The 54,911-nt window shown below is 64.1% G+C and carries 59 protein-coding genes, 1 tRNA gene and 2 pseudogenes (2 of these 62 only partly in view); 27 read left to right on the forward strand and 35 right to left on the reverse strand.

From position 1 onward, the window contains the following. Together B9C43_RS24585 and B9C43_RS24590 are read left to right on the forward strand one after the other, a co-directional pair. Positions 1-130 carry the end of a TetR/AcrR family transcriptional regulator gene (locus B9C43_RS24585; protein WP_051895447.1) on the forward strand. Its footprint begins 488 nt before the window's first position, so 130 of the gene's 618 nt are visible here — the last part of the coding sequence; its start codon lies beyond the left edge, outside the window; the stop codon is at positions 128-130. A 53-nt stretch (positions 131-183) separates the two neighbouring features. After that, positions 184-1,104 carry a serine hydrolase gene (locus B9C43_RS24590; RefSeq protein ID WP_143446559.1) on the forward strand — a complete coding sequence of 307 codons (921 nt, stop codon included), beginning with the start codon at positions 184-186 and terminating at the stop codon, positions 1,102-1,104. Here the strand turns inward: B9C43_RS24590 and B9C43_RS24595 are convergent. Genes B9C43_RS24595 through B9C43_RS24610 form a run of 4 tightly spaced genes read right to left on the reverse strand, consistent with a single transcriptional unit; the run spans position 1,094 to position 5,590 of the window. After that, positions 1,094-2,416: a glycoside hydrolase family 36 protein gene (locus B9C43_RS24595; protein ID WP_200825680.1), complete on the reverse strand. Its 1,323-nt coding sequence runs from the start codon at positions 2,414-2,416 to the stop codon at positions 1,094-1,096. The genes B9C43_RS24590 and B9C43_RS24595 overlap by 11 nt on opposite strands. Before the next feature lie 5 nt (positions 2,417-2,421). Beyond that, the gene (locus B9C43_RS24600) at positions 2,422-3,342 is read right to left on the reverse strand and encodes a carbohydrate ABC transporter permease (RefSeq protein WP_235038817.1); all 921 of its coding nucleotides are present in this window, start codon (positions 3,340-3,342) and stop codon (positions 2,422-2,424) included. Further along, a complete protein-coding gene (locus tag B9C43_RS24605) occupies positions 3,339-4,292 on the reverse strand; it encodes a carbohydrate ABC transporter permease (protein WP_084429457.1) in 954 nt (317 codons plus the stop codon). Before B9C43_RS24605 ends, B9C43_RS24600 begins: the two co-directional genes overlap by 4 nt. Then, on the reverse strand, positions 4,292-5,590 hold the full coding sequence (locus B9C43_RS24610; protein WP_033383388.1) for an ABC transporter substrate-binding protein: 1,299 nt from the start codon (positions 5,588-5,590) through the stop codon (positions 4,292-4,294). The genes B9C43_RS24605 and B9C43_RS24610 overlap by 1 nt, the downstream gene beginning before the upstream one ends. A gap of 288 nt (positions 5,591-5,878) precedes the next feature. On the opposite strand from B9C43_RS24610, the gene B9C43_RS24615 reads away from it, so the two are divergent. The 5 genes from B9C43_RS24615 to B9C43_RS24635 all read left to right on the forward strand — a co-directional run bounded on the left by B9C43_RS24615 (position 5,879) and on the right by B9C43_RS24635 (position 11,398). Next, entirely contained in the window at positions 5,879-6,691 is an 813-nt protein-coding gene (locus B9C43_RS24615) for a DeoR/GlpR family DNA-binding transcription regulator (RefSeq protein ID WP_051895454.1), read from the forward strand. Beyond that, positions 6,688-7,779 carry a galactose-1-phosphate uridylyltransferase gene (gene galT, locus B9C43_RS24620; RefSeq protein WP_084429459.1) on the forward strand — a complete coding sequence of 364 codons (1,092 nt, stop codon included), beginning with the start codon at positions 6,688-6,690 and terminating at the stop codon, positions 7,777-7,779. Before B9C43_RS24615 ends, galT begins: the two co-directional genes overlap by 4 nt. Before the next feature lie 56 nt (positions 7,780-7,835). Beyond that, a complete protein-coding gene (locus tag B9C43_RS24625) occupies positions 7,836-9,263 on the forward strand; it encodes a S1C family serine protease (protein ID WP_051895451.1) in 1,428 nt (475 codons plus the stop codon). A 444-nt stretch (positions 9,264-9,707) separates the two neighbouring features. Continuing rightward, a complete protein-coding gene (locus B9C43_RS24630) occupies positions 9,708-10,655 on the forward strand; it encodes an ATP-binding cassette domain-containing protein (protein WP_084429461.1) in 948 nt (315 codons plus the stop codon). Then, positions 10,652-11,398, forward strand: coding sequence for an ABC transporter permease (locus tag B9C43_RS24635; protein ID WP_084429463.1), 747 nt, complete (start codon positions 10,652-10,654; stop codon positions 11,396-11,398). The genes B9C43_RS24630 and B9C43_RS24635 overlap by 4 nt, the downstream gene beginning before the upstream one ends. 8 nt (positions 11,399-11,406) lie before the next feature. Here the strand turns inward: B9C43_RS24635 and B9C43_RS24640 are convergent, their stop codons facing one another. From B9C43_RS24640 to B9C43_RS24660, 5 genes are read right to left on the reverse strand one after another with little or no spacing between them, the layout of a single operon-like run. Beyond that, entirely contained in the window at positions 11,407-11,805 is a 399-nt protein-coding gene (locus B9C43_RS24640; protein ID WP_084429465.1) for a hypothetical protein, read from the reverse strand. Then, positions 11,802-12,866, reverse strand: a complete 1,065-nt coding sequence (locus B9C43_RS24645; protein ID WP_084429467.1) for a molybdopterin-dependent oxidoreductase — start codon at positions 12,864-12,866, stop codon at positions 11,802-11,804. The genes B9C43_RS24640 and B9C43_RS24645 overlap by 4 nt, the downstream gene beginning before the upstream one ends. Then, positions 12,863-13,465, reverse strand: coding sequence for a methyltransferase domain-containing protein (locus tag B9C43_RS24650; RefSeq protein WP_084429469.1), 603 nt, complete (start codon positions 13,463-13,465; stop codon positions 12,863-12,865). Before B9C43_RS24650 ends, B9C43_RS24645 begins: the two co-directional genes overlap by 4 nt. Next, the gene (locus B9C43_RS24655) at positions 13,462-14,094 is read right to left on the reverse strand and encodes a TIGR04282 family arsenosugar biosynthesis glycosyltransferase (RefSeq protein WP_033383396.1); all 633 of its coding nucleotides are present in this window, start codon (positions 14,092-14,094) and stop codon (positions 13,462-13,464) included. The genes B9C43_RS24650 and B9C43_RS24655 overlap by 4 nt, the downstream gene beginning before the upstream one ends. Continuing rightward, positions 14,091-14,741 carry a glycosyltransferase family 2 protein gene (locus B9C43_RS24660; RefSeq protein WP_084429471.1) on the reverse strand — a complete coding sequence of 217 codons (651 nt, stop codon included), beginning with the start codon at positions 14,739-14,741 and terminating at the stop codon, positions 14,091-14,093. The genes B9C43_RS24655 and B9C43_RS24660 overlap by 4 nt, the downstream gene beginning before the upstream one ends. Before the next feature lie 143 nt (positions 14,742-14,884). Here B9C43_RS24660 and B9C43_RS24665 point away from each other — a divergent pair, with 143 nt between their 5' ends. Genes B9C43_RS24665 through B9C43_RS24675 form a run of 3 tightly spaced genes read left to right on the forward strand, consistent with a single transcriptional unit; the run spans position 14,885 to position 17,914 of the window. After that, positions 14,885-16,165 carry a hypothetical protein gene (locus tag B9C43_RS24665; protein WP_327223057.1) on the forward strand — a complete coding sequence of 427 codons (1,281 nt, stop codon included), beginning with the start codon at positions 14,885-14,887 and terminating at the stop codon, positions 16,163-16,165. Between the two features lie 5 nt (positions 16,166-16,170). Beyond that, the gene (locus B9C43_RS24670) at positions 16,171-16,863 is read left to right on the forward strand and encodes a response regulator transcription factor (protein ID WP_084429472.1); all 693 of its coding nucleotides are present in this window, start codon (positions 16,171-16,173) and stop codon (positions 16,861-16,863) included. A gap of 1 nt (position 16,864) precedes the next feature. After that, positions 16,865-17,914: a sensor histidine kinase gene (locus B9C43_RS24675; RefSeq protein ID WP_033383399.1), complete on the forward strand. Its 1,050-nt coding sequence runs from the start codon at positions 16,865-16,867 to the stop codon at positions 17,912-17,914. Here B9C43_RS24675 and B9C43_RS57620 read toward each other — a convergent pair. Both B9C43_RS57620 and B9C43_RS24680 read right to left on the reverse strand, forming a co-directional pair. Continuing rightward, the gene (locus tag B9C43_RS57620; protein ID WP_143446560.1) at positions 17,911-18,066 is read right to left on the reverse strand and encodes a fructose-1,6-bisphosphatase; all 156 of its coding nucleotides are present in this window, start codon (positions 18,064-18,066) and stop codon (positions 17,911-17,913) included. The two genes, B9C43_RS24675 and B9C43_RS57620, sit on opposite strands and share 4 nt — an antisense overlap. Further along, on the reverse strand, positions 18,051-18,551 hold the full coding sequence (locus B9C43_RS24680; RefSeq protein ID WP_033383400.1) for a MogA/MoaB family molybdenum cofactor biosynthesis protein: 501 nt from the start codon (positions 18,549-18,551) through the stop codon (positions 18,051-18,053). Before B9C43_RS24680 ends, B9C43_RS57620 begins: the two co-directional genes overlap by 16 nt. A 94-nt stretch (positions 18,552-18,645) precedes the next feature. Here B9C43_RS24680 and B9C43_RS24685 point away from each other — a divergent pair, with 94 nt between their 5' ends. Next, the gene (locus tag B9C43_RS24685) at positions 18,646-19,677 is read left to right on the forward strand and encodes an NAD-dependent epimerase/dehydratase family protein (RefSeq protein WP_084429473.1); all 1,032 of its coding nucleotides are present in this window, start codon (positions 18,646-18,648) and stop codon (positions 19,675-19,677) included. Here B9C43_RS24685 and B9C43_RS60455 read toward each other — a convergent pair. Genes B9C43_RS60455 through B9C43_RS24700 form a run of 3 tightly spaced genes read right to left on the reverse strand, consistent with a single transcriptional unit; the run spans position 19,655 to position 21,546 of the window. Continuing rightward, a complete protein-coding gene (locus B9C43_RS60455) occupies positions 19,655-20,284 on the reverse strand; it encodes a TetR/AcrR family transcriptional regulator (protein WP_084429475.1) in 630 nt (209 codons plus the stop codon). The genes B9C43_RS24685 and B9C43_RS60455 overlap by 23 nt on opposite strands. A 3-nt stretch (positions 20,285-20,287) precedes the next feature. Then, positions 20,288-20,968 carry a DUF4166 domain-containing protein gene (locus B9C43_RS24695; RefSeq protein WP_235038818.1) on the reverse strand — a complete coding sequence of 227 codons (681 nt, stop codon included), beginning with the start codon at positions 20,966-20,968 and terminating at the stop codon, positions 20,288-20,290. Further along, the gene (locus tag B9C43_RS24700; protein WP_033383414.1) at positions 20,941-21,546 is read right to left on the reverse strand and encodes a hypothetical protein; all 606 of its coding nucleotides are present in this window, start codon (positions 21,544-21,546) and stop codon (positions 20,941-20,943) included. Before B9C43_RS24700 ends, B9C43_RS24695 begins: the two co-directional genes overlap by 28 nt. Before the next feature lie 520 nt (positions 21,547-22,066). Between B9C43_RS24700 and B9C43_RS24705 the strand changes: the two genes are divergently transcribed. Next, positions 22,067-22,669 (forward strand): SAF domain-containing protein, encoded by a 603-nt coding sequence (locus B9C43_RS24705; RefSeq protein ID WP_084429477.1) that lies wholly within the window; start codon positions 22,067-22,069, stop codon positions 22,667-22,669. A 32-nt stretch (positions 22,670-22,701) separates the two neighbouring features. Then, positions 22,702-23,190, forward strand: coding sequence for a large conductance mechanosensitive channel protein MscL (mscL, locus tag B9C43_RS24710; RefSeq protein WP_084429479.1), 489 nt, complete (start codon positions 22,702-22,704; stop codon positions 23,188-23,190). Positions 23,191-23,239: 49 nt separating this feature from the next. On the opposite strand, the pseudogene B9C43_RS58630 reads toward mscL, so the two are convergent. The 4 genes and pseudogenes from B9C43_RS58630 to B9C43_RS24730 form a co-directional block, all read right to left on the reverse strand. Continuing rightward, a pseudogene (locus B9C43_RS58630) lies at positions 23,240-24,358 on the reverse strand (MFS transporter); the annotation flags it as partial. Positions 24,359-24,405: 47 nt separating this feature from the next. Next, positions 24,406-25,788: a DNA-3-methyladenine glycosylase 2 family protein gene (locus tag B9C43_RS24720; RefSeq protein WP_327223064.1), complete on the reverse strand. Its 1,383-nt coding sequence runs from the start codon at positions 25,786-25,788 to the stop codon at positions 24,406-24,408. A 432-nt stretch (positions 25,789-26,220) separates the two neighbouring features. Further along, positions 26,221-26,538, reverse strand: a complete 318-nt coding sequence (locus tag B9C43_RS24725) for an FmdB family zinc ribbon protein (protein ID WP_084429483.1) — start codon at positions 26,536-26,538, stop codon at positions 26,221-26,223. A gap of 58 nt (positions 26,539-26,596) precedes the next feature. Then, complete coding sequence (locus tag B9C43_RS24730) at positions 26,597-27,175, reverse strand: 5-formyltetrahydrofolate cyclo-ligase (RefSeq protein WP_033383422.1); 579 nt, start codon at positions 27,173-27,175, stop codon at positions 26,597-26,599. Between the two features lie 24 nt (positions 27,176-27,199). Here B9C43_RS24730 and B9C43_RS24735 point away from each other — a divergent pair, with 24 nt between their 5' ends. The 6 genes from B9C43_RS24735 to B9C43_RS58635 all read left to right on the forward strand — a co-directional run bounded on the left by B9C43_RS24735 (position 27,200) and on the right by B9C43_RS58635 (position 31,873). Continuing rightward, positions 27,200-28,087 (forward strand): UTP--glucose-1-phosphate uridylyltransferase, encoded by an 888-nt coding sequence (locus B9C43_RS24735; protein ID WP_084429485.1) that lies wholly within the window; start codon positions 27,200-27,202, stop codon positions 28,085-28,087. 17 nt (positions 28,088-28,104) lie between these two features. After that, positions 28,105-29,328, forward strand: a complete 1,224-nt coding sequence (glp, locus tag B9C43_RS24740) for a molybdotransferase-like divisome protein Glp (protein ID WP_084429487.1) — start codon at positions 28,105-28,107, stop codon at positions 29,326-29,328. Between the two features lie 4 nt (positions 29,329-29,332). Continuing rightward, the gene (locus B9C43_RS24745) at positions 29,333-29,989 is read left to right on the forward strand and encodes a GNAT family N-acetyltransferase (protein ID WP_033383426.1); all 657 of its coding nucleotides are present in this window, start codon (positions 29,333-29,335) and stop codon (positions 29,987-29,989) included. Between the two features lie 153 nt (positions 29,990-30,142). Continuing rightward, positions 30,143-30,988: a divisome protein SepX/GlpR gene (gene sepX, locus B9C43_RS24750; protein WP_084429489.1), complete on the forward strand. Its 846-nt coding sequence runs from the start codon at positions 30,143-30,145 to the stop codon at positions 30,986-30,988. 40 nt (positions 30,989-31,028) lie between these two features. Beyond that, positions 31,029-31,101, forward strand: a tRNA-Ala gene (locus B9C43_RS24755). 109 nt (positions 31,102-31,210) lie between these two features. After that, the gene (locus B9C43_RS58635; protein WP_235038819.1) at positions 31,211-31,873 is read left to right on the forward strand and encodes a hypothetical protein; all 663 of its coding nucleotides are present in this window, start codon (positions 31,211-31,213) and stop codon (positions 31,871-31,873) included. Here the strand turns inward: B9C43_RS58635 and B9C43_RS60155 are convergent. From B9C43_RS60155 to B9C43_RS24820, 12 genes and pseudogenes are all read right to left on the reverse strand, one after another. Further along, positions 31,793-32,854: pseudogene (locus B9C43_RS60155) on the reverse strand (recombinase family protein); the annotation flags it as partial. The gene B9C43_RS58635 and the pseudogene B9C43_RS60155 sit on opposite strands and share 81 nt — an antisense overlap. Then, entirely contained in the window at positions 32,851-34,974 is a 2,124-nt protein-coding gene (locus tag B9C43_RS24770; protein WP_084429491.1) for a recombinase family protein, read from the reverse strand. The gene B9C43_RS24770 and the pseudogene B9C43_RS60155, both read right to left, overlap by 4 nt. Before the next feature lie 53 nt (positions 34,975-35,027). Continuing rightward, positions 35,028-35,438: a helix-turn-helix domain-containing protein gene (locus tag B9C43_RS24775; protein WP_084429493.1), complete on the reverse strand. Its 411-nt coding sequence runs from the start codon at positions 35,436-35,438 to the stop codon at positions 35,028-35,030. Between the two features lie 141 nt (positions 35,439-35,579). Further along, on the reverse strand, positions 35,580-36,659 hold the full coding sequence (locus tag B9C43_RS24780; protein ID WP_143446561.1) for a hypothetical protein: 1,080 nt from the start codon (positions 36,657-36,659) through the stop codon (positions 35,580-35,582). A 19-nt stretch (positions 36,660-36,678) separates the two neighbouring features. After that, entirely contained in the window at positions 36,679-37,521 is an 843-nt protein-coding gene (locus B9C43_RS24790) for a replication-relaxation family protein (RefSeq protein WP_084429499.1), read from the reverse strand. A 226-nt stretch (positions 37,522-37,747) separates the two neighbouring features. Next, positions 37,748-39,946 carry a type IV secretory system conjugative DNA transfer family protein gene (locus tag B9C43_RS24795; protein ID WP_084429500.1) on the reverse strand — a complete coding sequence of 733 codons (2,199 nt, stop codon included), beginning with the start codon at positions 39,944-39,946 and terminating at the stop codon, positions 37,748-37,750. After that, a complete protein-coding gene (locus tag B9C43_RS55745) occupies positions 39,939-40,175 on the reverse strand; it encodes a hypothetical protein (RefSeq protein WP_143446562.1) in 237 nt (78 codons plus the stop codon). Before B9C43_RS55745 ends, B9C43_RS24795 begins: the two co-directional genes overlap by 8 nt. A 153-nt stretch (positions 40,176-40,328) precedes the next feature. Beyond that, positions 40,329-40,541 carry a hypothetical protein gene (locus B9C43_RS24800; protein ID WP_084429501.1) on the reverse strand — a complete coding sequence of 71 codons (213 nt, stop codon included), beginning with the start codon at positions 40,539-40,541 and terminating at the stop codon, positions 40,329-40,331. After that, the gene (locus tag B9C43_RS24805) at positions 40,538-41,146 is read right to left on the reverse strand and encodes an MT-A70 family methyltransferase (protein ID WP_084429502.1); all 609 of its coding nucleotides are present in this window, start codon (positions 41,144-41,146) and stop codon (positions 40,538-40,540) included. The genes B9C43_RS24800 and B9C43_RS24805 overlap by 4 nt, the downstream gene beginning before the upstream one ends. Positions 41,147-41,353: 207 nt before the next feature. Further along, complete coding sequence (locus B9C43_RS24810) at positions 41,354-41,920, reverse strand: hypothetical protein (RefSeq protein WP_143446563.1); 567 nt, start codon at positions 41,918-41,920, stop codon at positions 41,354-41,356. A gap of 134 nt (positions 41,921-42,054) precedes the next feature. Further along, positions 42,055-43,155 carry a hypothetical protein gene (locus B9C43_RS24815; RefSeq protein WP_084429504.1) on the reverse strand — a complete coding sequence of 367 codons (1,101 nt, stop codon included), beginning with the start codon at positions 43,153-43,155 and terminating at the stop codon, positions 42,055-42,057. After that, positions 43,152-43,991, reverse strand: coding sequence for a hypothetical protein (locus B9C43_RS24820; RefSeq protein ID WP_084429505.1), 840 nt, complete (start codon positions 43,989-43,991; stop codon positions 43,152-43,154). Before B9C43_RS24820 ends, B9C43_RS24815 begins: the two co-directional genes overlap by 4 nt. A gap of 455 nt (positions 43,992-44,446) precedes the next feature. Between B9C43_RS24820 and B9C43_RS24825 the strand changes: the two genes are divergently transcribed. Next, positions 44,447-46,306, forward strand: coding sequence for an ATP-binding protein (locus B9C43_RS24825; RefSeq protein ID WP_084429506.1), 1,860 nt, complete (start codon positions 44,447-44,449; stop codon positions 46,304-46,306). Positions 46,307-46,488: 182 nt separating this feature from the next. On the opposite strand, the gene B9C43_RS57625 is transcribed toward B9C43_RS24825, so the two are convergent. Further along, the gene (locus B9C43_RS57625; protein ID WP_200825681.1) at positions 46,489-47,718 is read right to left on the reverse strand and encodes a hypothetical protein; all 1,230 of its coding nucleotides are present in this window, start codon (positions 47,716-47,718) and stop codon (positions 46,489-46,491) included. A 141-nt stretch (positions 47,719-47,859) separates the two neighbouring features. Between B9C43_RS57625 and B9C43_RS24835 the strand changes: the two genes are divergently transcribed. Together B9C43_RS24835 and B9C43_RS56830 are read left to right on the forward strand one after the other, a co-directional pair. Then, positions 47,860-48,201, forward strand: a complete 342-nt coding sequence (locus B9C43_RS24835) for a hypothetical protein (protein ID WP_084429507.1) — start codon at positions 47,860-47,862, stop codon at positions 48,199-48,201. Between the two features lie 283 nt (positions 48,202-48,484). Continuing rightward, a complete protein-coding gene (locus B9C43_RS56830) occupies positions 48,485-48,625 on the forward strand; it encodes a hypothetical protein (protein WP_160096672.1) in 141 nt (46 codons plus the stop codon). Between the two features lie 124 nt (positions 48,626-48,749). Here B9C43_RS56830 and B9C43_RS24840 read toward each other — a convergent pair whose 3' ends face one another. Further along, a complete protein-coding gene (locus B9C43_RS24840; RefSeq protein WP_084429508.1) occupies positions 48,750-49,100 on the reverse strand; it encodes a ribbon-helix-helix domain-containing protein in 351 nt (116 codons plus the stop codon). A 442-nt stretch (positions 49,101-49,542) separates the two neighbouring features. Here B9C43_RS24840 and B9C43_RS24845 point away from each other — a divergent pair, with 442 nt between their 5' ends. After that, positions 49,543-49,953, forward strand: coding sequence for a hypothetical protein (locus B9C43_RS24845; protein ID WP_084429509.1), 411 nt, complete (start codon positions 49,543-49,545; stop codon positions 49,951-49,953). 190 nt (positions 49,954-50,143) lie between these two features. Next, entirely contained in the window at positions 50,144-50,398 is a 255-nt protein-coding gene (locus tag B9C43_RS24850; RefSeq protein ID WP_143446564.1) for a hypothetical protein, read from the forward strand. A 603-nt stretch (positions 50,399-51,001) separates the two neighbouring features. Here B9C43_RS24850 and B9C43_RS24855 read toward each other — a convergent pair. Beyond that, complete coding sequence (locus B9C43_RS24855) at positions 51,002-51,832, reverse strand: helix-turn-helix domain-containing protein (RefSeq protein ID WP_084429511.1); 831 nt, start codon at positions 51,830-51,832, stop codon at positions 51,002-51,004. Between the two features lie 40 nt (positions 51,833-51,872). Beyond that, entirely contained in the window at positions 51,873-52,256 is a 384-nt protein-coding gene (locus B9C43_RS24860) for a hypothetical protein (protein ID WP_084429512.1), read from the reverse strand. A gap of 439 nt (positions 52,257-52,695) precedes the next feature. Here B9C43_RS24860 and B9C43_RS56835 point away from each other — a divergent pair, with 439 nt between their 5' ends. From B9C43_RS56835 to B9C43_RS24870, 3 genes are all read left to right on the forward strand, one after another. After that, the gene (locus B9C43_RS56835; protein ID WP_160096674.1) at positions 52,696-52,845 is read left to right on the forward strand and encodes a hypothetical protein; all 150 of its coding nucleotides are present in this window, start codon (positions 52,696-52,698) and stop codon (positions 52,843-52,845) included. Positions 52,846-53,036: 191 nt separating this feature from the next. Then, positions 53,037-53,399, forward strand: coding sequence for a hypothetical protein (locus B9C43_RS24865; RefSeq protein ID WP_084429513.1), 363 nt, complete (start codon positions 53,037-53,039; stop codon positions 53,397-53,399). A 282-nt stretch (positions 53,400-53,681) separates the two neighbouring features. Then, positions 53,682-54,509: a hypothetical protein gene (locus B9C43_RS24870; RefSeq protein WP_200825682.1), complete on the forward strand. Its 828-nt coding sequence runs from the start codon at positions 53,682-53,684 to the stop codon at positions 54,507-54,509. Here B9C43_RS24870 and B9C43_RS24875 read toward each other — a convergent pair. Further along, positions 54,490-54,911 carry the final stretch of a JmjC domain-containing protein gene (locus B9C43_RS24875; protein ID WP_084429515.1) on the reverse strand. It continues 790 nt past the right edge of the window, so 422 of the gene's 1,212 nt are visible here — the last part of the coding sequence; its start codon lies off the right edge, out of view; the stop codon is at positions 54,490-54,492. The two genes, B9C43_RS24870 and B9C43_RS24875, sit on opposite strands and share 20 nt — an antisense overlap.

A 54,911-nucleotide genomic window follows, 5' to 3' on the forward strand; every position in this document is an offset into this window, starting at 1 on the left:
GGTCGAGTCGCAGGAAAGTGACACCGAGGACTTGTTTGTGGCGCTACGGGATCTGTTCATCGGTAGCGTGTTGGATCCGGACGAGCACACCGCGTGGACGCAGCGGCTGGGGACGGCCGGTCGAGAGTAAATCGACAGGTTGTTCTCACCCATTTCCTAGTTGGGGTTCTTAGCTTTGACTGCGTGACCCCCTCGGGTAGAAGAGCCCTCCTCAGCGGTTACCTGGTGGCCGCGATCGTGGTGGTGGCGTCAGCTCCGGCGATGTCGGTTACCCCGGCCGACCCCGCAGTCGTCGAGATGGCAGCGCCGCCGATCACGATCGAGCCGTCACCCGAGCCAGAGCCGTCGAGGGAACCGCTCGCGCAAGCACCGCAGGCGACGAACTTCGCCGCCGCGATGGTTGACGCAGCGACCGCGGCCGTACCCCAGGGGGTCACCTCAGGCATCGCTGTGATGGACGTGCGCACCGGACAACTCGCCACCTCCGGCACCGAGCAGTTCTATTCGGCATCGCTCAGCAAACTCATGCTCATCGTCGACATGCTCGACCGTGACGTCGAGGTCACCCCGCCGGTGCAGAACCTGATCACGCGTGCGCTCGGCCCGAGCGACGACAACGCGATGAACTCCTTGTGGGTCAGGTTCGACGGTCCGGACGCGATGAACCGCGTGGCCAGTTCTCTTGGCATGACCGGAACTCATGGCCCCGACGACCGCAGCCAATGGGGTGAGGCGGTGGTCTCGCCCGCCGGGTATGCCCGGCTCTACCAGCACATCATGACCGAGATGGATCCCGGCGACCGGGACACCATCCTGGCCGCGCTCAGTGCCGCCCCGGCGACCGCCGTCGACGGGTTCAACCAGGAATTCGGTCTGCTGGGCTTGCCCAAGGCGGTCACCAAGCAAGGCTGGATGTACTACGGCAACAGGCTTTACCTGCACAGCGCGGGCGTTGTCGCCAACGGCAGTGACCATTACGCCGTCGTGCTTCTGACCAGCCAGACACCGTCGGCCGGTGTGGCACGCGCCAACGTATCCGTGCTCGCCAAGGCGATCATGAGCGCGATGCCGTCACCGGAGTCCAGCGCCGAGGTCACTCGATGAAGTAGCGCGGGACGGGTTCGCTCAGCAACCGCCGGGTGGTCTCCAGGCCCCACTCGTCAAGCTGGTCAATGGCATCCGACGAGCCGCGCAGGCCGCCGAACTTCGACACGTGCTCGGCCCACTCCTCGCGCCGCTCGATTCCAGGCCTGGCAACGATGCAGTCCGGGTCGTTGACCCAGAACCGTCCGTGCTGGAACGCTCGCGACTCGCCGTTGAGCACCGCGCCCCATTGGCCTGGCATGGAAATGTCGCCGTCCACGGGCATGTACGTCGGTGCGATGTCGGGGCTGACTCGCATCGCGTCCACCAAGCCGATCGACGGAAGTTGCGGCGCGCCGCAGCCCAGCAGGTAGGCGTCCGGTCCGATCGCTTCCCTGATCAGCTGCAAAGCGTCGCGGTACGCCTGGATCGGCGAGATGTCGTTGTGCCGCTCGCCGAACAGCGCACCCGCGTAGATGAAGTCGATCTTGTGGAAGTCGATGCCCCAGCCGCGGAACGTCCGGTACACCGTCGACAGATACTCGGCCGCGTCAGGATGCGTGCTGTCCAGGGCGTACAGCACCTGGTTCCAGTTGTAACCCGCTTTAACCGGTGTGCCGTCGTAGTTGCGTACCAGCCAATCCGGGTGCTCGGCCGCGACTTGGGACTGCGCGCCGATCAGGAAGGGCGCCGTCCAGATACCCGCCCGGTGGCCCGAATCCGTGATCCGCGCGAACAACCCTGGCACATCGGTGAAATCGCGTGACGGGACCAGCCAGTCGCCGATCTCCGCCTGGTAGCCGTCGTCCACTTGCACGACGTCGACCGGCAACCGGTCCATCAGCGCAAGGTTCGAGTCCACATTGGCCTCGGTGACCTTGGTGAAGTACTGGTACCAGGAACACCAGATCGTCGGCGCGGGCCGGGGCGCCACCAGTCCCAGGGTGGACACCACCGAGTCCGCCCAGCGCGCCAGCGCTTCCTGGACTGAACCGTCATGTGTTGTCACCACAACGTCGTCAGCCGCTGTCACGACCGCCTTCGAGTCCACGATGGACACGTCGATGGCCGGGACGGAGTTCACCGGGTCCGCCGAGGCGATCACGTGCACCGGTCCGTCTCCGGGATCCACCGCGATCAGTCCCTCACCGCGGTAGACATCCGGCGGGGGAAGGGATTCGGCCCGCCATGCCCCGACCCGCCTGATCGTGTTCGGCGGTCGGTGTGGCGGCGAGCCGGGACGGTATGACGTTGACGGCGACCAGGACTGCCAGCCCTGTTCGTGGATGACGGCGCGGGTTGGGTCGATGGGGATGTCGGTCACCGGCCGCACGGGTATCAGCCTTTCGTCGATCCTAGGGTCAGACCACCGACGAACTGCCGTTGCAGTGCGAAGAACACCACCAGGCAAGGCAGTGCCACCAGTAGCGAACCCGCCGCGAGCAAGTTGTAGTCGGTGAAGAACTGGCCTCTCAGGTTCGACAGCGCCGAGGTGATCGGCATCTTGTCACCGGTCTGGATCAACACGATGGCCCAGAAGAAGTCGTTGTAGATCCAGGTGAACTCGAGGGTGGCCAGTGCGCCGAGGGCGGGTCGGCACAGTGGCAGGATGACCTGCCAGTACTGACGGAACACACCGGCTCCGTCCACCCGAGCGGCCTCGGTCAGCTCGTTCGGGATGGTCTTCATGTAGTTGCTCAGCACGAACGTGCAGAACCCGACCTGGAACGCGATGTGGATCAGCACAAGGCCCAGCTGGGTGTCCAGCAGGGTCAACCGGTAGTTGATCCACTCGGGCACCGGGATCAGCCGGAACAACCGGTACAGCGGCGTGATGATGACCTGCTGCGGCAACAGGTTGCCCGCGGTGAACAGCATCAGCAGCGCCAGGTTGAACCTGAAGCTGAACCTGGTCACGCCGAACGCCACGAACGAGCTGAACAGCAACGTGATGATCAGCGCGGGAATGGTGATGACCAGCGTGTTCCAGAAGTAGTTCGGCAGGTCCGCGGTCTCCCACGCCTTGGTGAAGTTGCTCAGCGTGAGCTCGGACGGCAGCGAGAAGTAGCCGTTGGCGGCGGTGTCCTCGTACGTCCGAAGCGACGCGAACGCCGTCCACAGCAAGGGAGCGAGCCAGATCAGGCAAACCGCGATCAGGAACGTGTGCAACGCGATGCGGCTGGCCCGCATCTTCGCGTTCTTCTCCCGCTCGCCCGCGCCTGCTTTCCGGACAGGAGGGCGGTCCAACGTCGTGGTCACGCTCGTTCCTCCCGACGGAAGACCTGGACCAGGTACGTGATGATGAAGCCGAGCGAGATCACCAGCAGGATCACCGCGAGCGCGGAGCCCCAGCCGATCCGGCTGGCCTCACCGATGATGTTGTCGGTGATCAGCACGGAGACCAGTTCGAGCCCGTTGCGGCCGCGGTTGATCGCGTAGACGATGTCGAACGCCCGCAGGCCCTCGATCACGGTGATCACCAGCACGATCACGTTGATCGGCTTGAGCACGGGGAAAGTGACCCGCCAGAACGTCTGCCAGCCGTTGGCACCGTCCAGTGCCGCGGCTTCCTTGAGTGCCGGGTCGAACGACTTCAACCCGGCCAAGTACAACAACATCACGTAACCGGTGTGTTTCCAGCCCGCGGCTATCAGCACGGCGTAGATGTTGATATCCGAGTCACCGAGCCAGTCCACGGGATTGGACTCCGCGATCCCGAGCACGTTGTTGACCAGGCCGAGGTTCGGCTCGTACATCAACTGCCAGATGAAGCCGACCATGGCAAGGGCCAAAACCACCGGCAGGTACAGGATCGACTGGTAGATCCTGGTGAACTTGAGCTTCCGGTCCAGCAGTACCGCCAGCAGCAGGCCGAAGCTGGTCGGCAGCAGGATCAGGAACGCCAGCCAGATCAGGTTGTGCTGCACCGCGGGCCAGAACCGGGGATAGGTGGTGAAGATCTCGGCGTAGTTGCGGGTCCCGACGAACTTGATCTGGTCGAGGTCGCCGATGCCGTCCCACGACGTGAACGACAACAGCACGGAGGACAACGTCGGCACCCACACCAACGCCAAGTGCAGCAGCGTGGGGATGCCGACCATCAGCAGCAACACAATCCGGTCGGTGCCGGACAGCGCCGTAGCCCGGCGCCGCCCCTTCTTGCGAGGCGGCGTCGGGTCGACGCGTGGAGTGTTCTCCAGAACTGTCATTACTTCTGGAAGTACTGCTTCGCCTGGTCTGCGATCCTGCGTACCAGACCGTCGATGTCATTGGGATTCTTGATGAAGTCGTTCACGCTGTTGATCGCGACCTCACTGGCGAAGCCGGGATCGGTGTCGCGGTCGAGGAACTGGGTGATGTGCTTGGCCTCGTTGACGAACTGCACGCACTTCTGCTGAAGCTTGTTGTAGGCGTTGGCGTCCGCCTTGTTGCTGGCCGCGATGCTCGTCGGGTCCGACTTCAGGTACGCCTGCTGGGCCTGTGCGGTGGAGAGGTAGGTCAGCAGCTTGTCCGCGTTGGCCTTGTCGCGTGGCTTGACCGCCTGGCACCAGCCGTCGATCGGGGCCTCGATGGTGTCCGTGCCGTGCGCCGGGTCGATCTGCGGGAAGGTGAAGAAGTCCAGGTCGTCGAGCAGGTTCGCGGTCTTGAACTGCTGACCGATCTGCTGCGAGCCCGCGACCATCATGCAGGCCTCGCCCTTGGCCACCGACTGCGCGGCGTCCTGCCAGTCCCGGCCGAGCGAGTTGGGCTGGTAGAACTCCAGCAGCCGCTTCCAGTTGTCGAACGTGGCGCGCACCTTCGGGCCCGCCCAGTCCTCCTTGCCGGCCATCAAGTCGACGTGGAACTGGTAGCCGTTGGTGCGGAAGTTGATCTGGTCGAACGTGCCCAGCAGTGGCCAGCCGTTCCTCTGCCCGGCCGCGATCGGCACCAGCCCGTCGGCCTTCATCTTGGTGGACAGCGTGATCAGCTCGTCGAACGTCTTCGGGACCGTGTAGCCCTTCTGCTGGAAGATGCTCGGCCGGTAGAACACGGCCCACGGGTAGGAGTAGAACGGCACGAAGTACTGCTTGCCGTCGTCGCCGGTCGACGCTTCCTTCTGGGCCTGGGTGTAGTTGCCCTCCAGCGACTTCCACAGCTCGGAGACGTCGCCGACCAGCTGCTTGGACGCGAAGAAGCGCAGCCGGAACCCGGCGAACCAGGACCACACGTCATCCGCGCCCGCCTGCAGGTACGAGTTGATCTGCTGCTGGAACGCCTCGTGGTCCTTGGTGTTGATGTTCACCTGGACGCCCTGTGCCTGGGTGAAGGCCTTGATGACCTCGTCGAGCGCACCCTTGGGCACCGCGTCGGAGTAGTTCGATCCGAGGGTGATCGGTCCGGTCCCGCCACCGCCGGAGGAGCCGGAGTCACCACAGGCGGCCAGTCCGGGAACGGCCGCGAGACCCATGGTGGCGAACAGACCCTTCATGGCTGTTCTGCGCCCGATCATCGCATCGATGCGGTTCATATGTCGCTCCAAACCCCACGGACTCCAACAAGAGTGCTCACAATCTGGTAGCGAAGGCACGTCCTGTCAAGCCTCGTTACGGAGCTGTTAACCCGGTTGGATGAACGTAGTCCAGGTAAAATGAGAGGTGGACCTGGGCTTAATCGATGCTCGGTGTCCGGTGCTTCGGGCCGAACATCGAACAACATCGGTCGAGTCGAATGTTTGAGTATGTTGCGTTGTCGCCTATGCTCGCGGCGGGTGCGTGTCGTCGCGACGGGTGACGGCATGGGCTGGAAGGGGTGTGCGGTGCTCGCGCGGCAGCGGCAGTCGATGATCCTCGAAGAGGTCAAGAAGACCGGGGCGGTCCGGGTCAGCGACCTGGTCGACCGGTTGGGCGTTTCGGACATGACCGTACGCCGCGACCTCGAGGTGCTGTCCCGCCGTGGCCTGGTCGAGAAGGTGTACGGCGGCGCGACCGCGGTCGTCGGCCGCAGCACCGACGAGCCCGGTTTCGAGGCGAAGTCCGTCCAGCAGCTGCCGCAGAAGGAAGCGATCTCCGCACTCGCGTCGACCCTGGTCAAGCCGGGCACCGCGATCGGGCTGTCGGCGGGGACGACGACCTGGACGTTCGCCCGCTACCTCGACGACGTGCCCGAACTGACCGTGGTCACGAACTCGATCCAGGTCGCCGACGTCTTACAACGCACGGGCCGTTCGGATAGGACAGTCGTACTGACCGGCGGAGTGCGTACGCCGTCGGACGCTTTAGTCGGTCCGGTTGCGGTGCACACACTGCGGTCGTTGCATTTGGACATGGTTTTCCTTGGCGTGCACGGTATGGCGGCAGGGCCGGGTCTCACGACGCCGAACCTCAACGAGAGCGAGACCAACCGCGCTCTGGTCGAGGCAGGCGGACGGCTGGTCGTGCTCGCCGATCACACGAAGTGGGGAACCGTCGGGATTTCCACCATCGCGGACCTCGAGGACGTCGATGTGCTGGTGACGGACGACGGGTTGAGTCAGGAAGGCCGGGAGTTCCTGGCCGAGCGGGTCGGCGAGTTGATGATCGCCGACGTCGATGAGGATGGGATGTCCGACACCGGAGGGGAAACCGCGTGAGGCGTACCGTGACCCGGCTGGCCGATGGCCGGGAGATCGTGTATTTCGACGACACACCGGGCGCGCCGGCACGTACCGCGAAAGACACAAGAGACCTGCCCCCGTTTCACCCCGGCTCGGAGATCCGGCGTGACCCGCTGACCGACGAGTGGGTGGCGATGGCCGCCCACCGGCAGACGCGGACGTACAAACCGCCGGTCGAGACGTGTCCACTGTGTCCAAGCCAGCCGGGCCGGCCGACCGAGATCCCGGAGTCGAGCTACGACGTGGTGGTCTTCGAGAACCGCTTCCCGTCGTTCTCGCACACCAACGGGGACGGCTTCGCTCCGACCATTGTGGACGGAATGGACATGGTGCCGCGCGCGCCGGGCAACGGCCGGTGCGAGGTGGTCTGTTTCACCTCCAACCACAACAGCTCCTTCGGCGAGCTGAGCGTGCCCCGGATCCGGACCGTGGTCGACGTGTGGGCCGACCGGACCGAGGCGATGTCCGCTCTGCCTTACGTGGCACAGGTTTTCCCGTTCGAGAACCGTGGCGAGGAGATCGGCGTGACGCTGAGCCACCCGCACGGCCAGATCTACGGGTACCCGTTCATCACGCCTCGCACCGAGCGCATGCTCGAGGTCGCGTCGGCGTACCAGGACAAACACGGTCGCCCCGTGATGGGTGACGTGCTGGCCGCCGAGCGGGCGGTAGGCACTCGGGTGATCGAGACTTCCGCGCACTGGACGGCGTTTGTTCCTGCGGCTGCGCGGTGGCCGGTCGAGGTGCACGTCGTGCCGCACCGTCAGGTACCCGACCTGCCCGCGTTGACCTCGGCTGAGCGCGACGACTTCGCCGACCTGTACTCACGTGTGCTCAAGCACCTGGACTCGCTGTACGACCGTCCGCTTCCTTATATAGCCGCGTGGCACCAGGCACCGGTGCGCGAAGGCCGTGACCTGGCCTGGCTGCACCTCGAGGTGTTCTCCGTGCTGCGGACCAAGGACAAGCTGAAGTACCTGGCCGGGTCCGAGTCCGGGATGGCGGTGTGGATCAACGACGTGACCCCGGAAGCCGTGGCCGAGCGGCTCAGGAACGCCTCGTGAGAAAGTCCTAGGTTCATCTCAGGCGAATCTCAGGAGATGACGGCAAGCTAAGTGCCATGACCGAGAACAGCCCCGGCCCGCAGGAGCCGCCGCGGCAGGACCCGCAGGACGCGTACTGGCGCCCGCAGGACCCCACTAGGCAGGAGCAGCAGCCTCAGCAGGAGCAGCCAGCCGCCCAGCCCGATGCCCAGGCGACGGAGCAGGCGCAGTGGCAGCCGACGCAGGAGTTGCAGCGGGAGACTCCCCAGGAGTCGCAAGGGACTGACACACCGGCCGATCCTTGGTCCGCCCAGCACCAGCAGGTGCTCTTCGGCACCGCGGCGCCAGGCCACCAGGGCCAAGCCGGTGTGTACGTGCCACCGAGCACGACTCACACGTACCCGACGCCACCACCTATGGGACAAGCGTCGCCGCCACGCCGCGCCAACGGCCTTGTTGCCGGAGTCGCGGTGCTCGCGCTGCTCGTTGGTGGGGGTGCGGGTGCCCTTGGCGGCTACCTCGTCTCCGAGAACAACGCGTCGTCCGCGCCATCCGCGCTTGACGTGCCCCCGCCCGCCGCGAACGTGTCCGCCAATGCCCCGGACGGCACGATCGAGGCCGTTGCGAACAAGTTGCTGCCTAGCGTGGTGCAGCTGCGTACCCGCAGCGGTGAGGGCTCCGGGTTCGTGATCAGGCAGGACGGCCTGGTGGTCACGAACAACCACGTGATCGAAGAGGCCGCGAACGGCGGCACGCTCAAGGTCGTCTTCCAGGACGGCCAGTCGGCGGACGCCACGGTCGTCGGCCGCGACCCGTCATCCGACCTCGCCGTCGTGCAGGCCAAGGGGGTCTCCGGCAAGATCCCCGTGACACTCGGCAGATCGGACGACCTGAAGGTCGGCCAGGCCGTGGTCGCGATCGGCTCGCCGTTCGAGCTGTCCGGCACGGTGACCTCAGGCATTGTCAGCTCCCTGCACCGACCGACCAGGGCAGGCGGCGACAACGGCTCCGAGGCGACCGTGATGGACGCGATCCAGACCGACGCCGCGATCAACCCGGGCAACTCGGGCGGGCCGCTGGTGAACATGGCCGGCCAGGTCGTCGGGATCAACTCGGCGATCTACAGCCCGGGCAGCTCGTCCCGCCAGCAGGGCGGTTCGGTCGGGATCGGCTTCGCGATCCCGATCGACCAGGCCAGGCGGACCGCGGACGAGATCGTGAAGACAGGCAAGGCAACCCAGACAGTGCTTGGTGTCTCGGTGCAGACCGACCCCAACGGCGGCGCCCGCGTCAGCCAGGTCGTCCCAGGCGGGGCGGCCGAGACAGCCGGAGTAGCGGTGGGTGACATCGTGACCAAGCTGAACGACCGTCGCATCGACACCTCCGACGCGCTCGTGGCCGCGGTCCGGTCCTTGGCACCAGGCGACAAGGTGACCCTGACGATCGGAAACGGCAGCAAGACAGTGACCGCGACCCTGGGCGGTCAACCGGTACCCGTCAACTAGACGCTCGGCCGCACAAGCGGCCGAGACCAGCTCTCCTCGCCGAGGCCCAGCTTGAGCAGGGCAAGCGTGGGCCTCGCGGGGAGGGGACAACTCCGGTCCAGTCGAGTGGATCGGAACCGCCGATTCTCTCGGGGAGATCGGCCCCCGGCTCAATGCCCCTGAGCCGGCACATGCCGAGCCGCACAGACGGATACCCCCTCGTCCGTCTTGTGCGGCTCCGGCGTTTGGAGGGGCGCGCGGCGGCAGCGCGGACGAATCATTTGCCGAGACGTCCCACAGGCCGCCGAGTCGGTGGCGCCGGTGGCCACGTCGTAGTTGGGATCCTTGCCGACGAAGCCGTTGACTCGCCTGGCCCAGAACCTTCTGACCAGGTGAAACGTCATGTCAGGGACCGTGTCAGGCTGAGGTCAGGCCCGTGTCAGGGCGGCCGATCACAGTACTGCCATGACCAGTTCAGCGATTACGGCTTCGGGTCTGAAGAAGGCCTACAAAGACAAAGTCGTGCTCGACGGCATCGACTTGGACGTGCAAACGGGCACGATTTTCTCCCTGCTCGGACCGAACGGTGCCGGCAAGACCACGACGGTGAACCTGCTGACCACGTTGCTCAAGATGGACGCTGGGACAGCGCGGGTCGCCGGTTACGACGTCGCGACTGAGACCAAGCAGGTCCGTTCGTCCATCGGCGTCACCGGCCAGTTCGCTTCCGTGGACGAACTGCTGTCCGGCCGCGAGAACCTGCAGCTGATGGTGGACCTGCACCACTTCAAGGGCGGCGAGGGCAAGACCGTCGTCGAGCACCTGCTGCGGCGCTTTGACCTTAAGGAAGCCGCCGACAAGCGCGCATCGACCTACTCCGGTGGTATGCGGCGCAAGCTCGACCTGGCGATGACCTTGGTCGGCAGGCCGCGGATCATCTTCCTGGACGAGCCGACCACCGGCTTGGACCCGCGCAGCCGCCGCACGATGTGGAACATCGTCCGTGAGCTCGTGGCCGATGGCATCACCATCTTTCTCACCACCCAGTACCTCGAGGAAGCCGACCAGCTCGCCGACCGGATCGCCGTGCTCGACCAGGGCAAGGTCGTCGCCGAGGGCACTCCCGAGCAGCTCAAGCGCAAGATTCCCGGTGGTCACGTGCAACTGCGGTTCGCCGACGTCGCACAGCTCCAGGCCGCTGTCCGTGTGCTGCCTGGCAGCGCCCCGGATGAGGAGAGCCTCATCCTGCGTGTGCCCAGCGACGGTGGCGTCAAGTCGATGCGCACCTTGCTGGACCGGCTCGACGAGTACGCCATCGACGTCGACGAGTTCACCGTGCGGATGCCGGACCTCGACGACGTTTTCCTTGCCCTCACCGGTCACGATGCCAAGACGGAGGTTGTCACCAAATGAGCACCGATTCAGCGATCATGCTGCGCCGCAACTTCAAGCACACCCTGCGCTACCCGTTCACCGTCTTCAACTCGATCATCATGCCGATCGTCATGATGCTGATGTTCGTGTACGTCTTCGGCGATGCGTTCAACGTCGGCAGCGGCGACTACATCAACTACGCCACACCGGGCATGCTCATGTTGGCGATCAGCTACGGCCTCAGCGCCACCGCTATTTCCGTCAACGCCGACATGACCAAGGGCATCATCAACCGGTTCAAGGTCATGGACGTCTCCCGCGGCGCCGTGCTGACCGGGCACGTCGTGTCCACTGTGGTGCGTGTCGTGCTCGCTCTCCTCGCCGTCATAGGTGTGGCCTTCCTGTTCGGCTTCAGCCCCAACGCGTCCTTCCTGCAGTGGCTCGCCGCCGTCGGCGTGCTTCTGCTTGTGATCATCGGCGTCAGCTGGATCACTGTCGCCATCGGCCTGGCCGCGAAGACCCAGGAATCCGCGGGTGGCGCCATGGTGCCGCTGATCATGCTGCCGTTCTTCAGCAGCGCGATCGTCCCCGCCGACAAAATGGGCCCTGGCATCCGGGAGTTCGCCCAGTACCAGCCGTTCACGTCGATCATCGAATCTGTCCGCGGGTTCCTCGACGGCGTGCCGAACAACGGTCAGACGCTGGCCGCGATCGCCTGGGCGCTCGGCCTCAGCGTCGTCGGTTACGCCTGGGCCCGGTCGAAGTTCAACAAGCGGGCATGACCGCGCGCTTACGTCGCCTCGGTGAACTCAGTCTCGCCGAGGCGACGTCGCACGTGTTTCCAGAAGAGCCTGACCAGCACAAGCAGCCAGACCACGGCAAGGCTGATCGCCAAGCCCAGCCAGTAGTTCCGGTCGTGCAAGCCGGGGTTGACCGGCACGTGTGGCTGCCAGATCACCGGAACCGCGATCAGGACGAGGATCCCGGAGACCACAGCTCCGGCCTTGACGGGTCCCTTCAAGGCAAGCCCGGCAAGGCCGACGACTGGAGCGAGCACGAGGTCGTGCACCAGCGGACCGGCCAGAAACCACGCGCCGAACTCCACGATCTGCGGAACCTCAAGAGCCAGCAAGGCACCCCAGGCCATCATCACGAGCCCGGCGACACCCACCAGAAGCCGCGTCTTCACAGCACCTCCAGCCGGTTGACCCACTTGGTCTGCAACACGCCAGGCCGGCTCGGTGCGATGATCCGGCACGGGTAACCGTGATCCATGTCGAGCACCTCGCCGTTGCACCGCAAAGCCAACAGTGTCAACGGATCCTTGGTGTGTTCCCCAGGCAACGTGCTTGTCCGGTACAGCCCGTTCTGCTCCATCGAATGAACCTGTACCGCCGCACCAGGCTGAACACCCGCGGCCTTGAGCACGTCGGCAACTGGAACCCCGGTCCAGCTGGCCGACTGGCTCCACCCCTCGACACACGCGATGGGCAAATCAGCCGTCGTCTGCGGCATCGCGGACAGCTGGTCCAAAGTGAATCGCTTTCCCGCGACTTCCAATGTCCACGAAGGATCCTTGGTCACACCCGCGGCCGCCGCCGTCCGGTTCACCGGCACACCTTGCGGCCCCTTGGCCGACCGCCAAGCCAGCGTGGAAACGTTCCGCAGGAAGGGAACCGTTACGCCAGCGGTCGCCACCACAGCGACACCGGAAGCCAGCCATGTCGTCCGCAAGAACGCCCGCCGAGAAAGATCCGGCGAAGTATCACGCTGCAGCGCACGCCGGACAACCGGCAGCTTGACGGCGATGTGCACCAGGATCGACCCCACCGCGACCCAGGCGACGGCGTAGTGTGCCGCCGGGAAGTAGAATGTGAATACGTAGTTCTGGGCGACGTTGAAGATCCCGGTGACCAGTTCGAAGAACGCGGCCCCGGACAGCACCAGGATCGAGCCGCGCTCCAGGGCGTGCGGCAACGACTTGACCAGTGGACGTTCGAACAGCTTCGGATAGACCGACCAGAGTTTGGCCAGCAGCAACGGAATCGCCGCGACACCGGAGATCACGTGCAGGCCCTGCGTGATCCGGTAGAAGTTCACCGGGCGTGACGGCCAGAAGAACCAGGACGGCGGGTGCTGGATCGCGTGGCTGATCAACCCGGTGACAAAGCAGACCAGGAACGCGATCCCCAGCCACAAGCCGATCCTCGCTGTGGCCTTCTCATTGTGCGCGGCGCTTCGGAACTTCATCGCGGCACCAACTCCGTGAACCACCGGTTGCCGCCCTCGGCGACCCACCTCGACCTGAACCCTGCCTGGAGTGCGATCTCGTCGACCGCGTCCGCGCCGACCCAGGCCCATGGGAACCATGTGCCCAGGCCGTTCACGCGGACCGAGTGGTTCCGCAGGCCCGTTCCTGGCGGATCGAGCTCCACAAGAACTCTGCCGTTGCGAGCGACCAGGCCGCGAACTCGGCGCAGCAGCCGGACCGGATCGCCGCCGATGCCGACATTCCCGTCCGCCAGAAGCGCGCTGTGCCAACGCCCTTCGCCGGGCAACGGATCGAAGACGTCACCCCGCAAGGCCACCGCGCCGCGGGCAAGTGTGAGCCGCACCGCGACCGCGGACACGTCGATGCCAAGAACCGGAATTCCCCGGACCGACAAAGCGCTTGTCAGGCGGCCGGGACCGCAGCCAATGTCCAAAGTCGGGCCTGAGCAGTGCGCGAGCAGCATCTCGTCGCTCGGCTCAGTGGCCCGCCACCGGTCGACCGGCAACGTGATCCGTTCACCAGTGGCCAGCTCAAGCCAGCATTCACTGCTCTTCAACGCCGCGTCGAACCCGGTCATCGGGCACCTACTGTCGAGGCGAACCGGCCACTTGTCTGGCTCGCTACGCGTTGCGCGTCCGCCATCGTGTCCACATCAGACAGCACGGGCAGATGACCCATTCGCAGGTGGCTCAATGCGAGCCAGGTCAGCGAGCCGGTATCCGGCCTGGACATCGGCACATCTCGCAGTACGGCCGCCTCAAGGGGGTCGCGCAGGCCCAGCGCCCACCACCCGCCGTCTGACGCATGACCCAGCACAGCATCCAGTTCTTCCAGACGCTCCAACGCGCTTGTCAGCAGCGCGGGGGTGACTTGAGGCGTGTCCATCCCGATTTGCAGCACCGGTCCGAACCTGGCCACGTCTCGGTGAGCATTGGCCAGGCGTGCGCCAAAACCATTGCCGCGCTGTGGAATTACGGTCACCTGTCCCAGCAGGGACGCCAGTTCGTCTCGACGCGCTGCCTGGTCCAGGTCACCGGTGAAGGCGACAACCGGTGTGACATCAGCAACCGCGAGTACGGCATCCAAGGTGTCCAGGAGCGAGGCAGCAGCGATGTCCGCAGCCTCGTGGGGAGTCGCGGGCGGGCAGAGCCTGGTCTTGGCCAAGCCTGGGACGGGCGCCTTGGCCATCACGAGCACACTTGTCATCGCAGAACCCCCACCATGTCACGGATCGCCCGTAGCGTCCCTTTGACGGAACCGGAGACCTTGGATTTGGTGCCGGCCGCACGCGCTTGGTAGTCCACGTCGTGCTCCACCACATGCCAGCCGCTCTTGCTGGCTCGAAGCAGCAGTTCCAGTGGATATCCGAAGGCGCGGTCCTCGACGCCGAGGGCCAGCAGTCTGGCGCGCGGTGCGACTCGCATCGGTGCGATGTCTTTCACGTGCAGGCCTCGGCTTCGCAACAACGCCGCGAGAACGGCATTTCCTGCTCTGGCGTGCCACGGCCACACGTCACGGCTGATCGGTTTTCGGCGGGCCACCGCCATGTCGGCGCCGTCTCGGACGCTCTGGACCAGGCGGGGCAGGTCCGCCGGGTCGAGTGACGCGTCCGCGTCCATGAACGCCACCAAGTCGGCGGTGGCGTTCTCGAGTCCTGTGTGGACGGCAGCGCCGTAGCCGCGCCGAGGTTCATGAATCACTTTGGCGCCGAGGCGCTCCGCGATCTCGGGTGAACCGTCGGACGACCCGTTGTCCACCACGATCGCCCGGTACCCAGCGGGCATCGCGCCAAGCACTGACGGCAGCGCCGCGGCCTCGTCGAGGCAAGGCAGCACCACATCGACCATGTCCATGAAAAGGGAGTTAAGTCCATCATGGAGACTTACGTACCTGTTGCAGCGCTTACCATTTTGTGACGCCGCCGAACTTCTTACGGAGTTGTGACGGCGGCCGGTTTCAGCTGGTTGTCGTGCTCGCAGGGCACTACGGTCGGCCCGTGTCCCGCGCTGTCAAAATTCGCGGCGATGTGGTCGCGCTCGCCTTGTTGGTCGCCGCCATCGCCGTTGGCTTCGGTTTCGGAATCCGGCTGTACGGCAGTAAACACTTCCCAGGTGCGCCGGACACGTTCGGCGAATGGCCCATTCTCGGCCAATGGGCGCCGCACATCGGAATCGGCACGCCGCTGTCGATCATGGTGGCGATCGCCGTCGTCGCATGGGGTCCTTCGCTGGCTTCCCGCTTGCCATGGCGGAAAGCGCTGCTGCTCGGCTACGTGGCCAGCGTCAGCTGGATTGTGTCGCTCGCGTTGATCGACGGCTGGCAGCCCGGCATCGCCGAGCAGCTCACCAGCCCGGACGAATACCTCAAAGAGGTACCGGGGATCACCGATATCGGTGTCTTCCTGCGCACGTTCTCGTCGAGAATCCTGGATTTCCAGCCGGATTCCTGGACTACGCACGTGTCCGGGCATCCGCCGGGCGCCACGCTGGTGTTCGTATGGCTGGACCACCTCGGCCTGTCCGGCGGTGGCTGGGCCGGGATGCTGTGCATTCTCGTCGGCGCCCTCACGGCCGTCGCTGTTCCTGTTGCTGTTGCGGCTCTGGGGAAACCTGAGCTTGCGAAGGCCACGCTGCCGTTCATCGTGCTCTTCCCAGGCGCGGTCTGGCTGGGAACGTCCGCCGACGCGATGTTCGCCGGTGTCACGGCCACCGGCATCGCGTTGCTTGCGATGCGGACCAAGCTGTCTGCGCTGGCAGGCGGGCTGCTGCTGGGCTTCGGCGCGTTTTTGTCGTACGGCCTTGTTTTAATCGCCGTGGTGGCGTTGGTCGTGTGTGCCGTGACCCGGAGCTGGCGGACTCTGGTGCTCGGGGTGCTGGCGGCCTGCGCTGTCGTGGCGGTGTTCGCGTGGGCGGGGTTTTGGTGGTTCGACGGCTATCACCTGGTCGTCGAGCGGTACTACCAGGGCATCGCGAACGACCGGCCGTACTGGTACTGGGTGTGGGCGAACCTGGCCTGCCTCGCGCTGGTCATCGGGCCTGCGGTGGCAGCCGGGCTGCCGCGCGCCCGGCGCTTCTCATTGGTGGTGGCCGCGATAGTGGTCATCCTGATGGCTGACATTTCCGGCCTGTCCAAGTCGGAGGTGGAGCGGATCTGGCTGCCCTTCGCCGTCTGGCTGGTGCCCGCGGCCGGATTCCTGCCCGGAACTCGGCGGTGGTGGCTGGTGGCGCAGGCGGGCACCGCGCTTATGGTGAATCACTTGCTGCTGACGAACTGGTGAGGACGATGAGCGAACAAGGCCACGTGCTGGTGGTGGACGACGACGAGACGGTCCGTGACGTCGTGCGGCGATACCTAGAGCTGGCCGGGCACAAGGTCACGCTCGCCGGCGATGGCGAGCACGCGCTCGCGCTGGTCGCCGAGTCCGAACCGGACCTGCTCGTACTCGACCTGATGCTGCCCGGGATCGACGGCCTTGAAGTGTGCCGGCGGATCCGCCAGCACAGCGCCGTACCGATCGTGATGCTCACGGCACTCGGCGAAGAGGAAAACCGGATCGCCGGACTGCAGCTCGGCGCCGACGACTACGTGACGAAACCGTTCAGTCCCAGGGAATTGGCGCTACGCGTGGGATCAGTCCTGCGTCGCGCTCGCACTGTGCCCGCCTCACCGAGCCGTCAGGTCGTCACCGATGACGACCTGACGCTGGAGGTCGGCGCGCGCAAGGCCATTCTGGGAAGCACTGAACTGTCGCTGACCACCAGGGAATTCGACCTGCTGCTGTTCCTGATGTCCAATGCGGGAACGGCGTTCTCCCGGGTCGAGCTGCTGGCCAAGGTGTGGGGATGGGACTTCGGCGATCAGTCCACTGTGACCGTCCACGTGCGACGACTGCGCGAGAAGATCGAAGCGGACCCGGCGAAACCGGCCCGGATCGCGACCGTGTGGGGAGTGGGGTATCGCTATGACCGCGCCTAGCGTGATCGATCCGTCCGAGCCGTTCAGCGCGATGGTGGAGCACGCACTGCACATCCTGCCGTTCGCGCTGGCGTTCACCGTGCCCGTGACGGTGATCGGTGTCGTTGTGCTCTACCTGCTGCGCAAAAGGCGGCTTGCGACCAACCTGACCGTGCTCGTGATCATCCCGGTCGCGGCCGTCGTCGTCGGCGTGCTCGGCGTCAGCGGGTTCATGTTCAACGCGACTCTGACCACGATGCTTTTGGTGTGCCTGCTCGTTGTGGTCGTGACGTTGCCCGCGGCCATCCTGCTTGGGCGCATGATCGCGGCTCGCAGCGTGTGGGAGCGGGAGGCGCGCGACCGCGAACGTGCCGCCGAGGCTTCGCGGCGCGAACTGGTGGCGTGGATCAGCCACGATCTGCGCACGCCGTTGGCCGGGATCCAGGCGATGGCCGAGGCCTTGGCCGACGGCGTGGTGGCCGAACCGCGTGAGGTCGCCGAGTACGCCAACCGGATCGGCGGCGAGACCCGGCGGCTGTCCGGAATGGTCGACGACCTGTTCGAGCTGTCCAGGATCACCGCGGGAGCGCTGGAGCTGACCCTGTCCGAAGTGGCCCTCCAGGACGTCGTCAGCGACGCTCTGGCTGGTCAGCAGCCTGTCGCCGAACGCAAGAAGGTCCGTCTGGTTGCCGACGCCCAAGCGTGGCCGGTCGTGCTCGGCAGTGATCCCGAGCTCGCGAGGGTCGTACGTAACCTGGTATCGAACGCGATCAGGCACACGCCACCGGACGGAACCGTGGCCGTACAGCTTGGAGTGGATGGCACGAGTGCCGTCCTGTCAGTGGACGACACGTGTGGCGGGATCCCCGAGCAAGAGCTCGATCGGGTCTTCGAGGTGGCGTTCCGGGGCAGTGCGGCCCGCACGCCCGCCCCGCGGGGAGACGAACCGATCGGTGCGGGTTTGGGCCTCGCGATCGCCAAAGGCCTGGTAGAGGCCCACCGGGGCCGGATCACCGCGCATAACCACGGCCCCGGTTGCCGCTTTGAGGTACGCCTGCCGCTCGTCGTCTAGCCGTGGTGCGGCGGCTTGTTGCGCAAGTACCAGTCGTCGTCCCGCTGCTCGGGCTCTGGCTCGCGCTCGTCCTTGGTCGTATCCGGCAGAACATCGCCGAAGACCTCGTCGATCTTGCGGCGGCGTTCCTCTGGTGTCAGTTCCCGTCCCACCCGGACAGCTCCCCGATCACATACGGGACCAGCGAGGACAGCGTGGCCATGCCGTCACGGACGGCCGCGCGCGAACCGGCCAGGTTGACCACGAGGGTGCTGCCCGACACACCGACCAGGCCACGCGAGATGCCCGCGTCCACCGCACCGGCGGCCAGACCGGACGAGCGCAGAGCCTCGGCGATCCCGGGGATCCGCTTGTCCAGCACACCCTGGGTGGCGTCCGGTGTGACGTCACGCGGGAGCAGGCCCGTGCCACCGACGGTGACCACGAGGTCCACACCGCCGATCACCGCGGTGTTCAGCGCGTTGCGGATGTCGACGACCTCGCCCGCGACCGCGACCGTTCCATCGACGATGAACCCGGCCTCCTCCAGCAGTTCGGTCACGAGCGGACCCGGTGAATCCTCGTTCTCACCGTGCGCGATCCGGTCGTCGACGACGACGATGAGAGCCCTGCCCAGCCGCTGCGCGCTGCGTTCCATGGGCTCCAAGATATCTGTATCGAGATCTGACCGTTCTATGACGTCTGGCCCGCGCGGGCTGTGCTGGGGTGATAACGGCCATAGCGTTGCTCACATGCGGGTATTGCTCACCGGCGCGGCCGGGTTCATCGGGTCCCACATCGCCGAGCAGTTGGCGACACGCGGGCACGAAGTCGTGCCGGTGGACAATTTGTTGCCGCAGGCTCATTCAGGGGTTCCAGAGTGGACATCGGACCTCGTGCGCGGCGACGTCCAGGACTACGACCTGATGACCGGTTTGTTGCGCGGCGTCGATGCCGTGTGTCATCAGGCGGCTGTGGTCGGGCACGGGCTTGATCCCTCGGACGCGCCGCTTTACGTGCGCAACAACGATCATGGGACCGCTGTGTTGCTGGCTGCCATGCATTCGGCCGGTGTCCGCAAGCTCGTCCTCGCTTCGTCGATGGTCGTGTACGGCGAGGGGCGGTACGTCTGTGAGACGCACGGTGATGTCCGGCCGGGACCGCGGGTGTCCTCGGACCTGGAAGCCGGGCGTTATGAGCCATCTTGCCCAGTTTGTGGCGATTCCGTGGCGTGGGCGCTGATCGAAGAGGACGCGCCACTGGACCCGCGGAGCACTTACGCGGCCACGAAGGTTGCCCAAGAACACCTCGCCTCGGCGTGGGCACGTCAGGCTGGCGGGAACGTATGGGCTTTGCGGTACCACAACGTGTACGGACCTCGTATGCCTCGGGACACGCCCTATGCAGGCGTGGCCTCGCTGTTCCGTTCGGCTTTGCAGCGCGGCGAAGCACCGACCGTTCTGGAGGACGGCTTGCAGTGCCGGGACTTCGTGCACGTCACGGACGTCGCGCTGGCGAACGTCCTGGCTTTGGAAAACTCAGTCTCCGGGTTCGTGCCGGTGAACGTGTGCTCCGGCTCGCCACACACCGTCGGTGAACTTGCCTACGAGCTGGCGACGGCATACGGCGGTCCTCCGCCACGGATTGTCGGCGGCGCACGGTCCGGCGACGTGCGGCATATCGTCGCGTCGCCCGCAGGCGCACGTATGTTGCTCGGCTTCGAGGCCCAAGTCGGCTTCGCCGAGGGCGTGAAGGCGTTCGCTAGCGATCCGCTACGCGCTTGACCTTCGCCCGGAACGCGCGGCGTGCGATCGGCCCAAGGTCGTCGACCACCTCGACCAGCACGGCAAGCTGGTCCAACGTGTCCAGTGCGTGCACGGCTCCGGCCGGGTCGATGCCTTCGTACAGTTCCAGACCGATGAACGCGGCCGACACCGCGCTGGCCAGTCCTTTCGTGTCGACAAGGTCCTTGGCCGGCGAGGTGGCGAGCACACGGATCAGCACCTGTTCAATGGCGTCGATCCACAGCTGCAAGGCGGCTCGGGTGGTCTCGGCGAGCCCTGCGTCGGTGCGCGACCCGGCCAGCAGCTGGGCGAGGATGGTGACGTTGAAGGTCTGGGATTGCTGGGTGTGCATGTCCCGGCCGACCGCGAGCAGCTGTTTGAGCGTGGTGACCTTGTCCAAGGCGGGCTGGAAGAGCTCGACCGAGGCCTTGGTGTGCGTCATGCAGGCCGCGCCGAGTAGCTCGTGCACGCTGCCGAAGTGGTAGAAAACAAGCGCTTGGTTGACCCCGGCGGCGGCTGCGATGGAGCGAGCGGAGACGCCGCTGATGCCCACGGTCCGGATGGCCTCGATGGCCCCGTCGATCAGCTTGCGGCGCGTGTCAGACACGCCTCATTCTCTCGCTTCCTCCCGGTAGGGCTTCACGGTGGCCGGAACCGGCGTGTCGACGTACTGGGCGGTGAAGCGGCCGTGATAGCCGAAGATCGGCCCGAACCTGGGATTGCCGACAGTGACCCGGATCCGGAAGCACTCCTCGTTGTCGTCGTACCACTCGTGCAGGTCGGCAGTGCCAGTCAGGGTTTGCGGCAGAACGAAGTCGAGCCCGCCCATCCGGAACCGTTGCTCGCCGGACCGGATGTGCAGACCACCCCGGCGGTCGACGTCGAGGTGCAGATCGACCGCGATGTGCTGGTGCGTGCCGAGGTAGTCGACGATCGCGCCCCGTGCCTCGCTGTAGATCATGGTCGCGTCGAACCGCCTGCGCAGCCCGGCCCGGACATCGAACGTGCGCACGAACGTGACCACGTCCCGCCCGAAACTGTCCTGGTAGACATGGTTCTCGATGACGAAAGGGACATCGGTTCCGGTCTCCGGGAACAGGATGTTGCGGTTCGTGCCGAGCTTGAGGAAAGGCACGGTATGCCTGCCGCCACGCCAGATCTCAGCCATGGTGCCGGTGCCGACGCAGGACTGCTGAAAGCCGAAACGCCGTTGTAGCTGAGGATGCAGGTCCTCGAAGCGCCGGCCAAGAGCTCGCTTGAAGATCATCGCGGTGGTCGCTTTCTGAGGCATCGGCGCGCAGCAGGCACCTTGTCGGACAACGGAACGAACGCGATCAACGCGAGCAGCGGCTTTCGGGTTCTGACAGCGGCGACGATCGCTGTCACCCTCGCTGCCACATCGACGATCGCTCGCAGACGGGTCGTCTCGGGCGGAATGTCGTGTTCAAGCCAGATCCGCAGCCGATCGAACGACCACGCCGTGGCCCACCCCATGAGCGGCCGGAAAACCCGATCGGCTGGTGCCCAACGTGGGACGTAGTCGTAGCCGGTGAGGAACCGGATCCCTTGGTGCGTGGGGATATAACGCCAGTACCCGCTGCCACTGACGATCATCGAGAGCGGGTGGTCGGATCGGAATCGAAGTGCGGACGTGGCTTCGCGCTTGTGTGAGGTGACGCCTTCACCATGGATCCGAACGCCGAGGACGGTGGTGGAGTAGCGGAAACGCTGTGGTGTGGTGGCACCGATGTAGTTGATCTCAGTGAACCGGGCGTCCCAGCGTTGGTGCTCGGCCGGGTCCTGGGTCCGCTGCCACAGCTTCGCCATGTCGGTCCGGATCAGAGCCTCGATGTACAGCGGTTTGGGCATGGTTTCCCCACTTCGTCTACGTCCCACTGCCTGGATCTCCGCCCCTGGCTTGATCCGCCCCGATGCGTCCCGTCGCCTGATGAATCCGCCTTCTTCTTGGTATGCCATGCGGTGTGTCTTTGTGTTTGACCCGCTCGGCTGCCTTCGCGCCATCTGAGTGATCAGCCTTCTCCTGCAGGCTGACTCGCACAGCTCGCGCGTCGCCTTGCCGTCGGCAGACCTGCAGTAACTGCAGGCCTGTTGTGTCACTTGGCTGTTCTCTCGCCCGGTGGGTCATCGATCCCTCCCTGCCGATGACCCACACGGCGCCCCTCGCACCAGTCGCTCCCCGTCGACCGTCCCTCCTGAGGTTTGAGCACTCGCTCAAAACGGAGACTAGCCGATGTTTGAGCGACTGCTCAAGAGGGATCTGTCAAATCCCCAACCCCGATTTCCCCCGACTTATCCACACCCGGCACTTATCCACAGCCGCCGTCCCCGGACCCTGCCCAACCGAACGGCAACCCGGCAGCCTGGAAGCATGAAACGCCTCCTCCGAGCACTCCGGACCACGGGCTGGGTCCGCACCGTCGCGATCCGCAAGATCATCGCGGTCGCTCTGCTGGGCCTCGCCCTGTTCCTTGCGCTGCGCCCGAACCGTGCGGCCGAGGCCCACATGCTTGTGGCCGCGCACGACCTTTCGCCCGGCACAACCCTGTCCACATCGGACTTGAAGCTCGTCAGGGCGCCGCCGTCACTTGTGCCGCGTGGTGCGCTGACCGATGCCGCGGCCGCGACCGGTCAGGTGCTGGCCGGGGTCGCGTCCTCCGGTGAACCCATCACGTCCGCACGACTCCTCGGACCGGAGAACACTCGCATGACCACTGGATCCCCAGATGCGGCAGCGGTTCCGATTCGGCTGGCCGACGAAGGGGTAGCCGAGTTGCTGGTGCCTGGGGCCCGGGTGGACATCGTCGCGCCGGACCAAACCGTGCTCGCGTCGGGTGCGACTGTGGTGACCGTCCGGTCGACAGGGCGGTCACATGAGCAGGGCCGGTTGGTCGTCGTGGCCTTGCCCGGGCATGCCGCACCACGGGTGGCGGCGGCCTCTCTCGCCAGGGAGGTGACCGTTACGCTCCGGTGATTCTTTGTCCGTCTCTGTGAGGGAGTTGTGCCGTGCTGAAGGGTTTCAAAGACTTCATCATGCGCGGGAACGTGCTGGAACTGGCGGTCGCGGTGGTGATGGGCACCGCGTTCACGGCTGTGGTCACGGCTGTGGTGAACAACGTCCTCAATCCGCTGATCGCTTCGATCGGTGGTGCGAACGTGACCGGGCTGGCCTGGACGATCGTGGGCGGCAACGAGAAGTCCACGATGGACTTCGCCGCTGTGATCACCGCGGTCGTCAACTTCATCCTGATCGCCGTGGTGGTCTACTTCGTCCTGGTGCTGCCGATGAAGAAGATCCAGGAACGCCGTAAGCGCGGCGAGGAGACCGGGCCGTCCGAGCCGACTCAGGTCGAGCTCCTCATCGAGATCCGTGACCTGCTTCAGTCCCAGGGACAGGCCGGTCCAGATCAGGAACAGGCCCGTTCAAGCCAGGGACAGTCCCGTCCAGGTCAGGTGCAGTCTCGTCCAGGCGAGGCGCCGGGCGAACGTCGCTGAGCCGCAGGAGGTAGAGCGCAGGCAGTCCGGCGAGCACGACCATCGCGACAGCAGCGGTCGTCAACTGGTCGGCGGCCAGCATCGGGGTGACGAGTGCGGACCCGACCATGGGGGTGGCCTGCATCAGAGTTCGCAAAGTGGCGAAGGCGCGGCCATGGAGCGCCTTCGGGATGCGACGCATCCGCAGTGACTGCGCCCAGATGGTCATGGGCGCGCTGAGCAGACCGATGAGGAAGAAGCCCACGGCAATGGGGAGTTGCCGTGGGGCCGAAAGGAGCGTGAGAAAGGCGGCGGCAGCGATGATCTGAACGACTCCGATGGCCCGGACAGGTGAGCGGCGAGGTTGGCGTGCACCGGCGACAGTGGCGCCGACGAACTCGCCGACAGCCAATGCGGAGAGCAGTAGGCCTAGTGCTGCTGGGCCATCAGGCAGACGGGTGTCGGCCAGCCAAGGCGCGGTGACAACGAGCATGCCTTCGGCAACGTTGAAGGCCATGAAGGACACCGTGGTCGCGATGATGGCCCGGTCCTTCCCGACCGATGCGAAGGACAACCTCCGTTTGGCGGTCGGAGCCGCAGGTGGCCGCAACGGTTGACGAACGGATGCCGCGGCGAGGGCGAGTACCAGGAACGTCGCACTGTCGATGATCAGGATGTTGGCCGCGCCGATCTGAGTGAGCAACAGACCGGCGGCAGCCGGGCCGACTATGCCCGCGACGCCGTAACTCAGGGTCTCCAGTGCGTTGGCCGCATCGAGGTCACGGTCGTCGACGAGTTGCGGGATGGCGGCGGGGAAACCCGCTAGGGGCACCATCTTCAGCAACCCGTGCGTCGCTGCGACAACGAACGGCAACCAGCCGGGCAGCGCGCCAAACGCCGCGGCTGCCGGGATCGACCCGACCACGGCCGCGCGCAGCAGACTGTCGGTGAGCAGCACGGTTCGTTTGTCGAAGCGGTCCAGCAACGGGCCGACCGCCAGCCCGCCCAGTGCGACCGGTGCTGTGTAACAGACGGCAAGCAGGCCGAGTTGGCCGACGCCGCCTGGCCCCGAGAGCACGAGCCACGTCAAAGCGACCCAGGTGATGCCGTCGCCCACAGTGGACACCGTGGCACCTAGCCACAGCCTGCGGAAGTCGATGTTCTTCAGGACATGCGCGTATCGCCGCATCGCGATCCCTTCTCGCGGCGGTGGTCAGAAACAGGAGAGGAGGTAAGTCAGGCCAAGAGATGCATCGCGGCATATGAGCGCCAAGGGCGCCAGCGCTCCGCGTAGCGCTGAAGCTCGCCGGGAGAGTCGGCGATGCCGTGCTGCCGGGCCACTGCCAGCAGTTCGGGGTCGGTGTGGGGAAAAACGTCCGGGTCGCCGAGCGCATGCATCGCGATGTGCGTCGCTGTCCAGGGCTCGATCCCAGGCAGGGCAAGCAATATGGCGACGCTCTCCTCGCGGTCAGCGCCCCGGTCCAGCGACAGCTCTCCGGTGCACACGGCCTTGGCGAGTGCCCGGATCGTCTCCGCTTGCGGGATGGCCAAGTCCGCCTCGGCCAGTGTCTCCGGCGAAGGGAACGTGTGCGTCAGCCCGAACATGGGCTCCCGCAACGGTTCCCCGAACTGGGAGACCAGCGTGGCTTGGTGGCCCGACACGGCTCGGACGGCCAGTTCGAACCCGTCGGCACATCCCGGCACACGCAGCCCTGGCTGAAGCTGCACCAACGGGCCGATCACGGGATCGCTGCCGAGGTCGTCGCCGATCATCAGCGGATCGGCGTCGAGGTCGAAGATCTCCCGGCACCGGGCCACGGCAGCCGTGACATCTCGCAAATCGGCCAGTACCAACCGAATGGTGACCTCTGATGGTCCGTCGAACTCGGCCGTGACAACCCCAGCACCGTGCGGCAACCGCATCGCACGGCGATAGCACCTGCCGGAAACAACCTCGATACCGCTCAAAGCCCGCGTAGCCAACGACTTCAGCAACGCTTGCCAAGCCAGCGGTGGTCGATACCGCAGCCGCAGCACAAGATCACCATTCGCCGAGCCAGTGCTGCCGGTGTTGCGCAACTCGCTGGGCGGGCAGCCGAACGCAGCGCGCATACCGTGGTTGAACTGGCGCACGCTGGCGTACCCAGCCGCGAACGCCACGTCTGACATGGGCAAAGCCGTCGACTCGATCAGCATCCGGGCTACCCGGGCCCGGCGGCTGATCGCGAGCATCTGCGGGCCGACCCCAACCTCGGCAACGAGTTGCCGATGCAGATGACGCTCACTCACCGCCAACCGCCGCGCAAGGCCCGCCACGCCCTCATCGTCGACACCACCACCCGCGATCAACCGCAACGCCCGCCCGACAAGGTCACCGCGAACGTTCCACTCCGGCGAAGTCGGCTGGACATCCGGCCTGCACCGCCGGCAAGCCCGAAAACCGGCGGCTTCCGCAGCCGCTGGCAACGTGAAGAACCGAGTGTTGCGCCGCTGCGGAGTCCGAGAAGGACAGCTGGGCCTGCAGTAGACGCCGGTGCTCGTCACCGCCACCACGAACCGGCCGTCAAACCGCGGATCGCGGCTGGCCATCGCGCGGTAGAAGACCTCGAACTCGGACACAACCCCATCGTCCACCGCGCCGCGGACCTCCGCTGGCAACGATCGGACCAGGGGATGAACGGCGACTCAACGAGCGCCGGGCGCGCATGGCACCTGATCGGACCAGGGATGAAAGGCCACTAAACCGAGCCCACGGGCGCATGGCACCTGCAGGCGATGTTCCGAAGTCTTGGCGCTCCGGTTTTCTATCGAAGGGCCGATCAAGCGGTCGAACGAGCCTCTTTCACCGCGCGTGACCCCGCTGACAATGGTGGGTGCAAAGGGATGCACCATCGATCCTCGACGGCCCGTTGGCCGATCGGAACGCCCGGGCGCATGGCCAGAGGCGGGCGCCTGGCCGACTGGAGTGGTGCGACCGGGCGCGGGTGTGCAGGGCGCGGAAAACCTGATGCCCCAGGCGCATGGCCCGGGGCATCAGGTCAAACTCGTAGCTCAGGAAGCCTTCGCAGCCGGAGCGCTGCTCGACGTGCTGCTTGAGCTCGTGGACTCCGACTTCGTGCTGCTCGACGAGGACGAGCTCTCGGACTTGGCCGAGGTCTTCTCGGAGCTGCCGCCACCGTTGTTCGTGCTGCCCGACCGGCTGTCGGTGCGGTAGAAGCCGCTGCCCTTGAACACCACGCCGACCGAGCTGTACAGCTTGCGCAGCTTGCCGGAGCATTCGGGGCAGACGGTCAGCGAAGGGTCGGTGAAGGCCTGCACCTGCTCGAACCGGTGATCGCACACGGTACATGCGTACTGGTAGGTCGGCACGGACTTCTCTCCTTATGAGACCGCAACTTCGATGGCTGGCAGTCTAACACGCAGAGTGCTAAGACTTTACCGCCTCGACCAGCCCGCGACCTGGCGTCAAGATCGCGGTCATCCGGACGTCGTGCCGGTCAGCGGGCAGTTCTGGCAAGAACTCCTGGTCTCGGACCACTCCTATCAACGCAGTCTCCGGGGCCGCCGATACCAGCGACCGGTCATAGTGACCAGCGCCACGTCCCAGTCGCACGCCTGCGTGGTCGACCGCCAACGCGGGCACCAAGACCACCTGAGCCGACGCGATCGCCGCAGGTCCCAGGCGCGGGCCGACAGGCTCCAGCAGCTTGTGCGGGCCTGGCTGCAGCGATCCGTCGTATGCCGCCCAGTCCAGGGGCGCCAGACCTGTCACGACTGGCAGCAGCACTTGGACGTCCATCTCCACCAACGAGTCCAGCATCGCGCGGGATCCTGGCTCGGTGCCGACGGGGACATAGGCGCACACCGTTTGGCCTGCGTGAACCAGGCCAACCACGGCTCGCGACAGCTTCATCGCCTCGGCCTCCCGGACCGAGGCGGGCACGTCCCGGCGGGCGGCGAGCAAACGCTTGCGCCATTCGTCCTTGGTGGCAGGAGAACCAGTCACGCCATGAGGTTAGGCTCACAATCCATGAGCCCGTCGCTCGCATTCAAGACAGCAATCGTGCCCGCCGCAGGGCTTGGCACGCGTTTCCTGCCCACCACCAAGGCTGTGCCCAAGGAACTGCTGCCGGTGGTCGACACCCCGGGCATCGAACTCGTCGCCGCCGAAGCGGCCGACGCGGGTGCCACCCGGCTGGTGATCGTCACGTCACCGGGCAAGGACGCCGTGGCCCAGTACTTCCAGCCGCAGCCCGAGCTCGAGGCGACCCTCGAAGCCCGTGGCAAGACCGAGCTGCTGGCGAAAGTCCGCCGCGCACCGGCCCTGCTGAACGTTGAGACCGCCATCCAGGAACAGGCGCTCGGCCTCGGGCACGCGGTGGCGTGCGCCGAACCCAACCTCGATGGCGACGACGACGCAGTCGCCGTCCTGCTGCCTGACGACATCGTGCTGCCGACCGGTGTCCTCAAGAAGATGGCCGACGTTCGCGCCGAGCGTGGCGGCAGCGTGCTGTGCGCGTTCGACATCCCCCGCGAGCAGATCTCGGCGTACGGCGTGTTCGACGTCGAGGAGACCGGCGATGAGGACGTCAAGATCGTGCGCGGCATGGTCGAGAAGCCACCGGCCGACGAGGCGCCGTCCACCTTCGCCGCGGCCGGTCGATACCTGCTTGACCGGGCGGTCTTCGACGCGTTGAAGCGGATCACGCCCGGCGCGGGCGGTGAGCTCCAGCTGACCGACGCGATCGCGCTGTTGATCTCCGAGGGACACCCCGTGCACATCGTCGTACACCGCGGCGGACGTCACGACCTGGGCAATCCTGGTGGTTTCCTGCGTGCCGCCGTGGACTTCGCGCTCGATGACCCTGAGTATGGGCCCGGTCTGCGTGCGTACTTGCGCGATCGGATCAGGGACTAGACACGAAGGTCGGGTGGATGAGGTCAGTCGACGAGCAGCTCGCCAGGGCACTGGCCGCCGCGGTGCGGCCGGCGCCCGTGCGTGTGGCGATCTCCGAGGCACAGGGCCTGCTCTGTGCCGAAGAGGTCGTTGCCGAGCACGCCCTGCCCGGCTTCGACCAGGCGGCGGTGGATGGCTACGCGGTGCGCAGCGTCGACGTCCAGTCGGCGGGCCGGGAGCCGGTGGTGCTCCCGGTCGTCGGCGAGATCCCAGCCGGATCACGGCAGCCGCGCCGGCTGCAGCCCGGGCAGGCGGTCCGGGTGGACACGGGTGCGCCACTGCCCACATTGGCCGATGCGGTCGTCCCGCTCGGCTACACCGATGAGCACCCCGCGCGCGTGACCATCAACCAACCCGTCCCGTCCGCCGCGTATGTCCGGCGCACTGGCGAGGACGTGCAAACCGGCGACGTCGCGGTCCGCCGGGGCGCGACAATTGGCTCGGCCCAGGTCGGCCTTCTCGCGGCGGTTGGCCGTGCCAAAGTGCTTGTCTACCCACGGCCTCGGGTGTCGATCATCTCCATCGGCGACGAGCTCGTGGACATCGACCGCGCGCCCAGCCAGGGCCAGGTCTACGACGTGAACTCGTACGCACTCGCCGCCGCGGCCCGTGACGCCGGCGCCGAGGTCACCCGGGTCGGCATCGTCAGCCCGGATCAGCGCCGCGTGCGCGAAATCGTGGAATCACGCCTGCCGCTGTCGGAGATTGTGGTGTTGGCCGGCGGCGTCGGGGGAACCACAGGGGATGAGATTCGTGCCGCGCTGTCCGACCTCGGCGAGGTGGACATGACGAGGGTTGCCATGCACCCGGGCTCGGTGCAGGGCTTCGGCAGGCTCGGCCAGGACGCGGTGCCGACCTTCGTACTGCCCGCCAACCCGATGAGTGCGCTGGTCGTCTTCGAAGTGCTCGTCCGCCCGTTGATCAGGGCTGCGCAGGGCAAGCGCAACCCGCGCCGCAGGCTCGTGTCGGCCAGGCTGCTGTCGCCGATCGCGTCCACCAAGGGCCGCAAGGGATTCCTGCGTGGCCAGTTGCTGCGTGACGAGAGCAACGGCCAGTACCTCGTGCAGCCGCTCGGCCTGTCCGGTGCGCACCTGCTCGCCTCCCTCGCCGAGGCCAACTGCCTGATCCTGGTGGACGAGGACACGACCGACGTGGCAGTGGGCGACGAGGTCCAAGTCAGTTTCCTAGCGCAGCGCGGGTGACGTGATGGAAGCGCCGAGCCCGCAGGGCCGGCACCCGGGCTGGCCTGCCAAATTGGGGCCTCTCCAGGTGAAGGCCGGTCTGGTCGCGGTCCGCGGCCCACGGCTGTTCGACGCCTCCGCGTGGAGCCGGATCCGGCTGCGGGACCGCGACCACCTCGAGCGCTGGGAGCCGACCGCGCCCGGGACATGGGAAGACCGCAACGGCACGCTCGCGTGGCCGGGCCAGTGGTCGTCGCTGCGGGCATTGGCACGCCGTGGCATGACCTTGCCATTCGTGATCACAGTGGACGATCAACTCGCGGGCCAGGTCACTGTCGGCAATGTGATCAGGGGTTCGCTGTGTTCGGCGTGGGTCGGCTACTGGGTGGCGTCGCACGTGATCGGCGGCGGCGTGGCGCCTGCGGCGGTCGCGCTGGTGGTCGACCACTGCTTCATGCTGGCCGGGCTGCACCGCATTGAGGCGACCGTGCGCCCGGAGAACACCGCCAGCCTGCGCGTTCTGGAGAAACTCGGGTTCCGCCAGGAGGGCTTGTTCAAGCGGTACCTCGACGTCGCAGGCGACTGGCGTGACCACTTTTGCTACGCGATCACGACCGAGGACGTGCCAGATGGACTGGTTTCCCGGCTGCTCGCCAACGGTCGCGCCACCATCCCCCAATAGGGGGAATTTCATTGCCCCGCGTTAGCGATGGGCTGCACGAAAACGCCTGAAAGGACCTTGCGCCGGAAGATCGCGCACGGCGCGCCTCCGTCACTGCTGTGACTGTTGTGACTAGCGTGGTCAATTGCAACGGATCGGGGGAGGTGACGAAGCATGCCGAGCTCACTCATCGTGGTGGCGCTCGTCCTGGCGTGGCTGGTCGTCCTCGTCCCGATGATCGTGCGCAAGCGCCAGGAGATCGCCAGAACCGCGGACTCCGCACTGAACGCGCGGGTCGTGCGGAAAGGCGGGGCCGAGGAGGCCGACATGCGCGACGCCGCCGACCTCGAGGACGAAGCCGACCACGCCCACAGCGACGACTACGGCGACGAAGAACACGTCGACGATATGGATTCGGCTACGGAACACCCCGAAGCCCTCGACACGGCGGACGAAGCGGACGATCGTGACGACGTGGCCACGGACAGTGTCGCCCCGCGCCCCTACCGGCCGGGCCGCGGCGGCTTCGACCCAGAAGCTGCCGCCCGCACCGCGCGAGCGAAATACGCCTTCCGCCAGCGCGTCGTCGTCGCGATGCTGCTGCTGGCCGTCGGCAGCGCGGTCGTGGCCGGGGTGATGTACCCCCAAATCTGGTGGGGCCACGGTGCGGTGGACCTCACGCTCGTCGGCTACCTGAGCTACCTGCGAAGGCAAGTCCGGATCGAAGAGGAAATCCGCCAGCGCCGAACAGCCCGCATCGCCCAAGCCCGACGCGCCGCCCGCTCAGAAGCAGAAGCGGAGTACGAAGAGGACTATCGCGACGCGTACCGCGACAGAGAAGAACGCAGGGAAGAGCCAGCCGAACACCGGGAACCAGCAACACCACCAGTCGCCAAGACAACCCAGCCGCGCATCACCCACCCCCACGCGGTAGTGGTCGACATCGACGACGAAGACCCGGCATTCGACGAGCTCGATGACCTCGACAGCCTCCGATACCGGCGAGCGGTGGGGGAGTGAAAACGGCTCCAGAGGCCCTGATAAGCTACTGGAGCACCAAGGGGCTGTAGCGCAGTTGGTAGCGCGTCTCGTTCGCATCGAGAAGGTCAGGGGTTCGATTCCCCTCAGCTCCACCCTGGAGGGCTTACTAGAACAATGGACCAAGTCCATGCCCCCTAGTAGAGCTTCCACGCTGCTGATGCCAGAAGGGCCGTCTCCGACGAGGGAGACGGCCCTTCTGGCATGTGGAATGCGGCCGTACGGGGTTCCTGTATCAGGCTTGTCGGGCGGTTCATCTCGGTCGCGCTGCATGTCATGAAGCAGGCCGAATGGCTCGTGCAGTTCGTGCTCCGTGACCTGGTCCTGATCGACGTAGAGCTTCTCGAAGATGGCTTGGTTCAGCAGACGCCGTTGCTCGTCGTCGCATCGCCGGTACAGCTCTTGGGGGTTCTCGAGCAACTCGAGAGACAGTTCAATCAGGCGGGCGGTGACGGCGAGCTCCTCGTTGGTGTCCTCGAGGCGAACCTGCAGGCGCTGACGCTGTCGCTCGATATCGCGAAGCTTCTCTTTGACCTTGGCTTGCGGGATCGTCTCGTCGCCATCGGCCACCAGGTCGATCAGGTTGGATTCCTTGACGTCGAGGGCATGTATCTCAGTCGTGAGCTGTCGGTGGAGGAGCCTGGTTGCTGCCTCCTCATCTTCGAGCGCCTTGGCGACGTGGCTGCGAACGTCGGCGACGAAGCCGGGGGCAAATCGGACGGTGGCGTAGTGCGCCTCGACGGCGTCCTCGACATGGATGACATTGATGTGCGGGCTCGGACACGTGCCGTTTTGCTTGTTACGGCAGAAGAAGTAGGTGTACTCGGTGCCGCGAGAGTTGACGGTGTGCTGAATGATCATGCGTGACGTGACGCCAGCTCGGTGGCAGCGTCCACAGTAGAGCGATCCTTTGAGGTAGTGGTGGTGCACGCGTCGGCGCTCCTGTGCGGTTGCTCGGGTTTCGATGATGGCTTGGACGGCCTCGAACAGCTCCTCGCTGATGAGCGGTTCGTGGCGGCCCTTGAACTCTTCGTCTTGGTAGGTGACGTAGCCGATGTAGTAGCGGTCACGCAGCATCATGGACAGCTTGTTGATCGAGACTTGCTTGGACGGATGACGAGCGGTCGCCCGAGTGCGGAGGCCGCGGTCGTAAAGCTCGCCGGACAGATCGGCCAGCGTGTACTCGCCCGTGGCGTACAGCTCGAAGGCAAGGCGCACCAAGGGAGCGCGCTCCTTGTCAACCATGACGGTGCGGATCTCGCCGCCTTCAGGTTTCGGGATGCGCACGTTGAGGTAGCCGAGCCTGGCCTGGCCTATGGTCCCGCCGTTTCTGGCTTTCTGGCCCATTTTGTACTTGATGTCGGCGCCGCTGGCCTGCGACTGGTACTGGTCGACCGCATGGAGGATGGTCTCGACCATGGCGCTTTCGGGACTTTCGCCCATGTCGAGGATGGTGGAGACGATGCGGGTGCCGACCTTCTTCAAGTCCCGCTTGGTGATGCCGGCGTCGACGGCATCGCGGAACACTCGGTTGAAGTGGTAAACGATGACGTAGTCAATGTCCTTTTGGGACTTGACCCAAGCGATCATCTCCTGGAAGGTCGGGCGCTTCTCGATACTGGTGGCCGTGCGGCCCGGCTCGACGAACTCCCGGACGATGTCGGCGTCAAGCGACTCGGCCTTGCGCTTGGCCGCCTCACGCTGAGCTGGGATGGAGATGCCTTCAGGGTTGAAGTCGGTATTGACCTGGCCTGGTGTCGAGACGCGGAGATAGAGCACGGCTCGTTTACGGCGCTTTACTCCACTGGCGTAGGCCGCGACGGTGCTGTTGAGGCTGGTGTCGTTCATGCAGCGAGACCTCCTTTCTTTCCAGTGGTTTCGTCGGGAACGCTCCTGTCATCTGGCGTGTCGGTACGGCGACTGAGAACGGCGCATCCAAGCTTCATTGCCTGGCGGTGTCTGCGGAGGTGGCGGTTGACTGTCTCGAGGCTGATGTCGAACTTCGTCGCCAACTCTCGCTGTGTCATACCAGCTTGGTTGGCCTGGACAAGCCGCGTGACTTCGACTGGTTTCAGCTTGTGGTTCTCTTTGACTTTGAGCCGTACAGCCGAAGGGTCTGCGGCACCTGACTGTGCAATGACTGCCTTGGAAGTGTTGTACTTCTGGCGTTTAGGGTTTGAAAGACGCTGCTGGTCACATAACTCGAGCGCGCGTAACAGGGGCGTTTTTAGGTTCGAAAGCGAGTCACGGAGGCCAGCCAAAGTATCCGCTTTCAAACCTTCGTAACCGAAAGCGGATACCCGGACGTTATTGAAAAAGCCCGCAGTCGCACGTCGTGCCCTGCGGGCTTTTTGGTTGGTCGTAGGTGTCAGTCGACCAAGCACCGCAGTCGGCGTGACCGTGTCAGTCGTCGGCTTGTTGGCAGTGGCCTGGACCGCAGCCATGGTCTGTGGATCAAGCAGGAGGTCAAACGGCTCGGCGTAGACGGCTCGAACTCCGCGATCGTCAATGTAGAGGCGGGTGAAGACCGCCTGGTTGAGCAGTCGTCTAAGGAGCGGGTCAGCTGCCATGTAGTAGTCACAACCCTCGCGCACCAGATCAAGCGCTCGTGTGAGGGTCGCTTCCACCTGATCAAACCGCTCATTCGCGGCGCTTAGCTGTTCCTCCAACTTAGTCAGTTGCGATGTAAGCTGCTTTTGTTCACTGGCAACAAGGTCCATCGGCACGACGCCGGTATAGATCGCCTCTACCAATTTCTGTCGCCTCGTGTTCAGTGCGGCCCTGGCTGCCAGCAACTGTTTGCGTTTAGTGGCGGCTTCCTGGTGCTGGGCCGACAGCCCAGCGCGGACTCCCGCTTCCAAGACCTGGTGCGAAAGAGCGTCGAGTGTCACGGTCGCCCAGTGGTCCTTGACGAGGTGCTCGACGGTCGCAATGAGCATAGCTTTGCGGGTACAGGATGTTCGTTTCTGTTGCCGTCCAAGGCATACGAAGTAGGGATAGATCACGCCGTGGCGGTTCCTTGCGTTGGTGATGATCAGTCGGCTCTCACAGTCGCCGCAGAAGACGCTGGATTTGAGGTAGTGCGGGTGGTCGCGGCGTTTCTCCCCGGCCGCGTGGGCAGACAGTACATCTTGGACTCGCTGCCATGTGGCTGGATCTGTCAGTCGCTGGTGGTTACCGCGGTGCATGATGCCTCGGTAGACGACCTCGCCCTTGTAGTAGGGATTGGTCAGCAGCGAGTGCAGCACGTTTGGCCGCAAGGGGCGTGACGGCTGCTTTGGCGTATGCCGAGTGGTGAGCCCTCGTAGCTCCAGTTCGTCGGCGAGCGACCTGAGCGTCCAATCGCCAGTCGCGAAAGCCTTGAAGGCCCAGGTGATCAGCTCCGCACGCTCAGGATCGACCTCGACAGTGCGTTCCTCGCGTCCTTCGGGACTGAAGCGTCCGACGTTGCGGTAGCCGAGTGGCGCCTTGCCAGGAGTGCCACCGGTTCTGGCCTTCTGGCTCATACCTTTATGGACTTCGGTGGCGAGGTTGCGGGAGTAGAACTCCGCGATAGATGACATGATGCCGTGCACCAGCATGCCGGACGGGGTCTCATCAATGTTTTCGGTCGCCGAGACCAGCGTGGCGCCCGACTCCTTGATCGCCATCGTGATCTCAATGTCGTCGACTCGGTTGCGCGCCAGCCGGTCTATCTTGTGGACCAGCACGTAGTCGACGTGGTGCTCGAGCAGGTAACGCAGCATTCGCTGCAGATCCGGGCGGTCGGCAGATTTGGCGGACTCACCTGCGTCGCGAAACTCCTCGATGATCGCCGCTCCAAGGCTTTGGGCCTTGCGATGGAGTGCCTCGCGTTGCGCTGGGATCGAGAATCCCTCGGACTGGCCCCCCTTTGCGGCTTGCTCTTTGGTAGAGACTCGCAGATAGATGATGGCCGTCTTAGTTTCGTTTTCCTCCGTTCTTGTCATAGTGACCTCCTTTCTTTTACGACGCGCCTCTCTCGGCGCGCCGAAAATTTGTCTTATTGCGTTTGATCAGTACCTCCCTTCTGGTCGCGCTGGCCAGCCATCAGTTCGCGTAGCGCCTGTGCAGCGTGCTTATCAATCACCTGGTGGAGCTCTTGTTCCATCCGGCCAAGTACGTCCTGCGGAAGATGGGGGTACTTGGCCCGCAGGTAGTACGACAGGTTCGGTAAGTCCGACGGCGTGATGTAACCGGCCATCACGAATAGGTCGGCCAGCGGCAGGTCGAGTGCGTCTGCCAGGCACTTCAGCGTGTCCGGTTGCGGGTGGCATACCTTGCCGTGCTCGATGCGCGTCAGCGAACCGCTATCTACGCCAGACTTACTTGCCAGCCCGCGAAGGCTCATGTTCCTTGCTTCGCGCAGGTGTTTAAGTTGCTCTCCAAATTGCTTTGCAGTCGTGTCGTTCATGTTCCAAATTTTCTCCTTTTCACCATTTTACCTCTGTTATGGGTAATTACCAGCTTTTGTTGACAATTTGGCTACACATTGTGTACGTACCCCTAGAAAAGTTTGGAGATGTTGCGACGCGTTATTTGCATCAGCGGCGTGCTATTTCATGAACACGTAGAACTTGCCGTGAAACTCCACCACGTCCCAGGTTTCGCGCGCCATGGCGTGAAGCTTCTGGCGATCGAGAGATACGTAGTCCGCAAGCCCCCATCCTTCAGCGGCGGCCCGGATGGCAGTCATGGCGGTCGGGATGTCGGCAAGCACGTCGACCAGTTCGTCCATCGAGGTGAAGCTGCCGATGTAGACGTCCCGGTAGCGCTTAGACAGATCGGTCTGGCCGGGATCGACGCTTGGAAGCGTCAGGTACGCACGGAAGGCGTCGCCGGCCTCGCGGATGCCTTGTTCTACCTGGGGGCTATTTTTTGGGTCTTCCGTTGTTGGTGGTGCGGTCGGCTGTCGGCCGAGGTCGGTGCGCGAGGCGAGATGTTGCTCGAAGCGCTCGATCCAGGCGCCCACGTCGGCGGTGCGCCAGCCGTGTCGCTTGAGGAGTTGGCATTCCTGGTGCAGTCGGACGGGGTTGGCATCGCCAGTGTCGGCGAAGCGCGCCATCTCCGAGTCGGGATCGAGCAGCAGCGCAGACAAGGCAGTCGCGAGATTTTGTGCATCCTCAGCTGGTAAGGCCTCACCGCGGGCATCCGCTCTCGCGAAGGCGATACGAAAGTAGGCACTGACCTTTTCCAGCGGGGTGCCGTCGATTGGCACCTCCCGGGTCTGTTCCTGCGGCGGCTCTTCCTGATCCGGCAGCTTGATCACGTACGTGCCGAGCCGGTTGATCCAGTCTCGTGTCTCCGTATCGTCCGGTGAGATGGAGCTATGCATCCCGGCGAGTTCCCGCGCTATGGCTTCCTTGTCGGCGTGACTGGTGGCAGCGAAGTGGTGCAGAGGGCCGCTGATGGGATCGTCGAGCCGGTTAGCGAGCGCGCGGGCAATGGCTCGTGCACCCCAGTCCGGTACTTCGCCGTTTACGGCAACGGCCTCAACGATGGCATCGTCGATAACGTCCTGGAGCGCGTCGTCCTGCTGGATGGCGCCAGTCAGGTCGATCTCGGCAGGATGGAGCCGTTCGGCTTCGGGGCCTCGCGGGTCGTCGTCTGGTGAGCGGTGTGGTTGGTGTTCCATAGGTGTGGTTCCTCCTTTCTTAGTGAGTGGTTTGTTGGGGTGCGGTCGGTTCGGCATCGGGTGACGTGCCGCCGCCGGTTGCGATGAGCTGTCTGAAGTCCTCGGTGGTGACGACCCGGAACAGCTCCGGCTGAATTGCCGTATCGGCAGACAGGGCGGCCTCAATGGCCGCTGCCCTGGCCGTGTCCGGCACAACCCAGATCACGGCGGGGAATAGCCCGTGGCGGCCCTGGTGGGCGCCGGTGGCGGCGTAGCGCTGGTACACCTTGGCTTTGCGCACCACGACGGGCGGATGCTCCGTCGCCAAATCTGCCTCAAAAAACCAGTGGTCTTCATAGTCACCGCTCGCGGTGACGGCATAGAGGTCAGGCTTGAGCCATTCGAACGTGCCGTGCGGGCCGACGAACGATTGCCAGCAGGAGGGTTCGGTGTCGACACGGACGACCTCGATCACGGCTTGGTCCTGCAACTCGTACAGCCCGATGGCCAAATCGGCCACGGCGAGCGTGTGCGCCGCGAAGGCGGGTGACGGTTCGACGTAGCGGCGACGTTGTTTCTCGCCGTGCATGGTGCGCAGCAAGCGTTCGCCGGTGGCGCCGAGCTGCCAGGTCACTCCTGATGAGCCAGCTCGCACGCCGCCGATTCGCCGGGCGAGTCTGGCCACCAGATTCCGGGTTTCGAGTCGTGTCAGGACGCGCATGACGGCTCCGGAGGCGGCAGCCAGACTGGCATGACCTTGCGCGAAATGCAGCCGTCGAATGTGGGCAGTGGTAAGCAATCGATAGGAACGCAGTGATTCCAGGATTGCAATGTCTCTAGTGGACAGGTGTATGAGCAGGCTGGTGGCGTCGGTCGGGCTCATTGTCGACTTCCTGCCCTAAAGCCGACCTGGCCGCAGTCGCCGGGCGCGGCCGCGTGACCCCCAGATTGGGGGTCAGTCCCATCCCAAAGGGTAAGGAGCAGGCGGCTTGAGCTGCGGAAACTGTAGGAAGTGTCGGTCGCGAAGATAGGGGCGGACAGAGCAGCGAACACGCAAGCAATCGCTTTGTGTCGATCGACAGTCGCTGGCTGCTCTCTGGCACGTCTTTTCATCGTTGCCTCCGCTTCCGGCCGATGCGTCCAGGTGCAACGACGGACTCTGGAGCAGTGCCTTCGGTCTGCTCTGGTGAGGCATTGCTTTCGTTGTCGGCCTCGTCTTTGGGTGTGACGGCTGGAGGCGGGGCGTAGTTGGCTCGCGCGGTTCGTCGGACCGTCTCCGGATCAGTGGTGGCTGCCGGTGGCGGCAACGTTCGTACCAGCGCCCAGCCGGACGGATGGCCGTCCGCTACGAGGTTGACGTAGGCGTGGTAGCGCGGCAGGGCCAAGAAGTCCTCCGTGGACAGATCGCGCGTCAGTTTGGCGGTATCACGCGCGTCCTCGAACTCGGTGGCGAATTGGATCTTGCTGCGGGCATTCATGTCGACCGCGGTCTTGAGCGTCGGTGGAAACTGGCTACGAAACTGGGCTGCTAAGAACCAGCCGACAGACAGCGACCTGCTGACAGCGAGCGCGTCGGCTAGCGACACAGGAAGATTCAGGAATCTGGGGGCCTCGTCGACGTACACCATGCCGGGCCGTTTGTTGGCGCCAGGCTCATTGGCGCGTTCTTGGGTTGCCTGCCAGAGATCGGCGATGATCAAGCTGCCGAGCAAAGACACGGTGCCTGGGCCAATGAGCCCTTCATTGAGCGGTACGAGCACAATCTTGTTGTCCCGGAACGTATCCCGCAGCCGGAACTTACCTGCGCGTTGATCTAGCATGCGGATCACGGCAGGACGGAGCAGAAACTGGCGCAGCTTGTTCAGAGGCGCGGCGATGGCGGCAGCTTGGGCTTGTGGCGACTGGGCTTCGTACCATGCCCAGAAGCCGGCCAGCGCTACGTCGCTCTTGACGCGGGCAATCTGCTTGCGTCGAAAGACTGGATCGGTTAGCAGCTTCGGGACGTCGATCAGGGTGGCGGGTTGTTTCGATGTGCTGGCACGAGCCAGCGTGCGCAGGCAAGCGGAGAAGATGTCGCTGGAGCGCGGTCCCCAGCCGTCGCTGAACACGGATTCGAAGACCGCCAAGATGCCGTCAACCACGACATCGGGATCACGGCTGGTGACATCGAGCGGGTTGAAGCCGACGGGAACATCGTCACTGGCATCCAAGATCACCACGTCGTTTAGACGATGTTCCGGAATGCGTTTGGTGATGTCGTCAATGAGCTGCTTCTTCGGATCGAGCACGGCGATCGGTCGGCCCGCCTCGATGTCGGCAAGGATGAGGTTGAGCGCGACGGTGGTTTTGCCTGACCCGGACGGTCCATACGAGACGGTGTGGAACATCTGGTCGCTCGGGGCAATCCCGATACGACGAGTGTCGCCCGGAGCCGCACTCTCGGCAAACACTCTGGGGCCAGTATGGACGGATGCGTGCGCTCTTAGAGGCTTCGGATGCGCGGCCGGCAAACCTGGCAGATCTGCATCACCGAGCGGCCAGCCCAACATGCCTACGAGCTCCGCCACGCTTATGTGCAGCGGCCAACGCCAGGGCAATCGCACCTCGTTGAGATGCTTCGGGTGTTGCCGGAGCAGGTCGATCTTGACCCCTGGAGATTGGGCGGTGGCGAGGCTACTAAGGAGCCCAACCATGAAGCGGTGCCGCCGATCGGTGTCAGAACTGGCGGCTCCCAGACGAATAGTGGCCGCGAACCCGCCCTGGGACAGGCGCTCTTTCATGCGGTTTCGTGTCTCGCTACTGGCTGGCCGTTGCCCGGCCGTGAGCGTCTCAAGTAACCCGACATCTGGTGCCGCGGCCTTTGGTGGAACAGCGCGCGGTGCCCGGCGCGGGCCGAGCACCACCTGCACGACTTGGCTTTCGTCTGGGTGCATAGGTGTGGCTAACGCGGAGAGCAGTGCCCGGCTGGTGGCCTCGGCGGTGTCGCTAAGCAGCGGCAGCCCAGGGGGATGGATATGAAGACGGCCCGCCACCTGGACGGCGGGGCGCGGTTCACGCTGACCCGGGTTTGGCGTGGTGAGAGCGCTGCCCGGGATGAGGTCGGCCAGCATGCGCCGCAGCGGATGGACGTCGGTGTTGCGAGAGCCGAGTAGGTGCCGCGTGCCGCTCTCGTCGGCCCATACCTCCATGACGATCCGTGGGGCGCCGCGATCCGCCGCCAGCCGGGCGAGGAATCGGGACACCGTGGCCGCGTCCAGAGGGCGAGGCAGATGCAGTGCCGAGAACACCAGACCGTCGATGCTAGGCATGTGCCTCACCTCCTGGCCGGGCGTTTTCCTTGGAGGTGTCCTTTGACCGGGACGCTTTGGCCGTGTGTTCCGCCTGCGCTTCGCGCTCTGCTTCGGCCATGGCGAGGCCGATGAGGGCTTTTGAGAGCTTGCCGATATCAACGGGGTCGCGGCGGACTCCGCGGACGGTGAAGCGGTGGTCTCCGTTTCGTTTGGTTCGGTCTCTATGCTTTCTTTTGCTTGCGGTCATAAGTGATACCTCCTCTCGTTTACACGACGATCTGAGTGCTGCTTGTAAACAGCGGCCTATTTCGCCACCACTTATGGACGATTTTGGTCAGAACGTCAATAATATTTGTTAATTCCACAACACTTTGCCACTGTTGACTGCAGCGCGGCGACGTCACCACCGCGAGCGTCTCCACCGCACAATCGCGACAACGATCCAGCTGATTGCCATCAGCACGAAGCCGCCGATAAGCCAGGGCCAGATAGGGCGAAGGAACTCGATCGCGAGGTTCAGTGCGATGACGGCGCCGAGCAGCAGCAAGCTGGTGTGGAAGATCCATGGAACTGGATTCGTCACCGGCGATTCCGACTTCTTGTTGCTACTCATCGCGGCTCACCGTGCCCACGGCTCTGTACCGCGACGTCACTTGGCACCGGATAGCCAGGAACGACGATGTCGCTGTCCACGGCGTTGCCCCATACCGACCAACCACGGGTGCTGGGCGGGCGCCTGCGGGCGAACAGCTCCAGGTAGGGGCCGCTAGAGACGCGCTCGATGAGGGCGTACTGCTCTTCCGGCTTGTGCGAATGATGTTGCACGGGTGCGTTGAACCACGTCGGCTGCGAGCGGAAGTTGACTGGGGCCTTTCCGCGGGTGGCGAGCAGCAAGTGCTCTGTGGTGTTTCGCAGATACTGCCCAAGTCCGAGCCTGAATTTGATCCAGGTCAAGGGCGAACGAACCGTAAAACCCCAGGCCTCGGCCACGTCGTAGCCGTCGCGAAGCGTGGCGTTGGTGACCCAGAGCCACAAATGGCTATTGTCGGCTGCGAGGTCACGGATGGGCATTTCCTTGATGCGCTCCAGGCTCATGAGCCGGTAGTGCTGCTCGGCACCACGAGCACCCTTCTGTTGGATATCCCATGGGGGATCGGCCAGGATGGTGCGGAACTTTGTAGTGGTAGTGCCCTGAGCTGGAATGACCTCCTTAGACATGTTGTCCTCCTTTTCTTCGTCCCGGGGTTAGCCGGGAGGTCGCCCTTAGTTATGGAGCGGCGCGAGCTAAATAGGAACCATCGGCTCGCCCGAATGTTCGGGCGAAGATTCGAGTGAACCGATGGGCGGTTGCCTCTGTTTTGAGCGTGGGTTGTGGCGTGGCAAGAACCAGCAGAAATGAGTTGTGGAATTTACGACGACCAGCTGCTACGTCGCCACGTGACTGCCTGGTCGGTGCGTTACCAGGCTGGCAAACAGCGCCCGTGCTACGGCACCGGGCGAGTCGGAACGGTCGATGTGAGTGATCGAAACCTGCCCATCGAGTTCCGCCGGCGTCACGCAGCTGCCGAGCACCACGAGGTGCACCTCGCCGGCGAAGTCCTCCAGGCCGCGAAAGACCCTGCTGGGATCGCGGTCAAGCAGCAAGAGATCGCTGAAGATCACCAGTGTTGCTGCGTGTTGTGGGCATGATTCGGCAAACGCCGCCGCCCGCCTTAGGCTGGGGCCGAGTTCGCTTGAACCGGCCGCGCCCTGCGGGACACATAGGCTGCGGCTGAGACGTCGCATCCCGTTTCGTGTAAGGGAAACCGGCCCGACGTCGCCGCGTGGCGTGTCAAAGTGGAGCAGCGCGGCCAGCTCCCGGCGCGATCCTCGTCGGGCCACCACCGTGAGGGCTCGCCGGGCTTCGGCATACCGATTCGACAGCGGGTCGTTGCCGGTCGAACCGGTGACGGAGTACGAATCGTCGAAGATGGCGATCAGCAGCGTCGGCACCGGCGCCGGCTGGCCTGGATCGCCGAGAACATATCCGCCGCTGGTCGAATGGGCTACTTCTTGGTCCGTCTTGCTTGTGGGTCCGAGCAAGTGACTGGACAGCAAGGTGCTTGGAAGAAGTCCGTCGTGTCGGTTCATGCCGCACCACCGCGCCGCGGTCGCCTCCCGATAACCCCGCTCTGTTCGCCCACCGGGTAGCCGTGACCAAGGACGTGTGGATTCTGACGCTGCACCCGCCAGGACAGCGACTCCACCCGCTTCCCTGCGGCCTGGCCGCGCAGCTGATACTCGGCCTGAATGGAGCGGGCTGCTTCCTCGGCCTCCGCCTGTCGCTTCGGTGCTGCCGACGACGCCAGCTGTAGATACCGTTTTTCCACTTGTCCGACACGCTTTTCGGCTGTGGCAAGGAAGTCCGCCACCTCGTCGGCTGCTGAGTACCCGAGAAGCAGGGAACCGATCGCCGTCGCCGCAGCGAGCAGGCCGAAGGTGAGACCCGCCTCGTTGCCCTCGATGCTGCTGCGCAGCGCGAAGATGGCCACCATCACCAGGGCCGCGACGACTCCCGATAGCAAGCCGATGAGCTTGACGATGCCGATGCCCTTGTCAGCGCCGGTGAACAGGCGCCGGTAGCGCTGTTCGTCCTGGGATAACGACTCCGGATCACGCTGGCGAGCGCGTGCCATCCGGATGTCTTTGAGCTCTGATCCGACCAGACCGGCACAGGCCGCAGCCACACCCGACGCGAGTGCTTGACCGAAGGCGATGTACGGCACATCGCCATTGACCACAGCTGCCGACCAGACGCCGGCGGTGTCACCGAAGATCAGGATTGGCCAACAGATCCAGTACCTGACTTTCGCGCCTGGCTCTCTCCGGACGTACGGACCCAACACTGCGGCTGCGTGCTGGTGGTCGGCGTGAGCCGCAGTTACTGCCTTCTCGGTTTCGGCGAGCAACTCGTCGATGGCCGAGGTTGTCGGGGAAAGACCTTTGGCCTGCATTTGGTGTGGCCGTGCCTCGCGCTCACCCTCGGCCGGCCAGACCAGCTCCTGCTCATCGGCCAGGGCATGGTGTTCCTGCTCGACGTAGGTCACGCCGACATTCGCCGGCCGCGGTTGCGCAGTCGCTTGGTTGATCAGCGGAAGCGTGGTGGTGTCGGCTTCTCGCGTCCACAGATCTACCGATTGCTGTGGATAGTGGTGTCGCTTCGGCTCCTTGCCGAACACCAAGCTCACCGACCTGCAGTGGCGTAGTCGCTGACTGCGGTGCAAGAGGCGGCATGCGTTCGCTCGCAAAGCCGCTGGAAGTAGTGCACCAGGCCTTCCGCTAGCGCGGACGGCGGTGCGCCTTCGGCCACTCGGCCGAGTCCGGCCACGGTGACGGAAGCTCCCGGCAATTTGGGCACCGTGACCTTGTCGGCCAGCATCTCGGCTTCTTGCTTGCTCAGCGGCCGAGCACCAAGGTCAACGCCAACGTTTTGAATACCGTCGCTCATGATCGACAAGTCCAGGCGGTAACTGCCACCGAGCTGCTGGATCCATTCGGCTGCCAGCCGGTACTGGGCGTGAATATCGCTGCCGGTCTGGGGCAGGGCCTGGACCGCCGGGCCGTAGCCGGATCGCACCTTGTCCATGACACCGGTGACGGCTTCAGGTACGCGCTTCAGCCTGGCGTTGTCCGTCGCGCCGTCCTGCTTCAACAAGCCGTCGAACAACAAGCTCGTGGCTGCACTGCTAGACGAAAACGCCTGGACTCGAAGGTATCCGGAGCACACGGCCGTGCGCGTGGCGATCGACTCGATGGCAATCATCCGTTCGGCCGTGATGGCGTTCGAGGCGCTGGAGCCGGTGCCGTCCAGCAGCACCAGTGAGGCGGGCGGTGCGGCCGGATCGCAGGTGGCGAGGATGGCTTGGTTGTCGCCGAGTTCGCCCCGTCGGGACGACGTGCCGCTGCTGCATGCGGCCAGCAACAGGATGACGATCAGGATGGCGGCATAGACCCAGAGCCGACACTTGAAACGACGCAGGTCTGCGGAGTGAGAGATAGATATGCGCGGTTCCTTTTTAGACATGGAGCACCTCCGATTAGTTGTCTTTGGGTGTGGTGGCAGAGTGATCAACACCTACCGGGGCAAGCGGTCCTACTTGTGTTCATTGGGCGAGTTCGGTCTGCGCCGTCGATCAGCCGCTTCGGTTTGCGAAGCAAGTTCTGTTCGCGCCGAGCTCGGCGTCGTTCTTTCACTGGATGCAGCGCAGGTTCTGCGACGGGTGCGGTCTGCGTGTGGTGCAGAGTCCTTGCGAGGGCCGCGAGCTTCCGCCTGCGGCTCTCGATCTGGCGCCGTTCGCGAATGCGAACGACCTTGGTATAGCGGGTCCGGGGCACGGAAGCCCTCCTTGACGTGCTGGGGCGGATCGAGATGAGGTCGGCTGCTTCGCCGACGCTGTGCAAACTCTCCATCCGAGGCACGCTGTAAAATGAGCGCAGACTGAGCGAGTTCTGCGAACTGAGCGGGAAAGGCCAGGAGTCGTGGAGCGACAGGCTGAGACCGACGACCTCAGCTCGCTCGAGGCTGAGTTACACACCTGGCGCAAGACGCCGTTCGACCGGCTGCTGACCCGTCGGCCTCCCTTCCAGCTGACAGCGCTCACTGAAGTCGCAGCGCAGGCACGTGGTGTTGGGCGAGAACAGATCCGACTCCAAGACATCCGAGCAACGCTCGTTGCGGTTGTTGCAGCAGTTGAGCAAGCACGTCCGGCTGCTCCGGCGCGAGCGCCTGCAGGTGCGATCTGCAGTCCGGGGATCATCCGGGAAGTCTTCGGCTTGACTAATGCCTCCGAGAACGCCAGTACGCAGGCACGCGAGGAACTGGCCGGACGGACTGTGACCCCAGAGCTCAGTTGGCATACGATTCGCAAGCACCGCAAGGCGTATGTTGATCAACTCGCCTTCTGGATCCGTTCGCCGCAGTCGACGCCGGAGCGCCCGACGATCACCGGTAGCACACCGCTTCGCTCGATCCCACGTTCGACGGACCTTGCTTGGCTGCACACGACGTACCGAAACCTGATGGCAGACAACGGTGGACTGTTTCTGCTCTGGGGGCTAGACGGCATGGGCAAGTCCACATTGGCTCGTCGTTTCGCTAACCAAGTTGGGACGCCCGAAGTCACAGGCTTCATACGACTGGGGCGTCGCGGCCTCTACGAACGTGACATACGCCAGGTGTTGTCGCGTGAAGGCGTCGACGACAGCCCACTGTCCGATGAGCAGTGCATCGCTCGTTTTCGCGCAGTTGCCGCCCGGTTCAACGCCATCCGCCTGTTGGTGCTTGACGACGTGCGTACGGAAGAGAACATCCACATGTTGCTTCCACACGGCAGCAACATCCCTGTCCTGATCACCGCTTCCACACGTCCGACGTTTGGCAACGAATGTGACAGCACCCCACCACCGGCCCGGCTGATCACCGGGGTGCCTGACGAAGACGTCCGAACCTGGTTACGCGACCAACTCAAGGATGTCACGGCGTTGACCGAGGAGACCCTCGACGGACTCACCTCGGTCCTCGGAGGGCATGCTGAGGCGATTCACCTCGTTGTTCGCTACCTTAAGAGCGACAACGCCATGAGCCCTGAAGACCTGCTGGAAGACATCTCCAGGCGCACACAGCATGCCCTGCACGACCTCGCGGAGCTTGGGGAAGTACCACGGAGCCTGTCGGTTATCGTGGAGGGACTTTATGAAGCGGTCCGAGACGATCCAATGGCGAGCGCCATCTTGGCGAGCATCGTCTGGACGCACAGCGGCGGTGAACGCCCACGAGACCTTGTCGTGGAGATCGCTGGACATCTCGCTGGTCGACCAAGTCCGATAGAGCTGCAAGCCGCCGTGCACCGTCTCGAACGCCTTGGCCTAGTTACACAGACAGAGACGTCACTGGCCGTTCCGAGGCTCACCGCGCGGATCCTGCGTGATCTGTTGATCGGCGACCAAGAGCGCGTTCTCCTGGCGTACGAGCGAGCGATTGCAGAGCCTCCGGTGGTTGGAAGCCGCAGCACGCTGCTGGAGATTCTCAGGCACGAGTATCAGTTTCTGGCGCCGCTTCGCCCCGGGTTGGCGCAAGCGCTCTCTAACGCACACACACCGCTGCCCGTGCTGCTCCCGCTCGATGACACGATGTGGGCGCTGTTCATGACCGATGGAGCCGACAACCGCCGAGTGACGCTGTACCGTGCAACCAAGCGATCATTGCTCTATCTGGACCACGAATCGTTTAGGTGGCAACCTCTAGCAGGCGGTTGCGAGGACGAGATCCTTGAACTTCTAAGTCAGGTGTATCCGACTATTTCAACGTGTTGGGCACAGGTAACTGGCTACAGAGCATAAGGGCTGTAGCTGCCTAGATCCGTCCGCTCACCATGCCCAAAAGGCTCGAAACATACTTTACGTCAAGAGAGTCGGAGTGGTTACCATTCCGAGCTACGCTCACGTCGATGATGCGGTTTATCCCGCTCCTTGTGAGCGGGCGTCAACTTATGCCACCTACCTGCTTCGCGGTGGTGCAAGCATTAGCTCTTAGGTGCCATGACACAAGACGTTTTGGATGGACTTGTTTGCTGATCGCCGTTGGAAAAATAGGCCTCCACGTAGACGCAGCCGCGAAGCGTGACCACCATCGGACCAAGGCCATACTGGATAGGCGTGGGACTTGACGGTTCAGGAAAATCGAAGCGACTTTTCGTGTCAGGCCGGTGCCCAACCACGTGCAGCGTCCATCCGGCGGGGATTTGATACAAATCGGTCTCATTGCCGTTCCACAGCACCCGCCCCCAGATAACCGGACAGATAGGCGACGTGCGCAACTGGATATTGCCAACCGGGCGGCCCTCAGGCCCCATAACTAGAGGTGAGCTGGCCTGGACAAGCTGGCTAGGGGGAGGTTCGGCGCATCGGGAGTTTGCGCCGTCGAATCCCCGAGGATCCTTGCCATCGTAACGGGCTTCGAGTTCTGCTGCTGCGGGCTGGTTCGAGCCGGGCGTATCAGGATTCGACATAAAGGAGATCGTTGCTATAGTCGCGCCAACTACGATAACCACACCGACGGCATCCCGGATGGAGCGTATTCTTCGGCGAGGCCCCTCTTTGGTAGTGGTCACCGGTACATCTGGAGGATCCGCCGCTGCCAGAACACTATTACTTGCGTTCGTCGGGACGAGCTTGAGATCCTGCGCCAAGGTGAGCGCTCTGTCGCGATAGTTGTGAAGAAGGTCATAGAGTGCATCGACGATAAGAGGGATCCAAACCTCTTTCTGAGCGAGCCGGGCTGCCTCGTGTCTCATGATCGGCGGATTGGCTTGCAGGATGGCGTCTTCTCGTTGTGCATCGTCGAGCTGCTCTAATTTCGCCAGATGAAGCCGTACCCCCTTGGAGTCGGGCGTGTTCCCGGCCTCGGGATTGGGGAGGATCGGCCTATGGCGCTGCACAATCTCGTGAATTTGCGCCTCGCTGTACCGACTAAACCCCAGCAGTTCGCGGGCTGAGTTTAAGTTCTTGCGCTGCTCATTTTTGTCGGCCACCTCAATCCCCACCGCGATGGCCGTTCGCAGGAAGCCTTCGACCAAATCGCCCCGCTTGGCGCCCGTAGCGACAGTCGCCAGGTCAAGTCGATCAGTAACGACGTCAGAAATGACCTGTGCGCGAGGGAAATGGTATGGCGGCGGCTTGCTGTGCCCGCTCTTGATCGTAATGATCTCGCCCAGCGCCGCTACAAGATCGTCTTTTGGCCAGTCATCCGACATTGCCCACCTCCCAAGAAGACCACGGGAGCCTAGCCGCTGCGTGATCACCTCATTACGGGGGGGCTGCTCCGCCTTATTGACGGGCTGCCAATAAAATGATACAAGAAATATGGGGGCGGCCTTACATTTAGTGAGGTCACCATGAGCTATGTCGAATCTGCGGCCGAAGGCTTCTGGGACTATGTCAGAGAAGGCATGCCAAAAGACTCCTTGGATAATTGCACTTCGGTCGAACAGGTAATCCTCCATTGGGTCATGTACGGAGACGCTGTCGCGGATTGCTCGTTCAATTACCACCTGTACCTCTCAGCTATCGCGGACATCTTCGCTCAATGGCACGACGGACGATGGGTCGAGGGTAAAGAGACAGCCATTCCTGACTCGATTGTGCGGGCGCGTGCCAAGAGGAGCGACCGCATCTACGGCGAAATCTTCGATCCGTACACCTTTGTGGTGTACGACAAGTGGAAGCGGAACCGGTGAAGCTGAGGCGAGAACGCCAGCCGTCGCGTTTCCTGTAGGCGTTCCACGTACTTCTATCCATCCTGCCGCCCCGGCCCGCTCCTTACCAAGGGGCGGGCATCTCTCCCTGGTGACGTCCGGCCCTGACCTGCGCCGCCTCATGATCCATCTTTAGACCTTCTTTCTCCCTTCTTTTCATCGCCCTTAGTCAATCTTCTGTTTTTTCTCGACGGCTAAATTGCGCGTCCATACCGTCGGCATTGGGTGCGCACCCCTCCATGTCACTTCGGCAGAGGGGATCCCAATGGGTTCCGACGATGGCGACGAAGACGCAAAGAAGAAAAAAGAGCAGGATGCTCTCAAAGCTCGCCTGGCAGAGCTCAAAAGGCTGCACGAGGAGATGCAGCGTCGTAGGAACAAGGGGCAAATAGAGTACGACCATTGAGGTCGCATACGTCCTAACGTGAATTTAGGCGGGAGCCTAGTCCGTGCCGTGACCCTTTTTTAGTCACTGCACGGACGGCTCCCGCCTTTGTGTGTTCCTAACGTACGCCAGGAACATTTGGCGGCTACTCGTTTATGGGCTTGGCTTGTTGGCGCTTGCTCGACCGCGGTGAGCCTTCGGCCTCACCCTCAGATTTGCCGTCATCTCCGCCGAAGATCGCCGCGATAGCCGCGCGCTCTGTCTGTGCTTTACGCTCGATCTCAGCCCGGACCGCCTTCGCCTTCTGCAGCACCTTCGGGTCGGACTTGGTCTTCTCGATCCAGTGCTCCAGGGCCAGGCGGATCTCCTCGGTCGCAGAGCGGCCGGTGAGCTGGGCGACGATGTCGAGCTGCGCTCGTAGATCCTCGGTGATGCGGACGGCGAGCGTGCGAAGCTGGCCGGCGCCCGCGGGAGTAGTGGATGACTGCTCGTTCATGGCGAGCCACCTCCTCGGTGAGTTGCGGCCGACAACTCGGAATGAGTCATCTAGAAGCCGCAGGACGCCGACGAGGTACCTTCTTGTCAACTGCAATTTCTGCAATGTTTGACTACTCCATCAATCACTCAAGTCGCGATATGAAGCAACCGTATCTTCGCGAGTGATGTAAAAACTACACGGCTCACACGGTGTTTCGAGCTTGGAGCGGCATGCTGGAGCTCTGTCGAATGCCGAATCAAGCAATGCGTCACGCCCGATGCATCTGAATTGCGGCGGTGACTATTTCCTCCTCGAAACCTCTAGTCTCGAACGAGAAAATGCGCCATTTGGGTGATCTTGGGCGCCTCCTGCCTGCTTTTCTGGCCTTTTGAGACCCACCGAAGCCACTGTCGATCTCGCGGGGCGGTTATCGCCGAATTGGCCTAAGAAAGGCGGGCAGATGGCCAAACACGAACTCGACGGCCGTGTGTATGGCAGTCGCTACCACGGAACCCGAACCACTACCGATCTCGCGGATTTGGCAGAGCGCATCATCACCGAACTTCCTTCGGCGGGCGCAGAGAACATCCCTGTTGGCACAGAGTTCAGCATCCACGTCATGGTTGGCGTCCTTCTTCACGTTTACGTTGGCGGCTTGTCCGATGAGTTCACCTTCAGCGATCGGACGTCGGGGCGTCACAGCGAGCAAGCGACCGAGCTGGGCAACGCGCTTACTCGCATCGTGGAGTCTTACGGCTGGACAAACCCCAGCGACCCGACCGACCGTCGCTTCGTCTGCTCGGTCTACCTGCTCGCCGAATCGGACTTTCGCAGCAGCTTCTGGACGCCCGGCGTCGTCCGCGTCGCCTGACCCTGGGACTGCTGAATGTGTTCCGACGAGCAGCACACGACCAAGCCGCCATCAGCGAGCGACGTGAAGGTCGCATATGAGACGTACTGCGCCGCCGAGACGAAGTTTCTGGAGGTGCTAACTCGGTACGCGAAATCGAAGCCGGACGGCGCCGACCCGTTGTTCAACTCCTTCCCCAGGGAAGCAGCCTTTGCTCCGGGTGCTCCACGCTCTGTCCGCCGGCTACGGGTGGAGCGATGAGATCTACAAGGTGAGTACGCGCGCCCAGGTCGCCCAGGCACAGCTACGCGGCTTTGTCACACGCGACGAGCTGCACGGCGGCCTCGTGCTCACGGACAAAGGAGCCGAAACGCTCCACCGTTGGGTCGAGTACATGGTGCCCTTGAAGGAACAACACCCTCGTTACCGCGAGCTGTGGAAGTTGGTGACAGGGCTGGAAGGGTGACGAACGGAGCAGTCGCCTGCTGTCTGATGCCCAGACGGGCTCTCGCTTCAGTCTCCGTCCACTATCGCCAGCACCTCCGCCGTACGTCCCCACGCCAGACTCATCCCAGCACCCGTGTCCGTAGTTATGGATGACTCGGCTGGCCGCGATGCTCTTCGTCAAGCCGAATCTCTGGACGCGTGGGGCGAGCCCAACCTGTTGCTTGAGGACGGTGGCATCTCGCAACGTCAGCTGTATCGCTATGCACCGCGCCAAGATTGCCTCAGCTGTAGCCGGATCCGGCTCACGGTTCCAAGAACCATTGTTCGGCAGTGCCACCAAGCACAATGTGGTCTGTGTATGGAGGGAGATGGCGATCAAGTCGGTCGACTCGCCGGTGTCGCCTTTGAGGAACGCAGTGGGTGCGCCGCCCCAACAACCAGCGCACCCCAAACCAGCCTCGCACCTGCGTAGCCCTGCTCTATCCGCTGCGGCAAGGCACAGCCGGGCACCGCAAAACGAGGACTTCCCCTGTGGGTGTTAGCTCTCACCATCCGGCCGTCCGGTCATGTCTCCAAGCACAGCCAGCCGTCGGTGAATGTTCGGCGCTGTGCCGCCACGTCGCTACAACACAGCGCCAAGCATTTCTTGAAGCAGCGCCATGGTCTGCTGTGGACTGTGTGCCATGCGCGCCAGCTGATCCAGTGCACACTTGACCTTCGACACCGTCCCGGCCTCCTGGGACTCTGAGAGTCCTAGCAGGGTTTCCGTGAAAGCGATGTCAGGTTCGCTCTGGTCGGCAAACGACAGCAGGATCAGCGAACCGCTAAGACCCGCATGAACCTCGTCCGTCTGCGGCACGATCTGGAGCGTGACGTTCGGCAACTCGGCCAGTTCCACCAGCCGCAGCAGCTGGGTACGGTCGACACCCTGCCGGAGCACCGGTTCGTACAGCAGGGCGTGCAGTTGCAGCGGCGTGTCGGAGACCAAGCGCTCCTGCTGGCGCATGCGAACCTTGACCAGACTTTCAATGGCCTTGTCGCTACGAGGTTCCGGAGAGTGAGTGAACACAGCGCGGGCGTACTGTTCCGTTTGCAAAAGTGCCGGTACGTACCCGAGTTGGAACTCATACTTTGCCGCGGCCTCGTCCTCCATGCGCACGTACCGCTCGTCTTTCAGGCCGTAGGCCGCCCACCAGCCCCGCGCCCGGGCCAGCTCCCAGAGCGACACATACGGCGCAAAATCACAGCTCACCACGCCGTAGACATCAAGCAGCATGACCAGCTCGTGGTAGCTCGGCAGCTGTTTTCTCTCGATGCGGCTGAGTTTCTTGAACTCGATCCGCGCTCGATCGCCCGCCTCGGCTTGGGTCATGCCTGTCTGCTCGCGCAGGCTCTTTAGCTGACGCAGCAGTTGACGGCCGTAGTAGTTCGGTGGCGGTGTTTGCCCTGCCATGAATCAAAAGTCCTTTGTGTACAGGATAAGTTGATGTGTCTTACAGTGCATCGGGTGTGACAATCGGCAGCACCGCGGTCGGAAAGTCCCCGGCGGTCCAGGGTTCGTCCGCACCGCGGGCCCGCTGTTCGTCTTCCCGGCGCCAGTTCAGCCGGAGCGCAGAACCTTCACCTTCGGTGCGGGTCAGCAACTCCTGGACCGGGATCTGGCGTGGTTGTTTTGACGGCGCCTCACCAAATAGCGGCTCGGTGCGGTCGTCAGACTCGAGGTCCCTGTGTCGGCCGACGGGTGCAAAGAAATCGTGAGCGGTTCGGGCTGCGGCCTTGGCTTGCCTGACGTCGCGCCGCCAATCCACGATCAGCCACCACACGACTGACACCAAGCCAGCGGCCAGAAGGAGCACCAGCCACACTGGACCGGTCACCGCTTGGCACCGTTGTCCGGGCTGCCTGGTTCACGCTGACCGTCGATGACCGGCGCAAAGGCCAGCCGACGCATCCGCGGGGATTGCCGCATGGGTGCCGCTCCACGTTCTTGTACGGGGATGAGGTGGCGGCACCCGCCACCAAGGGCTTGGGAGGCCACCGAGTCCGTTCCTTTGGTAGGAGGGGTGTGCCGGGCCCGGCGTGTCCCGGTCGGGAAGGGACAACTTCCTGGTAGCGGATGCCAGAAACGACCTTGGCCGACTCACGCGAGTACGCCCACCGGACGATCATGGGGGTTTCCTCCGGTCGCCGTATGAGCGCGACCTGGCAAAACGTTAAACCCATGGCAACTCTCCCCGGTTTATCCGGAGAAACAGTCGCGATTTGCGGGCCCCGAACTCGGCGACCAAGCCCTGCATGCTGGGGTTAGCCGACAGCGTGGCTCCACGCCATGGCCATGTGTTCTACATCGATGTGCCGCGGCCGACCGACGGCCTGCACGTGCAGTTCGACTACACCGCCGTTGATCTTCGGCGGGTGACACCTCTCGACTACTTCGCCGGTAGCCCCGTGTTGACCAGACGTTGAAAGTTAGTGCGGCAAAGACAATCGACGTTGGCCTTGATGGCTGGGTTGTTCCCACGGTCGGGTGTCGCGTTCGTGTGGATGCTTGCTGATGAAGCCGCTATCGACAAGAAGTAGGCGCCGTGGCTTGTGCAAGCAGTGCTGACCGGCAACTATCTTCCAATGACTGTCTGGTCGCCCGAGTCGAAGCAGCCGTGCTGCAGGCGCTCGAGGAAGTTGAACCGGCCGAACCTAACCGCGACCACCTCGGACTGCCGTTCATCACGGCCTACCAGCTTGCGATCAAGGTCGACCGGATCTTGCCGGAGCTCACCGAAGAACTCGGAGTGGCTGTCGGCGGCGAAGGGACCGGTCAGCACAACAGCCTGACCAGTTACCTGGCTCACCAGTTGTCCCAGCGAATCAAGGATCCGACACGGAACTTCGGCGTCGAGGGCGCACAACTGTCCAATGTCGACGTTGCTGAAATGTCGTTCCGAACGGCGGACGGCGAAGTCATCAGCAGCAGTAATGTTGGTGCTCGCTACGACTTGTCGATGTTTAGATTACGCCGGTAGCTCGCAAGGCGCCTCGCTCGTCGATGTATCTGCTCACGCGTGAGCTCCTCGAAGAGCTGCAGGTTCTCCGCTGTCGCGGTCCTGTAGGTGATCCCGATGCTGTTTGGGTACTTGCCAGGGCGGCTAGGGAGCTTGCCGGGAGTGACGTCTGGGTACGGAGCCTCGACAAGTCGGTGAAGAGCTCGGCTAGCCTCGAGAAGTGGTCAATCGACTTGAAGGCGTGTGCGCAAGTTATCCCGAGATCGCTGACGTCCCGAAAATGGTTTCGTCTAGTCTGTGGCAGTGCCTCTCGATCTCCGCACCTTATCCAATGACGAGATCATCACTCGTGTCCAAACCGCCCTCGCCCTCAAATTCGATCTCGCCACCCAGGTCAGCAAGCGCCGCTCCCTCGGCTTTCGCACCACCAACGACACCTGGGTGCGCATCGAGGTGCGCGCTCTGGACAGGATCGACGGCCAGGGTTGGAACGGCGTCGAGTGTGCTGAAGTGCTTGAGAGCGTCAGTAAACCCGCGTGGCACCAAGGCATTGCCTGGATTGACCGTAACGCGGGACTGGCCTGGCGGGCCGACGAAACCGAACTTGTACTCGACCCGCCCATCAAGCCCGGCGGCATCCTGGCAACGCATCCGAAGCTGTCAGCGGAGTGGTGGCGCATCTTCAACGCGTCGCTCGATGCGCTTGTTGCTCACCACACGACCCGCCGTGCCACTCCTGGCATGCGGCCGTTGACACAGGATCGCGTTACTGCTGCCATCCACCAGGTCTTCCCGGACGTCGAGACCACAGTGGACGAATGGGCAACCGCTCACGGCGACTTCGCCTGGGCCAACCTGACCGCGCCGAACTGCGTCATCCTCGACTGGGAAGACTGGGGTCGTGCGCCGCGTGGGTATGACGCCGCCACGTTGTGGAGCGAGTCATTTGCCGTCCCCGGGCTCGCCGAGCGCATATATATGGAGCGACGCGACGATCTCGACTCCCACACCGGCCGGCTGATGCGCCTCTACCGCTGTGCCGTGCTCATCGCCGCTGGCGACCGGTCCGGGGCCTTGCTCGAACCTGCCAAAGCCCACGCCGCTCAGCTCGTTAGCGAACTTGGGCCGTGACCATGTCGGCGTACCCGCTGGCCAGTTCCGGCGTCAGCTCGGCGCAGATGTCTTCGTCAACCAGAGCACGGGCGACGACTGCCGCACTGTCGCCCACCGCGGCTACGGCGTCAGCCACCGAGACGGGTGAACCGCCGAGAAATATGTCCAGAGCGGGGAGCGCGGCCGCTGCAAAGGTGATGCGGCGGCCACCCGCGGCCACCACCACCGATTCATCGCCGCGCTCGATTAGCGGCGCGAACTCGGTCACGCACACCACATCGGTCAGTGGGCCGAACAGGCTGTGGGTTTGGATGTGCCGGGCAGCCGGGCGCTGGATGTTGCGACGGGTCAAGAACTCGGCGATCGGCTGGGACGTCACCAGCCGGATCGCTTCGTCCAACAGGTCCAGGCGCTGATCGT

It is taken from the genome of Kibdelosporangium aridum (assembly GCF_900176515.1).
GTDB classification, from domain to species: Bacteria; Actinomycetota; Actinomycetes; order Mycobacteriales; family Pseudonocardiaceae; genus Kibdelosporangium; species Kibdelosporangium aridum.

What these genes read in the sequence shown, in the direction of transcription:
- B9C43_RS24605 (WP_084429457.1), bottom strand. Translation starts at nt 4,292, where the DNA reads ATGACAGTTCTGGAGAACACTCCACGCGTCGACCCGACGCCGCCTCGC.
- B9C43_RS24610 (WP_033383388.1), bottom strand. Translation starts at nt 5,590, where the DNA reads ATGAACCGCATCGATGCGATGATCGGGCGCAGAACAGCCATGAAGGGT.
- B9C43_RS24625 (WP_051895451.1), top strand. Translation starts at nt 7,836, where the DNA reads ATGACCGAGAACAGCCCCGGCCCGCAGGAGCCGCCGCGGCAGGACCCG.
- B9C43_RS24630 (WP_084429461.1), top strand. Translation starts at nt 9,708, where the DNA reads ATGACCAGTTCAGCGATTACGGCTTCGGGTCTGAAGAAGGCCTACAAA.
- B9C43_RS24635 (WP_084429463.1), top strand. Translation starts at nt 10,652, where the DNA reads ATGAGCACCGATTCAGCGATCATGCTGCGCCGCAACTTCAAGCACACC.
- B9C43_RS24645 (WP_084429467.1), bottom strand. Translation starts at nt 12,866, where the DNA reads ATGAAGTTCCGAAGCGCCGCGCACAATGAGAAGGCCACAGCGAGGATC.
- B9C43_RS24650 (WP_084429469.1), bottom strand. Translation starts at nt 13,465, where the DNA reads ATGACCGGGTTCGACGCGGCGTTGAAGAGCAGTGAATGCTGGCTTGAG.
- B9C43_RS24655 (WP_033383396.1), bottom strand. Translation starts at nt 14,094, where the DNA reads ATGACAAGTGTGCTCGTGATGGCCAAGGCGCCCGTCCCAGGCTTGGCC.
- B9C43_RS24660 (WP_084429471.1), bottom strand. Translation starts at nt 14,741, where the DNA reads ATGGACATGGTCGATGTGGTGCTGCCTTGCCTCGACGAGGCCGCGGCG.
- B9C43_RS24670 (WP_084429472.1), top strand. Translation starts at nt 16,171, where the DNA reads ATGAGCGAACAAGGCCACGTGCTGGTGGTGGACGACGACGAGACGGTC.
- B9C43_RS24680 (WP_033383400.1), bottom strand. Translation starts at nt 18,551, where the DNA reads ATGGAACGCAGCGCGCAGCGGCTGGGCAGGGCTCTCATCGTCGTCGTC.
- B9C43_RS24685 (WP_084429473.1), top strand. Translation starts at nt 18,646, where the DNA reads ATGCGGGTATTGCTCACCGGCGCGGCCGGGTTCATCGGGTCCCACATC.
- B9C43_RS24695 (WP_235038818.1), bottom strand. Translation starts at nt 20,968, where the DNA reads ATGCCTCAGAAAGCGACCACCGCGATGATCTTCAAGCGAGCTCTTGGC.
- B9C43_RS24700 (WP_033383414.1), bottom strand. Translation starts at nt 21,546, where the DNA reads ATGCCCAAACCGCTGTACATCGAGGCTCTGATCCGGACCGACATGGCG.
- B9C43_RS24705 (WP_084429477.1), top strand. Translation starts at nt 22,067, where the DNA reads ATGAAACGCCTCCTCCGAGCACTCCGGACCACGGGCTGGGTCCGCACC.
- B9C43_RS24735 (WP_084429485.1), top strand. Translation starts at nt 27,200, where the DNA reads ATGAGCCCGTCGCTCGCATTCAAGACAGCAATCGTGCCCGCCGCAGGG.
- glp (WP_084429487.1), top strand. Translation starts at nt 28,105, where the DNA reads ATGAGGTCAGTCGACGAGCAGCTCGCCAGGGCACTGGCCGCCGCGGTG.
- B9C43_RS24745 (WP_033383426.1), top strand. Translation starts at nt 29,333, where the DNA reads ATGGAAGCGCCGAGCCCGCAGGGCCGGCACCCGGGCTGGCCTGCCAAA.
- sepX (WP_084429489.1), top strand. Translation starts at nt 30,143, where the DNA reads ATGCCGAGCTCACTCATCGTGGTGGCGCTCGTCCTGGCGTGGCTGGTC.
- B9C43_RS58635 (WP_235038819.1), top strand. Translation starts at nt 31,211, where the DNA reads ATGTGGAATGCGGCCGTACGGGGTTCCTGTATCAGGCTTGTCGGGCGG.
- B9C43_RS24770 (WP_084429491.1), bottom strand. Translation starts at nt 34,974, where the DNA reads ATGACAAGAACGGAGGAAAACGAAACTAAGACGGCCATCATCTATCTG.
- B9C43_RS24775 (WP_084429493.1), bottom strand. Translation starts at nt 35,438, where the DNA reads ATGAACGACACGACTGCAAAGCAATTTGGAGAGCAACTTAAACACCTG.
- B9C43_RS24780 (WP_143446561.1), bottom strand. Translation starts at nt 36,659, where the DNA reads ATGGAACACCAACCACACCGCTCACCAGACGACGACCCGCGAGGCCCC.
- B9C43_RS24790 (WP_084429499.1), bottom strand. Translation starts at nt 37,521, where the DNA reads ATGAGCCCGACCGACGCCACCAGCCTGCTCATACACCTGTCCACTAGA.
- B9C43_RS24795 (WP_084429500.1), bottom strand. Translation starts at nt 39,946, where the DNA reads ATGCCTAGCATCGACGGTCTGGTGTTCTCGGCACTGCATCTGCCTCGC.
- B9C43_RS55745 (WP_143446562.1), bottom strand. Translation starts at nt 40,175, where the DNA reads ATGACCGCAAGCAAAAGAAAGCATAGAGACCGAACCAAACGAAACGGA.
- B9C43_RS24800 (WP_084429501.1), bottom strand. Translation starts at nt 40,541, where the DNA reads ATGAGTAGCAACAAGAAGTCGGAATCGCCGGTGACGAATCCAGTTCCA.
- B9C43_RS24805 (WP_084429502.1), bottom strand. Translation starts at nt 41,146, where the DNA reads ATGTCTAAGGAGGTCATTCCAGCTCAGGGCACTACCACTACAAAGTTC.
- B9C43_RS24820 (WP_084429505.1), bottom strand. Translation starts at nt 43,991, where the DNA reads ATGTCTAAAAAGGAACCGCGCATATCTATCTCTCACTCCGCAGACCTG.
- B9C43_RS57625 (WP_200825681.1), bottom strand. Translation starts at nt 47,718, where the DNA reads ATGTCGGATGACTGGCCAAAAGACGATCTTGTAGCGGCGCTGGGCGAG.
- B9C43_RS24835 (WP_084429507.1), top strand. Translation starts at nt 47,860, where the DNA reads ATGAGCTATGTCGAATCTGCGGCCGAAGGCTTCTGGGACTATGTCAGA.
- B9C43_RS56830 (WP_160096672.1), top strand. Translation starts at nt 48,485, where the DNA reads ATGGGTTCCGACGATGGCGACGAAGACGCAAAGAAGAAAAAAGAGCAG.
- B9C43_RS24840 (WP_084429508.1), bottom strand. Translation starts at nt 49,100, where the DNA reads ATGAACGAGCAGTCATCCACTACTCCCGCGGGCGCCGGCCAGCTTCGC.
- B9C43_RS24845 (WP_084429509.1), top strand. Translation starts at nt 49,543, where the DNA reads ATGGCCAAACACGAACTCGACGGCCGTGTGTATGGCAGTCGCTACCAC.
- B9C43_RS24855 (WP_084429511.1), bottom strand. Translation starts at nt 51,832, where the DNA reads ATGGCAGGGCAAACACCGCCACCGAACTACTACGGCCGTCAACTGCTG.